Origin of the sequence: Pseudoflavonifractor gallinarum (assembly GCF_014982855.1) — a bacterium.
Classification (GTDB): domain Bacteria; phylum Bacillota; class Clostridia; order Oscillospirales; family Oscillospiraceae; genus Pseudoflavonifractor_A; species Pseudoflavonifractor_A gallinarum.
In genome coordinates, this window is sequence record NZ_JADCKF010000001.1 from 57483 (window position 1) to 113883 (window position 56401).

The window sequence follows — 56401 nt, forward strand, 5'->3', positions numbered from 1 at the left end:
TGTTATGAATATCGCCCTGATGAGCCATGACCGCAAGAAAGAGCTGATGGTGCAGTTCTGCATCGCTTACTGCGGCATCCTGTCCAAGCACACCCTGTGCGCCACCAACACCACCGGACGGCTGGTGGCCGAGGCCACGGGTCTGCCGGTCAATCTCTTCCTGTCCCACACCCACGGCGGCAGCCAGCAGATCGGCGCCCGCATCGCCTACAATGAGATCGACATGGTGCTCTTCTTCTCCGATCCCCAGTCCACTGATCTGGAGGCCGATCTCAACTATATCACCCGCCTGTGCGACCAGTACAACATCCCCTTCGCCACCAACGTGGCCACGGCCGAGATGCTGATCCACGGTCTGGAGCGGGGCGATCTGGACTGGAGAGATATCATCAATCCCAAGACCAAACCTTTTACCGCCTAAGTGCAGCCGGGCCGTCTCTCGCGGCCCGGTTTTCCACATTATGCGCTCTTTTTGTGGAAAACATTTCGCTTTTTCAGAGAGGAGGCACCCCTATGGACCCCAAAAAGCGATACCGTCTCTCCGTCCTGGGCGTGGGGATTGGGTTTCTGGCCCTGGGCTGGATGAACCTCTCCCTCCACAGCGAGGTGGAAAACCTCTCCCGCCGGGTCAGTGACTATCAGGAGAATGTGACCCACTGGAACCAGGAATTCAGCCGCTCCCTCTCCAACCAGGAGACCACCATCCGGGACGCCCTGGCGTCCGAGGCCGGCCTCTTTACCGGCGTGGAGACCGCGCTGGACGACCAGGACGGCGGCCTGGTCCTGGCGGTCTCTCTCATCCCCAAGGAGTTTTCCCCGGGGGACAGCGCCCTCCTCGCCTTGGACACCGGGGAGAGCATCCCTCTGACCTACCAGGAGAACGGGCGGCTCACCGGCGCCCTCCCCTGCTCTCTGCGGCGGGAGCTCAAGCCGTCGGTGACCCTCCTGCGGGGGGGAGACACGCTATTCCGAGGCACTCCCCACCCTTTCCAGTGATACGCTCTACCTCAGCGGGGATTGCAGCATGGGGCCGGAGGACACCGCCCTTCCCACCCGGATGGACCTGAACCTCTACCCCGCTGACTCCACCCTCACCCTCTCCACCCTGGAGGTGGAGGTCCGCGCTGTCCATCCCACGGACGAGAGTCTGCCCGGTGAGCTGCTGGCCTCCTTCCCCGCGTCCAAGCAGTCCGACGGGAGCTGGCAGGCCGATCTGAGCTCCTTTTCCGGGGACGGGCAGGAGGAGCCTCTCCTCTACTGGATCGCCGGGCGCAGCGACGGCGGTCTGGAGCTGCGCAGCTCCTACTCCGCCAGTGAGGTGGTCTTCTCTTCGGACAACAGCTTCTCCTATGCCTACGGTTCCTTTAATCTTGTCCCGGTTTTTCCGGAGGATAGTTGACTTTTTCCCCGGTTTGGGATACTATTGAGGGGCATGACCGCTATGACGGGGCAAGTACCGCGGACACCGCCGGACAGAGAGGCGCGCCTTTGGGCTGCAAGCGCGCCACGGCAAGGAACACGGGAGACGGCCTTACCAGCGGGCCCGGAGACGGGCGCGGTCCCCTTCCCGCACCAGTGAAGGCCAGAGGGCGGAGGTTTCTCTCTCCGCTGAACATGGGTGGCACCACGGAAGCAGACGCTTTCGTCCCATAGGAGATGGGACGAAAGCGTTTTTTTATCCTCCCGCTCCCAATACGGATATCCCGTCACATCCACTATCCTTCTATAAAGGAGAAATCACTATGGCTCAAATCAAACCCCGCACCCTTTCCGGTTTTATGGAGCTGCTGCCCGCCCGGCAGGTCCAGTTTGACCGGATGGTGGAGACCCTGCGCAAGACCTATTCCCTCTACGGCTTCACCCCCCTGGACACTCCCGCCATCGAGGCCAGCGAGGTCCTGCTGGCCAAGGGCGGCGGCGAGACCGAGAAGCAGATCTACCGCTTCACCAAGGGAGACAGCGACCTCTCCCTGCGCTTTGACCTCACCGTCCCCCTGGCCAAGTATGTGGCCCTCCACACCGGTGACCTGACCTTCCCCTTCCGCCGCTTCCAGATCGGCAAGGTTTACCGGGGCGAGCGGGCCCAGCGGGGCCGCTTCCGGGAGTTCTATCAGGCCGACATCGACGTCATCGGCGACGGCTCCCTGGACATCATCAACGAGGCGGAGATCCCCTCCATCATCTACAAGACCTTTACCGCCCTGGGCCTCAAGCGCTTCCAGATCCGGGTGAACAACCGCAAGGTCCTGAACGGCCTCTTTGAGATCCTGGGCCTGAAGGAGCAGGCCGGGGACGTGATGCGCACTATCGACAAGCTGGAGAAGATCGGCCCCGAGAAGGTCAAGGAGCTGCTGGTGAACGAGTTCTCCGTCCCCGCCGCCACCGCCGATCAGCTGCTGGAGCTCCTCTCCACCGCCGATCCCATGGCCGCCCTCAACGCCCTCAAGGGGCAGAACGAGCTCTTTGACCGGGGCGTGGAGGAGCTCTCCACCGTGGTGAATTATATGTCTGCCTTCGGCGTCCCCGCGGAAAACTATCAGGTGGACCTGACCATCGCCCGCGGTCTGGACTACTACACCGGCACCGTCTACGAGACCGCCATGCTGGATCACCCGGAGATCGGCTCCATCTGCTCCGGCGGCCGGTATGATAACCTGGCGGAATATTACACCAACAAACAACTCCCCGGCGTGGGCATCTCCATCGGCCTGACCCGGCTCTTCTTCGTGCTGGAGGACCAGAAGTACCTGAACGACGACCTGCTCACTGCCCCCGCCGACGTGCTGGTGCTGCCCATGACGCAGGACCTCTCCCCCGCCATTGCCCTGGCCACCCAGCTGCGGGAGGCGGGCATCCGCACCCAGCTCTACACCGAGAACAAGAAGTTCAAGCAGAAGATCGGCTACGCCGACAAGCTGGGCATCCCCTATGTCATCTTCCTGGGCGAAGATGAGGTGAAAGAGGGCAAGGCCGCCGTCAAGGACATGGCCACCGGTGAGCAGCTCACCCAGAGCATGGAGGAGGCCATCGACCGCATCCGTGCGGGTCTGGCCCAGCGGGCTGAGGGCACCCCCATCCGGGATCCCCACAACTGATGTTTGGGGCCTATCCCCCAAATTTTTAAGCCAGTTAGTTATATTTCTTTTCTATATTACGATTTGGAGTTGATTTTATGACACAGAACCGCACGCATACCTGCGGCGAGCTCCGCATGGAGCATGTGGGCCAGACCGTTACCCTGGCCGGTTTCCTGGAGAATGTCCGTGAGGTGGGCCAGAACTTCGCCTTCCTGGTCCTGCGTGATTTCTACGGCACCACCCAGGTGGTCATCGAGACCGAGGACATGATGAACGTGGTCAATCCCCTCAACAAGGAGTCCACCATCCGGGTCACCGGCGTGGTGCGGGAGCGTGATTCCAAGAACCCCAAGCTCCCCACCGGCGACATCGAGGTGGTCCCCACCGAGATCAAGGTACTGGGCCGCTGCCGCCACAACGAGCTCCCCTTCCAGATCAACCGCAGCCGGGAGGCCGATGAGACCGCCCGCCTGAAGTACCGCTACCTGGACCTGCGCAACCCCGCCGTGAAGCAGAACATCATCCTGCGCTCCAATGTGGTGGCCGCCCTCCGCGCCTCCATGATCGACCACGGCTTCATGGAGATCACCACCCCCATCCTCACCGCTTCTTCGCCGGAAGGAGCCAGAGACTATCTGGTGCCCAGCCGGAAGCACCCCGGCAAATTCTACGCTCTCCCCCAGGCTCCTCAGCAGTTCAAGCAGCTGCTGATGGCCTCCGGCTTCGATAAGTATTTCCAGATCGCCCCCTGCTTCCGGGATGAGGACGCCCGCGGCGACCGCTCCCCCGGCGAGTTCTACCAGCTGGATATGGAGATGGCCTTCGCCGATCAGGAGGACGTGTTCGCCGTGCTGGAGGACGTGCTTCCCCCCATCTTCGCCAAGTACGGCACCTACAACGTGGCCTCCTCCGCTCCCTTCCAGCGCATCCCCTACCTGGAGGCCATGGAGAAGTACGGCACCGACAAGCCCGACCTGCGCATCGACCTGACCGTGCAGGATGCCACCGAGGTCCTGGCCGGCTGCGGCTTTGGTCCCTTTGAGGGCAACACCGTCAAGGCCGTGCCCGTCACCAACTTCACCGCCACCCGCAAGCAGATCGACAAGCTCTGCGCCGACGTGGAGGTCCAGTCCGGTCAGAAGGCCTACTGGTTCCGCCTGGACGAGAAGGGCGAGATCGTGGGCGGCATCGCCAAGTTTGTCCAGCCCATCAAGGACGCCGTCATTGCCGCGCTGAACCTTCAGCCCAACACCTTCGTGGGCCTGACCGCCGGCAAGAAGCTCGCCGCCCAGAAGACCGCCGGTGTCCTGCTCAAGCAGGTGGCCGCCCTGGCCCCCGAGCACTTCGACAAGGAGCGCTATGAGTTCTGCTGGATCGTGGACTTCCCCATGTACGAGATGGGCGAGGAGTCCGGCGAGCTGGAGTTCTGCCACAACCCCTTCTCCATGCCCAACGGCGGACTGGAGATCCTGAAGCAGGCCGCCGCCGGCCAGGTGGACCCCCTCACCATCACCGCCTTCCAGTACGACCTGGTGTGCAACGGCGTGGAGCTCTCTTCCGGCGCCGTGCGGAACCACGATCCTGAGATCATGATCGAAGCCTTCCAGCTGGTCCGTCTGGGCGAGGATGACGTGAAGGCCAAGTTCCCCGCCATGTACAACGCCTTCACCTACGGCGCGCCCCCCCATGCGGGCATCGCCCCCGGCGTGGACCGCATGGTCATGCTGCTGGCCGGTGAGGACTCCATCCGGGAGATCATCCCCTTCCCCATGAACAAGAACGCCCAGGACCTGATGATGGGCGCCCCCTCCTTCGTGGAGCCCAAGCAGCTGGATGAGCTGAACATCGTCTGCACCAAGAAGGAAGAAGAGACCGCCGAATAAAACAACACCGGCGCCTGCGGATTACTCCGTGGGCGCCGGTGTTTTGTATGGGCTAATTCTCAGGACGCGCCTGCCCGGCGAGGGCACCGCTTTCTTTTCCGCAAGAAAGCGGTGGGAAAGAACGGGCCGGGGGATGGTTCCCCCGGCGCCCCCTCAAGTACGTCCCGACGGGCTGATTCGAAGGTCTCAGCAATTGCACGGGTGCGGTGGGCCAAAGGCAATGGCTTTCCGCCTATGAGGTGCCTGGTGAGCTTGGTGGTGAACTGACCGCTCTCTCCCGACCATAGTCGAAGCCAGGGGCTGCCCCAAGCGCCAGACCAAAACCTTCCGTCAGCGGCAAAAGGCTTTCCCGGATATGGGTACGCACCTCTGCGGACGCTGCTCTGCCGTCCCCGCCGGGGGTGCACTGAGGGGGAGGTCCGGAGGGGGAAGCGCCCTCGTTCCCCCTCCGGCGTTTTCTTTCCCTCCTCTTTCTTTTGGAAAAGAAAGAGGAGTTCCCGCCGAACAGGCGGCCCGCGCGGCGAGCGCAACGAACGCCCCCGCCGGATTTTGCATATCTCTGAACAAAATTTTTTAGATTCCAGACAAACTCCCCCATCTTGTGACCTGATTCGCACAAAAACACAAGAATAAGGGGTTGACGGGAAGGACAAAACAGTGTAAACTACTCTTTGTAACCAATTTGTAATCTTTTGATACCAGTTTGTGTCCTGCACAACGACGATAAAAGGGAGGTCCTTCCCATGGACGAGTTATTACAGCAGCCCCGCGCCCCGCGGCGCGAGGGCTTTTCTGCGGCCGATGCGGCCGCCCTTCCCCGCCGCCTGCGGGATTCCGCCTTTGCGCGGGCAGAGCGTTTCCTGCAGGAGAACTCCGCCGCGGTGCGCCGGGTAGATCAGGCCCTGGCCTGGATGCGCTCCTTCAACCCGCTGATCTTCCTGGCTGCCGCCACTCTGATGGGCGTGGCCGGCGTGCTCGCCACCGTCTATGTTCCCAGCTATCAGGTGCTGGTGGACGGTCAGGCCATCGGCGTGGTCGCCACCAAGAGCGACTTTGAGGGCGCGGTGGATCGGGTGGAGGCCCGGGCCACTGAGATCCTGGGTCATACATATGTGATGGACGGCGAGGTGGAGTATCGCTTCGCTCTCTCCGAGCGGGACAGCATCCCCCCCGCCACTACCCTGGAGCCCTATCTGCTGGACCGGATCGGTGACGTGATGAAGAGCTACGTCCTCTCGGTCAACGGCCAGGTGGTGGGCGCGGCCGAGGATCAGTCCACTCTTACCGCCCTTCTGGATTCCATCCAGGCTACCTATGAGGACGAGAATACCATCTCCTCCAAGTTTGTGGATCAGGTCAACATCACCCGGGAGTACATCTCCGCCGATGTGGAGCAGGATGTGGCCGACATCCAGTCCACCCTCACCTCCAACACCAACGGCGAGACCACCTATGAGGTGCAGGCCGGAGATACCTTTATGGCGCTGGCCTTTGATAACGGCATGACCATGAAGGAGCTGGAGGCCCTCAACCCCGGCATTGATGTCAACAAGCTCATGATCGGTCAGGTCCTCAACATCAAGGAGGAGATCCCCTTCCTCTCGGTGGAGACCGTGGACGCGGTGACCTATACCGAGTCCATTGCCGCCCCCGTGCGCGAGGTGGAGGACAGCTCCATGTATGAGGGGGACACCAAGGTCCTCTCCGCCGGTTCGACCGGCACCCAGCAGGTCTCCGCCAACGTCACCTATATCAACGGCAAGGAGACCGCCCGGGAGGTCACCAACACCACCGTTCTCACCCAGCCCACCGAGAAGGTCGTGGCGGTGGGCACCAAGGAGCGTCCCTCCTGGCTGCCCAAGGGCTATTTTATCTGGCCCACTTACGGCAACGTCACTTCCGGCTACGGCTACCGCTCCATCTTTGGTTCTTACAGCTTCCACCGGGGCATTGACATCGCTGTCCCCTACGGCACCTCCATTGCCGCCGCCGACGGCGGAACGGTCATCTACTCCGGCTGGCAGGGCACTTACGGCAAATTGGTCATCATCGACCACGGCGACGGCCGTCAGTCCTACTACGGCCACAACTCCAGCCTTCTGGTCAATGTGGGCGACAAGGTCTATCAGGGTCAGACCATCGCCAAGGCCGGCTCTACCGGACGCTCCACCGGCAATCACTGCCACTTCGAGGTCCATGTGAACGGCAGCTTGGTCAACCCCTATAACTATCTTCCCTAATGAAGCAAACAGCGCCCCCGCTCCGATCGGAGCGGGGGCGCTGCCTATTTTAACGTCCGTTCTCCTCTCGCTTGAGGCGCTGGAGGTAACGCTTTTTTTTATGGGTATACCACACGCAGTTGACCACATTGCCCAGGATCAGGATGTTTCCGCACAGGTAGAGCCACACCAGCAGAATGATCACCGAGGCCAGGGACCCGTAGACCAGGGAGTAGCGGGAGGACATGCCGATAAACCAGGAAAAGAGCGCCGATGCTCCCACCAGTGCCACCGCCGCCAAAAAGGCCCCCCGCAGCACCGGCGGGCGGGGTTTCCCGATGGGGGCGGACATCCGGTAGACCAGGGAGATAAATACCATCACCAGACAGAAGAGCAGCAGAAACCGCAGCCACTGCCAGGTCCAGGGCAGGCACAATTCCTCCAGACGCAGCAGCTGGGCGATGAGCTGGAAAAGCCACTCCCCGGTGAGGACCACTACGATGGAGAGGTAGATGGTAATGAGCATCAGCACGGAAAAGACCACGCTGGCCACGATCTGCCGGATCCCCTGGTAGCTGCGCCGGTCATAGATGTCATCCATAATGTTCATCAGGGACCGGAAGGCGGCCGAGGCGGCAAACAGGGTGGTCATGATCCCCGCCACCAGCAGGCCCCTGGACTGATTGATGCTGATATAGGCGAGATAGTCGGCCAGGATACTCAGGCTCTCCCGGGGCAGCAGTTCGTCCGCCGCCTGGAGCACAGCCCCGATATCCAGATGGAGCAGGCCGATAAAGGCGTTGACACAGATCAGAATGGGAAAAAAGGTCAGGATCAGAAAATAGGCCAGCTCAGCCGCAGACCGGGAAATCCGCTTGCTGAAGTAAATGTCCACGATCTCATGCAGAAAGCGCACCAGCGGCCAGTTGAGTACTTGCTTCACACACATACCCCCTTTTCGTCCGCACCACTCCACCTATCTTTCCCCGCTCTTGGGCGGGATAGAACGTATTGCGCCCTGTTCGACGGAATTTGACAAAAAAACCGCCTGCAATGCAGACGGTTTTTTCAGACCACAAATCAATTAGGCCAGCTTGTTCAGCTTGATGGTCATAGCGCTCTTCTTGCGGGCGCCGTTGTTCTTATGCAGCAGACCATGCAGCACGGCCTTGTCGACGGCCTTGACAGCCACCTTGTAAGCGCTATCGGCCTCGCTGCGGTTGCCTTCGGCCACCGCGGCCTCAAACTTCTTGATGTCGGTCTTCAGCGCGGACTTAGCGGTCTTGTTCTGCATGGCCTTGGTCTTGTTCACCAGGACACGCTTCTTGGCAGACTTGATATTCGGCAAACCAAACACCTCCTCCGATGACGATTCGCACAGTTCACCCGTGCAGATTTATATTTTAGCAGGCAATTGGGAAAAATGCAACTAGTAAATTGAATTTTTTTCGGAAAATTTTAGGTCGTAGTCCCCTTTCCGGTTTTATTGGGAACGGAATAGGGATAAAACACCAGATATAGGGGGAAGGCATATGTTACAGCGACGGACCGACCTGGCCGTGGAGGCCCACGACCTCTGGAAAGAGAGCGCCGCCCGGGAGACTACGCTTCCGGGCGTGAGGGCCCGGGACGACACCCGGGAGGGCTACCCGGTCACCCGGGTGGAGATCCTGGACCATCAAGGGGCCCGGGCCCTGGGCAAGCCCGAGGGGCAATATGTGACTCTGGAGCTCTCCGGCCTGGAGCGGCGGGAGCCGGAGGCCCTTCCCCGGGCGGTGCGGGCCATCGCGGCGGAACTGACTGCCCTGCTGGGCTCCCTGCCCGCTCAAGTGCCGGTGCTGGTGGTGGGACTGGGCAACCGGGCCATCACCCCCGATGCCATCGGCCCCAAAACGGTGGAGCACACCCTGGTCACCCGCCATCTGGTCTCGGGCGCGCCGGAGCACTTTGCCGCCTTCCGCCCGGTGGCCGCCCTGGCGGCCGGCGTGCTGGGCACTACCGGCGTGGAGAGCGGTGAGCTGGCCCGGGCGGTGGCCGAGCGCATCCGCCCCTCCTGCATCATCGCGGTGGACGCACTCGCCTCCCGGAGCCTGAAGCGGGTGTGCCGGACCGTTCAGCTTTCCGACACCGGTATCTCCCCCGGTTCCGGGGTGGGCAATCACCGGCACGCCCTGGACCGCTCCACGCTGGGGGTGCCCGTGCTGGCGGTGGGCGTGCCCACCGTGGTGGATGCCGCCACCCTGGCCGCCGACGTGCTCTCCGAGGCTGGGGGCGCCGATCTGGATCCGGAGACCCTTATGGGCGCCGGGGATGGGCTCATCGTCACCCCCAAGGACATCGACGCCCAGATGGCCGATCTCTCCAAGGTGCTGGGATATGCCATCACCCTGGCCCTCCAGCCCCATCTCACCCTGGCGGATGCCGAGCTTTTGCTCAGTTAATCCCCATTTCTCCAAAAACAGCCCCGTTTTCCGGCTTGACGGCCTGAAAAAAAGGTGGTAGAATGTCCCCAACATCGAGCAAGGCATTGACCGGGAAGAGTACGCATGGTCCCGGCCCAAGAGAGAAGCCGTCTGGTGCGAGGCTTCCGAAGGGCTGTGCGGAAGGCGCCCGCGAGCCGCGGCCCCAACGGGAGAATTCCCCAGTAGGCGCCGCCGGTCCCCCGCCGTTATTGGGTTTGAGTGCGGAGCGGTTTGCCGCTTCGAATTCAGGTGGAAACACGGACTTTGTTCGCCCTGAGCCGAAATCGGCTCAGGGCGTTTTTTATCCGCCGCTTCCCCTCAAACCGTGCCTTCGGGGGTCCCCCTTTCTTTCCCCAGAAACAACAAGCGAAGGAGTTTGATCTGTATGAAGAACACCGAAAAGACCATGGAAAAAATCGTCGCCCTGTGTAAGGGACGCGGCTTTGTCTTTGCCGGCAGTGAGATCTACGGCGGCCTGGCCAACACCTGGGACTACGGCCCTCTGGGCGTAGAGCTCAAGAACAACGTGAAGAAGGCCTGGTGGAAAAAGTTTGTCCAGGAAAACCACTACAACGTGGGCCTGGACGCCGCCATCCTGATGAATCCCCAGGTGTGGGTGGCCTCCGGCCATGTGGGCGGCTTCTCCGATCCTCTGATGGACTGTAAGGAGTGCAAGGAGCGCTTCCGCGCCGACAAGGTCATCGAGGACTGGTGCGCTGAGCACGACTTCACCCTGCCCAAGCCGGTGGACGCCCTCTCCCAGGCCGAGATGAAGGCCTTTGTGGATGAGCACCAGATCCCCTGCCCCTCCTGCGGCAAGCACAACTGGACCGACATCCGCCAGTTCAACCTGATGTTCAAGACCTTCCAGGGCGTCACCGAGGATGCCAAGAACACCGTCTATCTCCGTCCCGAGACCGCCCAGGGCATCTTTGTCAACTTCCAGAACGTCCAGCGCACCACCCGTAAGAAGCTGCCCTTCGGCGTGTGCCAGGTGGGCAAGTCCTTCCGCAACGAGATCACCCCGGGCAACTTCACCTTCCGCACCCGTGAGTTCGAGCAGATGGAGCTGGAGTTCTTCTGCCAGCCCGGCACCGAGCTGGAGTGGTTCAACTACTGGAAGCAGTTCTGCCACCAGTGGCTGCTGGACCTGGGCATGAAGGACGAGAACCTGCGCCTGCGCGACCATGACCCGGAGGAGCTCTCCCACTACTCCAACGCCACCACCGACTTCGAGTTCGTCTTCCCCTTCGGCTGGGGCGAGCTGTGGGGCGTGGCCAGCCGCACCAACTTCGACCTGACCCAGCATCAGAACACCTCCGGCAAGGATATGACCTACTTCGACCAGGAGAAGAACGAGCACTATATCCCCTACGTCATCGAGCCCTCCCTGGGCGCCGACCGCGTGACCCTGGCCTTCCTCATCGACGCCTACGACGAGGAGGTTGTGGACGCCGCGAAGAACGATGTGCGCACCGTCCTGCGCCTCCATCCCGCTCTGGCCCCCTTCAAGTGCGCGGTGCTCCCCCTGTCCAAGAAGCTAGGCGACAAAGCCATGGAGATCCGCGACATGCTGGCCAAGGACTTTATGGTGGACTACGACGAGGCCGGCTCCATCGGCAAGCGCTACCGCCGTCAGGACGAGATCGGTACCCCCTTCTGTGTCACCGTGGACTTCCAGACCGTGGGCACCGACACCGAGGAGGCCGACCACTGCGTCACCGTCCGCGACCGCGACACCATGGAGCAGGTGCGTATGCCCATCTCCGAGCTGAAGGCCTATCTGGCTGAGAAGATGGCGTTTTAAGAAGCTTTGAGCGGCCCCCCGCAGATCTCTGCGGGGGGCTTATTTTGCTTTTGAAATCCGCCGCCTGCCGAACAGGCGTACTTTTGTTACCCTTTTGTTCTGGTTCTCTCCTCCAATCCATGATATGATGCACCTGTAAGGATCCATCTCGGGAAAGGAGGCTCTTATGAAACGACTGCTCTCTTGCGCTCTGCTTGTGCCGGTTCTGCTCCTGCCGGCCCAGGCCAACTCGGCTCCCACCCGCTGGGAGGGCTCCCCCGGCTCAGAGGTGCTCTCCGTGGAGGAAAACTGCCCTATTTCGGTCATCCATGAGGATCTCGCCTTTCAGATCGACCAGGGGGACTCCTACTCACTGGAGGCCCAGGTCACCGCCCGCTATCAGATGGAGAATCCCACGGAGGAGGCCCGGGCAGTCCAGATGGCCTTTTCCCTGGAGGAGTCCGTGTGGGATTTTGACCCCGCCAGCGTGTCCATCACCGCCGACGGGCGCGCCCTCCCCTTTCAGCTGATCTGGGACGGCGTATCCCCGGACGCTCAGCCTCAAACCTTTGACCCGGACCAGACCGGTACGCTTTGCACCTTTATCCTCACGCCCACCCAGGACGGGAGCGACAACACCCTCACTCTCCCTGCCTCCGGCGGGCGTATGTGGGTGACCTATGACGGCATCCACTCCTATTCCGGGGAGGAGGACGGCTCCGTGACCCTGGGTACCAGTGAGAAGGCCACTGTCCTGGTCTACGACCTGGACGGAGCGCCAGACTATACTGTCTCGGGCAATTATACCGTGACCACGGAGGAGCTGCCTTTCCGCACCGTCTTTCAGTCCTATCTGGAGGAACGGTATGGGACCCGCTTTGCCGGGCATATGGATTCCATCCAGGCCCTCAAATTCCGCCAGCTGGAGGAGCTATGGGAATCCTGGGAAAACAATCCCATCCTTCTGGCTGAATGGATCGAAAATTCCGATCCCTCCGCCCTGCCCCTTCAGTTCCTCTACACGGTGGACTTCCCCCCAGAGAGCACCGTGGAGGTGGCCGTGACCTACACCACCCGGAGCGACGGCGTGCGGAAGGGCACCGCCGACTGGCAGCACACCTTTTCCTATCTTCTCTCGCCCGCCCGGCACTGGGCGGACTTCGGTACCCTGGATCTCACGGTGGACGCCGGGGAGAGCGGCTATCCCTATGTGATCGGCTCCTCCCTTCCTCTGGAGGCGCAGCCAGACGGCTCCTACACCGCCCATACCCAGGGCCTGCCCGAGGAGGACCTCTCCTTTACCCTCTACTCCGCACCCCAGCTCTCCCTCTCCGACCGGGTAACCTCCTCCCTGGGGATCACCACCTATACCCTGGCCTTCTTCCGTCTCCTCCTGGTACCCCTGGTCCTCCTGCTGGCCCTGATCGTCTTTCTGGTCTGGCGGCGGCGCAGACACCGCAAATAATTTACCCCATCCCTTCTTCGGAGGTCGTCCCATGAAACTCCTGTCCCCATCCCTCCCGCAAAACCTCTCTCCCGCCCCTGATTTCTCCATACAGGCTGCCCACAGCGCGGAAACTCAGGAGCCCCTCTCCGGTCTTCTGGTGGAGCACGCCCTCCTCACCGGGTCCGATCTCTCCGGTCTGACCCTGGAGGGGGTGCGCTTTCAGGGCTGCCGGTTTCTGGAGTGCGACTGTTCCCACTGGGAGATGACCGACGTGGTCTTTCAGGACTGCGACCTCTCGGGCAGCACCTTTGCCGACGGGATCTGGTGCCGGGTGGCACTGGAGGACTGCCGGGCCCTGGGGACCGCCTTCCAGCAGTGCGGGCTCCAGCATGTGTCCTTCCGGGGCTGTAAGCTCTCCTATGCCAACTTTACCGCCCAGCGGGTAAAGGGGGGACTGTGGAGCGGCTGTGACCTCTCTCAGGCCTCCATGGCCTCCTGTGTGTGGAAGGGCGTGGCATACTCGGAATGCAACCTCACCGGGGTGCGCTTCTTCCACACTCCGCTGGCAGGAGTGGATCTCACCACCTGCCGCCTGGAGGGGCTGATCCTCTCGGATGCCGGGGAGGAGCTCCGGGGCGTCATCGTGGACCGCTGGCAGGCCGGAGAGCTGGCCCGGCGGCTGGGCATTGTCATCCGGGAATAAAGAACGTCCCCCGGACAGACGGAAAACGGTCTGTCCGGGGGACATTTTTTCGGGGTCATTCTCCCTGTGTGAGGGGGAAGGTCAGATCGGCCACCGTGATGCTCTCGATCTCCTCCAGCGAAAGGACGGAGGAGAAAATATCGCTCTTCTGGCACACCGTCTTACCACCCTGGGGGGAGATGCTCCCGCCGCTGGAGGTGAGGTCTATGGTGGTGCCGTCCCGCTTGGTGAGTACCACGGGGAGGGACTCCAGATAGCGCAGGGACTCCTCCCGGTCGTGGGCGCTCTGTTGGCCATTCCCTCCGGCGTTGTCCCACTGTACCTCCTGCTGCACGGTGTAGCTCACCTGGAAGGAGAGCGGAGAGAGGACCACCGAGTCCAGCGTGGCCTCCATCCCATTGAGCAGGAAGGACTGCCCAGCCGGAAGACTCACCGAGGTATCCTCAAACTGGAAGGCAAAGCGCATCTTCCACTTCCCCTGGGCCACCGGGGTACTCTTGGTATAGTCATTGTCGGTATAGACCGACAGGTCCCGGAAGGAGGCCCGGGCCGTTCCCGGCGTGAGCGGGGTATCCCCGGTGCGCAGGTCCACATACTGCACCGCATTGTCCTCCGGGTCGGCGTCAAAGAAGTAGGAGGCGCCGTGGCTCCCGCCCTGCTGTCCCACGTCCACATCGGCGCTTTCAAACCGGAGGGGGAGATAACCGAAGGCATTGGGGGTCAAATCCTCGGCCAGAGGCTTCCCGTCCTCCCGGGCAATGGTATAGACGATGGCGTAGCTGTACCGGTCGCCCACAATGGCGTCGGCCGTGATGACCACGCCGTCCGCCGTGTCGCTGGCGCCCACGGGACGGCCGATCCGGTCGATGATCTCCGTCTGTGCGGGAGCGCCGCCGAAGACCTCGGAAAAGGCCTCACCCGCGCTTTTGAGCACGCCGGTGGCCGCGGCTCCCACCCCAACGGTAAGCACCAACGCGGCAGCCACGCCCACCGCGGCCATCCGCCGAAGCGGGCGCACCCGATGTACCGGTGCCTGGGACGCCTTCAGGAGACGCTCTGTCATGGCCTCTTTTTCCTCGGGGGTAAAATGCAGTTCATCCATGGACTGATGATAGGTTTTCATGCCAAACCCTCCTGTTCCAGCAGTGTGCGCAGCCGGGAGCGGCCCCGGCTGAGCTGGGTGGATACGGTCGCCGGGTGTTCCCCCAGCATCTGTGCGATCTCCTTGGCGGTATAGCCCTCGTAGTAATAGAGATAAATGACGGCCCGGTATTTGGGCGGAAGGAGCTCCACCGCCGCCAAAAGGCTTCCCTCCTCGGCCTGGGGACAGGCCATCCCGTCGGCCTCCTGGAGATCGGCCCTGGTCCTGTGCCAGTGACTCTTCAGCATATCCTTACAGGCATTTGCCGCCGTGCGGATGATCCATGCCTTCTCATGCTCCGGCGAGTGAAAGGCCCGTGGCTTCTCCAGCAGCTTGAGAAAGACCGTCTGACAGATGTCTTTCGCGTCCTCCCGGCTCTTGAGATAGGTATAGCTCAGCCGCAAGACCAGATCGGAATAGGTCTCCACCAGCCGCTCCGCCTCCTGGCGGCTCAACGTCGGTCTCGTATGCCTCACATCCTTTTCTTCCGTTTCAAAAGCGCTTTCACCTGGAATACGATTCAGGACCGGGAAATCTTTCACGAGGGGGAATCTTTTCTTTTGCTGCCGCGCGGGCCGCCTGTTCGGCGGGAATCCCTCTTTCTTTTCGAAAAGAAAGAGGGGAGAAAGAAAACGCCGGAGGGGGAACAGGGATGATTCCCCCTCCGTGCACCCCCGGCGGAGACGGCAGACCAGCGTCCGCAGAAGTGCGTACTCCCGACTTCGACTGCCGTCGGGAGAGAGCAGCTTAAAACACCACCAGGCTCACCAAGTACCTCATAGGCAACCGCCATTGCCTTTGGCCCACCGCACTTTTGCAATTGCAGCGACTTGAGCCCAGCCCGTTGGGGCGTACTTGGAGGGGGTGCCGGGGGATACCTCCCCCGGCCCGTTCTTTCCCACCGCTTTCTTACAGAAAAGAAAGCGGTGCCCCCGCCGGGCAGGCGGTTCCCTCCAAATAGGCGTGCTCTATACCAGCCCCGGAAACTAAAAAGAGAGCCGCCCATCAGGGCGGCTCCCAATCTTCTTATTCCTCGTCCAGCTTGAGCACAGCCATAAAGGCCTCGGTGGGCAGCTGCACCGACCCCAGAGAGCGCATCTTCTTCTTGCCCTCTTTCTGCTTTTCCAGCAGCTTTTTCTTTCGGGTGATGTCGCCGCCGTAGCACTTGGCCAGCACGTCCTTGCGCATGGCCCGGACGGTCTCACGGGCGATGACCTTGCCGCCGATGGCGGCCTGGACCGGCACCTCAAAGAGCTGACGGGGGATGTTGTCCTTGAGCTTCTCGCAGATGCGGCGGGCCCGCTTGTAGGCCTTCTCCTTATGCGCGATGAAGGAGAGGGCGTCCACCTGCTCGCCGTTGAGGAGCATATCCACCTTGACCAGCTCGCTGGGCCGGTAGCCCTCTACCTCATAGTCCAGAGAGGCATAGCCCTTGGTGTTGGCCTTCAGGGCGTCAAAGAAATCATAGATGATCTCATTGAGGGGCATGGAGTAGTGGAGCTCCACCAGATTGGTGTCCAGATACTGCATGTCCTTGAACTCCGCCCGGCGCTCCTGGCACATGGGCATGATATTTCCCACGTAGTCGGGGGGCGCGATGATGGAAACCTTGGCAAAGGGCTCCCGCGCCTCCTCAATGTGGGCGGGGTCCGGGTAGTTGTGGGGATTGTCCACCTGTACCACGGTGCCGTCGGTCTTGGTGATCTCATAGATGACCGAGGGCAGAGTGGTCACCAGATCCAGGTCGAACTCCCGCTCCAGGCGCTCCTGGATGATCTCCATATGGAGCATACCCAAAAAGCCGCAGCGGAAGCCGAAGCCCAGGGCGGCGGAGGATTCCGGCTCAAAGGAGAGGGATGCGTCGTTGAGCTGGAGCTTTTCCAGCGCGTCCCGCAGATCGGGGTACTTGGAGCCGTCCTCGGTATACACGCCGCAGTACACCATGGCCTGGGCGGGCCGGTAGCCGGGCAGGGGCTCGGCGGCGGGATGCTCCACGCCGGTGATGGTGTCGCCCACCCGGGTGTCCTTCACGTTTTTGATGGAGGCGGTGAAATAGCCCACTTCGCCGGCCGACAGGCTGTCGGTGGGCTCCAGCCCCAGGGGACGCAGGCAGCCGCACTCGATGACCTCGTAGGAGGCACCAGAGGCCATCATCTTGACCTTCATCCCGGTGCGGATGGTGCCCTCCATGACCCGGAAATAGACGATGACTCCCCGATAGGCGTCATACTGGCTGTCAAAGATCAGGGCCTTGAGGGGGGCATCCGGATCGCCCTTGGGGGCGGGGATGTTGTGGACGATGTCCTCCAGCACCGCGTCGATGTTGAGTCCCACCTTGGCCGAGATCTCGGGTGCGTCCATGGCGGGCAGGCCGATGACGTCCTCGATCTCGTGCTTGACCTTCTGGGGGTCGGCGGCGGGCAGATCGATCTTGTTCACCACCGGGCGGATCTCCAGGTCGTGCTCCAGGGCCAGATAGGTGTTGGCCAGGGTCTGAGCCTCGATGCCCTGGGCGGCGTCCACCACCAGAATGGCGCCCTCACAGGCCGCCAGCGAGCGGGAGACCTCATAGTTGAAGTCCACGTGGCCGGGAGTGTCGATGAGATTGAGCTCATATTCCTCCCCATCCTGGGCCTTGTAATTGAGCTTGACCGCCCGGGCCTTGATGGTGATGCCACGCTCCCGCTCCAGATCCATGTTATCCAGCAGCTGGCTCTCCATCTCCCGCTGGGAGACGGCGTCGCACTTCTCGATGAGCCGGTCGGAGAGGGTGGATTTCCCGTGGTCGATATGGGCGATGATACTGAAATTGCGGATCTTGCTCTGGTCGCGCATATACAGAAACCTCCGTCTAAATGTCCGCGCGGGGCCTTTGGGCTCCGGCGGCGTGTATCCCGCCACGGCCGGATGTTCCGCCGTTTTGGAGAGAAAACACCGGCCTTCCGGACACGTTCCGGAGGCCGATGCAGTATTTTATGACCCTTATTTTATCGTTTTCCGCTCCTGGACGCAAGCGGTAATCCGCCCGCCCGTATTGTGGATGATCTGGAGCAGAGACTGGTAGGTGCCCGGATAGTTCTCCATCAGGGCGTCGTGGTTCATGCTGGGGAACTCGCCCTTCTCCCTGCGGTGCTCCTCCAAAGACTCCACATAGGCACACTGGGCGTAGATGAGATCGCTCTGGGCCACGCCCGCGGTAAAGGACAGCGGAGGCACGGCAAAAAAGTCCTCATTCTGGGTGCCGGGGGCCCGGTAGAGATGGCGGAAGAGGGTATAAATGGCGGTGGAGAGATACTCCGCCGCGGCCTTGACCGCCCCCTTGCAGCCCGTCTTGCCCAGCAGGTCAAAGAGGACGCTGATGGAGTTGACCAGCAGCTTCTTGTTCAGGGTGGCCACGATGCTCCCGTGGAGCACATTGTCCTTCTCAGTAGAGTAGTCATACAGCTCGTCGGGCGAGACGATGGTGGCACCATTTTTGGTCAGGGTGCGGCCCAGCAGAAAATCCGCCGACACGTTGTAGTAGTCACAGGCCCGCGTCACAAAGGCAAGTCCCGGCTCCCGCACGCCGTTCTCATAGTGGGACAGCAGGGCCTGGCTGATCCCCAGATCCTTGGCCGCGGCGCGCTGGGAGATCCCCTTCTCCTGACGCAGCAGGGAAAGGCAGCGGGAAAAATCCGAATGCATAGTCGATACCCCTCTCAAAATCGCAAAAAAGTAACCAAAAAAGAGGATCTTCCACTCCTGCACAGCAGGTTTTACCGGAGAAATCCAAAAAACAGCGTGTATAGTATAGCGTAGTAAATACAAAAAGTAAAGGGGTATTTTCTTGGATTTTTTCGTTTTTGTCCATTGTGAAGATTCCTGAAAATGGTGTATAATAGGTAACACCATATTTAAACCCCTATGAACCAACTTTATGGAGGCGTTACGACAATGTTTGGCAAGCTAATCGCAAAGCTGAAAGCAAACCCCAAGAAGATCGTCTTTACCGAGGGTACCGATCCCCGCATCCTGGAGGCCAGCGCCCGTCTGCTGGCCGGTACCTGGCTGACCCCCGTGCTGGTGGGCAACCCCGATGAGGTCCGCGCCGCCGCCGAGGAGGCCGGCTTCAACATCCGCGGCGCCGAGATCGTGGATCCCGAGACCTATCCTCGCATGGAGGAGATGGTCCAGAAGATGGTGGAGCTGCGCAAGGGCAAGATGACCGAGGAGCAGGTCCGCGGCTACCTGAAGAAGGGCAACTACTTCGGCACCATGCTGGTGAAGATGGGCGAGGCCGACGCTCTGCTGGGCGGCGCCACCTACTCCACCGCCGACACCGTGCGTCCCGCCCTGCAGCTCATCAAGACCAAGCCGGGCAACAAGATCGTCTCCTCCTGCTTCATCATGGTCCGTCCCTCCGCTACCGGCGGCAACGAGGTCCTGGTGATGGGCGACTGCGCCATCAACATCAAGCCCACCGAGGATGATCTGGTGGAGATCGCCCTGGAGGCCGCTCAGTGCGGCAAGATCTTCGGCGTGGATCCTCAGGTCGCCATGCTGTCCTACTCCACCCTGGGCTCCGGCGCCGGCGAGGACGTGGACAAGGTCCGCAACGCCACCGCCAAGATCCGCGCTGCCGCTCCCGATCTGCCCGTGGAAGGCGAGATCCAGTTCGATGCCGCCGTGTCCCCCAACGTGGCCCGCACCAAGTGCAAGGACTCCAAGGTGGCCGGTCACGCCAACACCTTCATCTTCCCCGACATCAACGCCGGCAACATCGGCTACAAGATTGCTCAGCGTCTGGGCAGCTTCGACGCCTACGGCCCCATCCTGCTGGGCCTGAATGCCCCCATCAACGACCTCTCCCGCGGCTGCAACGCCCAGGAGGTCTACTCCATGGCCATCATCACCGCCGCTCTGGCCGACTAATTTTTACCCCTTGGGAGCACTCCGTTTGGAGTGCTCCCTTTTTGTCTTTTTCAATGGAACATTAGTTTTACACTTTTCCCCCAAGTTTTCCACATGCAAATGTGGAAAACTTTCTTTTCTTTTGGGAAGGGCTGTGCTATAACCATATCAAATGCCATTTTTCTCACAGGAGGTCCCCCCATGAACCAGACGCCCCTCTGCGATGCCCTGCGCCGCTTTGCCGAACAGCGCCCCCTGCGAATGCACATGCCCGGCCACAAGGGCCACTTTCTCCCCCTGCCGGAGCTCTCCCCCGCCGCGGCTCTGGATGTGACCGAGCTCCCCCCCACCGGCAACCTCTTTGAGTCCGGCGGTCCCATCGAGGCCGCCGAGGCCCTCTGGGCCCGCACCTTTGGCAGCGCCCACTGTCTCTTCCTCACCGGCGGCTCCACCCAGGGCGTCCTCTCCGCCTTTACTCTGGCATGCCGCCCGGGGAACCAGGTCCTGGTGGACCGGGGCTGTCACCGCTCGGCCTTCAACGCCATGGCCCTGCTGGATCTCCACCCCCACTACCTCTTCCGCCCCTGGCTCCGGGAGGGCGAGGTCACCGGCCCCATCTCCCCCCGAGACCTGGAGGAGGCCCTGGAGGCCCACCCCGCTGTCCGGGCCGTGTGCGTCACCTCCCCCACCTACTACGGGGTGTGCTCCGATCTGCCAGCCCTGGCCCAGGTCTGCCATGCCCACGGTGCGCTGCTCCTGGTAGACGGGGCCCACGGAGCCCATCTGCCCTTTCTGGAGAACCGGAGCCTGGCCGCGGCCGACGTGGCGGTGGTCTCGGCCCATAAGACCCTGCCCGCCCCCGGGCAGTCCGCCCTCCTCTTCTCCTCCCGCTTCTCCCTGGACGAGCTGCGCCGGGCGGCCTCCCTCTACGGCAGCTCCTCTCCCTCCTACCCCATGATGGCCGCCCTGGATGCCGCCCGGGCCTGGATGGAGGAGGAGGGCCGCACCGCTCTCCGGCGCACCGCCGAGCAGGTGGCCCGCCTGCGCCGCCGCTTCCCCGCCCTCACCCCGGAGCAGGCCCCCTTGGACCCCACCCGGCTGGTCCTCCGCTGCGCCAACGGCTTTGCCGCCGAGAAGGCCCTGCAAGACCTGGGAGTCTACCCCGAGATGGCCGATGCCCGCCATGTGGTCTTCATCTGTACCGCCGCCGACACGGAGGCGGATTTTGCCCGGCTGGAGGAGGCCCTCTCCGCCGTGTGGGCCCATCAGCCCCCTCTCTCTGAACTCCCGCCCCTGCCCCCGGCCCCAGCGCCGGAGCAGGCCCTCTCCCCCCGGCAGGCCCGCTTCTCCTCCACCCGTTCCCTCCCCGTCGGCGCGGCCCTGGGTGAGATCGCCGCCTCCCAGGTGGCACCCTATCCCCCGGGCGTCCCCGTTCTCGCCCCGGGAGAGCGTGTAACGAAAAAAACTATCGCATATTTATCGCAAATAGGTTATAATATGGAGAAAGACATGGAAGTGGTTCTCCCCTGACGGTGTGTGGCCCGGGGCCCCCTGTCTTTTATTCCGAGGAGGGATTACTTATGAAACTGATCCTTGCAATCATCAACCATGACGACGCCAATGCGGTCACCCAGTCTCTGACCAAGCACGGGTTCTCTTCCACCAAGCTGGCCACCACCGGCGGCTTCCTGATGGCAGGCAACGTGACCATCCTGGTGGGCGTGGACGAGGAGAAGGTCCAGTCCGTCATTGACATCATCAAGGAGCAGTCCCATAGCCGCAAGCAGATGATCCCCACCACCTCTGAGATGAGCTACGGCTACTATCCCAGCATGCCGGTGGAGGTCGTGGTGGGCGGCGCCACCATCTTCGTGGTGGACATCGAGCGGTTCGAGCGCGTGTAAGGATGGATCTCCACGCGCTGGCGGGCAACGGTCCCCTCAAACGGCAGCTGGACCTCCAGACTGCCCGGCGGGGCCTCTCCCACGCCTACATTCTCAGCGGCCCGGCGGGCTCGGGCAAGCGCACCCTGGCCGCTCTGCTCTCGGCCGCGCTGGTGTGCTCCGGTCCCGCGGAGCAGGCCCCCTGCCTGCACTGCTCAGGCTGCCGCAAGGCCATGGGCGGCATCCATCCGGACATTGTGCGCGCCGGGGCGGAGGGCGACATCAACGTGGCCCAGATCCGCGCCCTGCGCGCCGACGCCTATATCCGGCCCAATGAGGCCGCGCGCAAGGTCTATCTGCTGGAGCGCGCCCATACCATGAATCCCAGCGCCCAGAACGCCATGCTCAAGCTGCTGGAGGAGGGACCGCCCTACGCGGCTTTTCTGCTGCTCACCGAAAACGCGGCCGCTCTGCTCCCCACCGTGCGCTCCCGGTGTGAGACCCTGACCCTCTCCCCCGTCTCTCTGCCTGAGGCGGAGGCCTTTTTATATGCCCGCTATCCCCAGCGCAGCCGGGAGGAGCTCTCGGCCGCCGCCCGGCGGTGTGAGGGCCTGCTGGGACGGGCTGTGGCCGAGCTGGAGGGAACGGCCGCCGTGGACTCCCGCCTGCGGGACACTGCCCTGCTGCTGGCCCAGCGTCTCTCCGCCGAGGACGAGCTGGCCCTGGCCGAGCTGTGCATTTCCCTGGAAAAGTGGGAACGGGACGATCTGGCCGCCCTCATGGGGGAGACTGTGCTCCTCCTGCGGGACGCGCTGGTCCAGCGTGCCGGGGCCGGACAGGAGGAAGACCCCCAGCGCCGCGCCGCCGCGGCCTCCCTGGCGTCTGCCCTCTCCCCCCGGGCTATGCTGGAGGCCATTCGGGTCCTGGAGGAGCTGCGCACCGCCTGCGGCTTTTACGTCGGCGCAGGTCATCTGGCCGGGTGGCTCTGCGCCCGCCTGGCCTCCATCCAAACGGCGCAAATTACCAGATAGATGAGGTTCCAAACTATGACGGAAATCATTGGCGTCCGCTTTAAGAGCGGGGGCAAACAATACTATTTCGATCCAAAGGGCACCCAGGTCCAGGCCGGACAGGGGGTCATCATCGAGACCTCCCGGGGCGTGGAATACGGCGAGTGCGTCCAGGCCAACACCATGGTGGAGGACTCCGCCGTGGTGCAGCCTCTGCGTCCCCTGGTCCGCATCGCCACCCCCAAGGATCTGGAGACTGTACGGCGCAACCATGAAAAGGAGGAGCGGGCCTTCCGCATCTGCCAGGAGAAGATTGCCGACCACGGTCTGGATATGAAGCTGGTGGACGTGGAATACAACTTTGACGGCAACAAGATCCTCTTTTTCTTCACCAGCGAGTGCCGGGTGGACTTCCGGGCCCTGGTAAAGGATCTGGCCAGCGTGTTCCACACCCGCATCGAGCTGCGCCAGATCGGCGTGCGGGACGAGGCCAAGATGCTGGGCGGTCTGGGCATCTGCGGGCGGCCCTTCTGCTGCTGCGGCTTCCTGGACGATTTTCAGCCCGTCTCCATCAAGATGGCCAAGACCCAGAGCCTCTCCCTCAATCCCACCAAGATCTCGGGCACCTGCGGCCGGCTCATGTGCTGCCTGAAGTACGAGCAGGACGCCTATGAGGACGCCGTCAAGCGCATGCCCAAGAACGAGTCCTTTGTGGAGACCCCCGACGGCGTGGGTACGGTCTCGCAGGTCAACCTCCTGCGGGAGACCGTGAAGGTCCGCCTGGATGACGAGCCGGAAAATCCCCGCTGCTATCACAACTGTGAGATCTGCGTGGTCCGCAACGGCAAGGGCAAGCGGCCCGAGGGCTATGTGGCCCCGCCCCCCGAGGAGTTGGCCAAGCTCCGCAAGGTGACCGCTCCCCCCGAGAGTGAGGAGGACCGTCTCTCCGCCGCCCTAGCCAATCTGACCCTGGCGGAGGAGCCCAAGCCCGCTGCCCCGGCTCCGGAAGAGGGCAGTGAGGGCGAGAAGCGTTCCCGCCGCCGCCGCTCCCGGAGCAAAAAGCCCGCACAGGCGGCCAAGCCCCAGGGCGAGGAGGCGCCTGCCAAGGAGTCCCGCGGGGACAAGCCCCGCACGGAGCGGCCCGCCCGGCCCCCCAAGCCAAAGAGTGAGCGGCCCGCACCGGCCAAGGAGGCCAAGGAGCACACCGAGTCCGCACCCGCCCAGGAGGGCGGCGAGGGACAGGAGAGCACCAAGAAGCCCCGCCGCCGGTACCGCCGTCCCCGTGGAAACCGCCCCAAGGGTGAGGGCGGCGCCCCTAAAGCCGAATGATTCTTCCCGCTGCGCTCCGCCCTCCCGGTGGAGCGCAGCGTTTCTCTTAACTTCAACGGAGGAGGAACTCCCATGACGGAACAGCAAAAAATGGCCTCCGGCCTGCTCTACGACGCCACAGACCCCGCTCTCGAGGCACAGCGCAGCCGCTGTAAGGAGCTGTGCCACCAGGCAAACCAGATCCCCCCGCTCCAGCAGCAGGCCAGAAATGCCCTCCTGCGCACCATTCTGGGCCGCACCGGCACACACTTTACCATCGAACCCTCCTTCTGGTGTGACTACGGCTATCACATTACCCTGGGGGAGCACTTCTATGCCAACCACAATCTGGTCATTCTGGACTGCGCCCCGGTGACCTTTGGGGATAACGTGTTTATCGCCCCCAACTGCGGCTTCTATACTGCCGGACATCCCATGGACCCCGCCACCCGAAACGCTGGCCTGGAGTGGGCCAAGCCCATCACCGTGGGCGATAATGTGTGGATCGGCGGAGGAGTCACCGTGCTCCCCGGCGTCACCATCGGCAGCAATAGTGTCATCGGTGCGGGAAGCGTGGTGGTCCATGACATCCCGGAGGGTGTCGTGGCCGTGGGCAACCCCTGCCGCCCTATCAAACCGGTGGAAAGGTAAGATACCAAGAAAAAGAGAGAGGATCGTTTTTTATAACGATCCTCTCTCTTTTTCTTCGCTTAGGATAGCGAGCCTACCCGGCGGGGGCACCGCTTTCTTTTCCGTAAGAAAGCGGCGGGAAAGAACGGGCCGGGGGATGCTTCCCCCGGCACCCCCTCAAAATACGCCCCAACGGGCTGGGCTCAAGTCTCAGCAATTGCAAAAGTCCGGTGAGCCAAAGGCAGAACCTTTCCGCCTGTCAGGCACTTGGTGAGTCTGGTGGTAAACTGACTCCTCTCTCCCGACGACAGTCGAAGTTGAGCGTTACCTAAAGTGCCAGACCAAAACCTCTCTTCAGCGGCGGAAAGCTTCCCCCGATATGGGTACGCACCTCTGCTGACGCTGGTCTCCCTTTTCCGCCGGGGGTGCACTGGGGGGAGGTCCGGAGGGGGAATCATTCCTGTTCCCCCTCCGGCGTTTTCTTTCCCCCCTCTTTCTTTTCGAAAAGAAAGAGGGGTTCCCGCCGAATAGGCGCGCTCCCGCGGGCAGGCGCCCTCCCCTACCGGAACTTCCGGCTCTCGGCCACCGCCAGCTCATCGCAGCGGTTGTTGAAGGGATTCTCAGCATGGCCCTTCACCCAGTGGAGATGGACTGTATGATAGTCGCACAGGTCCAGCAGCACCGCCCACAGGTCGGAATTGAGGGCGGGCTTCTTGTCGGACTTTACCCAGCCCCGGGCACGCCAGCCCTTGGCCCAGCCCTTTTCCAGGGCGTCCAGCACATATTTCGAGTCGGAATAGAGATCCACCTCACAGGGCTCTTTCAGCGCCTGGAGGGCCGTGATGACTCCGGTGAGCTCCATGCGGTTGTTGGTGGTCTGGGCCTCACCGCCAGAGAGCTCCTTCCTGTGGGGGCCATACTGGAGGATGGCCCCCCACCCGCCCGGTCCGGGATTCCCGGAACAGGCCCCGTCCGTATAGATGGTCACTTGCTTCATGAAAACTCCTCTTACAGATCCCGGAGGACCTCCTGCCGCTTCTGCTCATACTCCTCCGGGGTGATGAGCCCCTCGTCCCGGAGGGACTGGAGCTTGCGCAGGCGCTCCTCCGCCTGCTCCGGCTGTTCCGGGGCGGGCGGAGCGGAAGGCTCCACGGGGGCGGCCTGAGGTGCGGCGGGCTTTGCAGCGGCCGGAGCCGTGGGCGCATTCCGTCCCACCCGGCGGCTCTTGATGAGGGCCCGGTAGAGGTCCACCAGGGCAATGGCCCCGGCGGCCACCACCCACACCACGCCGAACATTCCCAGCTTAGGCACGCCGTAGATGGCGCCCAGTACGGCCAGCACCGCCATGATGAGCCCTTCCACCAGGGCCTGCTTGGCCCCCCGGCTCATGGTCTTCTTTTCACGCATATCCGATTACTCCTCCGTCTCCTGGGGAGCGGCCTCCGGAGCGCTCTCGCCCTCCTCACCGGCAGGCGGGAGAACGGTCTCCTCCTCCTCTTCCCGCTCGGTACGGGCGATGGAGATGACCTTCACACCCTCGCTCAGATTCATGACCTTCACGCCCTGGGCAGTACGAGAATAGACATTGATGCCCACGGCGTGGGTGCGGATGATGGTGCCGTCATCCGAGATGATGAGGATGTCGTCATTCTCGTTGACCACCTTCATGGCGGCAATGGGGCCGGTCTTGTCGGTGACCTGGTAGCCCTTCAGGCCGTAGCCGCCGCGGTTCTGGGGTCCGTCAGCGCGGATATACTCGTCCATCTCGGTGCGCTTGCCAAAGCCGTTCTCGGTGATCATGAGCACCTGGTGGTCCCGCTTGGCCCGGGCGGCCGCCACCACATAATCTCCGTCCCGCAGCTTGATGCCGCGCACGCCGTAGGCGTCCCGGCCCATGCAGCGCACGTCGGTCTCCTTAAAGCAGATCGCCATGCCCTCGTGGGTGACGATGAGCACGGCCTGCTCCCCGTCGGTCTCCCGCACGGCGATGAGCTCGTCCCCCTCGTCCAGGGTGATGCAACGGATGCCCGCCTTGCGGGCGGTGTTGATGGAGGAGAGCTGAAGCCGCTTGACGGTGCCGTTGCGGGTCACCATGACCAGATAGCGGTCCTCCGGGAACTCCCGCAGGTGGATCATGGCGGTGACCTTCTCGTCGCTCTCCACGGGCAGGACATTGACGATATTGGTACCCTTGGCGGTGCGGCCCGCCTCCGGGATCTGATAGCCCTTCTTCCGGTGGACCCGGCCCTTATTGGTGAAGAAGAGGATAAAATCGTGGGTGGAGGCGGTGAACACGGTCTCTACCATGTCCTCCTCCTTGAGGGTCTGGGCCGAGATACCCTTGCCGCCCCGGCGCTGCGCCCGGTAGGTGGAGGCGGGCAGACGCTTGATGTAACCGGCGGAGGTGAGGGTGAAGACGCACTCCTCCTCCTCGATCAGGTCCTCGATGTCGATGTCGTCCTCCACGAAGCCGATCTCGGTCTTGCGCTCGTCGCCGTACTTGTTGCGGATCTCAGTGAGCTCCTCCTTGAGGACGCCCCGGAGCATCTGCTCGTTGGAGAGCAGGTCGTTGTAGTAGGCGATCTTCTTCATGAGCTCGGCGTACTCGGCCTCCAGCTTCTCCTTCTCCAGGCCCTGGAGCCGCTTGAGCTGCATGTCCAGGATGGCCTGGGACTGAACCTCATCCAGGCCAAAGCGCTCCATCAGGCGCTCTTTGGCGTTGTCATAGCTCTCCCGGATGATGCGGATGACCTCGTCGATGTTGTCCTGGGCAATGAGCAGGCCCTTGAGGAGATGAGCCCGCTCCTCCGCCTTGCGGCGGTCAAAGATGGTGCGCCGGGTGATGACCTCCTCCTGGAAGGCGATGTACTCGTCCAGGATCTGGCGCAGGGTGAGGATCTTGGGCTGCTTCTGGTTGTTGACCAGAGCCAGCATGACGATGGCAAAGGTGGTCTGCATCTGGGTCTGGGCAAAGAGCCGGTTGAGCACCACCTGGGGATTGGCATCCTTCTTGAGCTCGATGACGATGCGCATGCCCTTTTTGCCGTCCGACTCATCCCGCAGGCCGGAGATTCCCTCCAGGCGCTTGTCGTGGACCTGGTCGGCGATATTCTCCACCAGGCGGGATTTGTTCACCTGATAGGGCAGCTCAGTCACGATGATGCGGGTACGGTTGTTGCCGAACTCCTCCATCTCGGTGCGGGCGCGCACCCGGATGTGGCCCTTACCGGTGGCGTAGGCCGCCCGGATGCCGCTGCGGCCCATGATGATGCCCTTGGTGGGGAAGTCGGGGCCCTTGATGTGCTCCATGAGGTCGTCCAGCTCGGCTTCAGGGTTGTCCAGCACGCAGATAGTGGCGTCGATGACCTCCCGCAGGTTGTGGGGCGGGATGTTGGTGGTCATGCCCACGGCGATGCCGGAGGAACCGTTCACCAGAAGGTTGGGGAAGCGGGAGGGGATGACCCGGGGTTCCTTCAGGGACTCGTCAAAGTTGGGGTCCCAGTCCACGGTCTCCTTCTCGATGTCCCGCAGCATCTCGTTTGCGATCTTTGCCATGCGGGCCTCGGTATAACGGTAGGCGGCCGGGGGATCGCCGTCCACCGAGCCGAAGTTTCCGTGGCCGTCCACCAGCGGATAGCGCATGGAGAAGTCCTGGGCCAGACGGACCAGGGCGTCATAGACGCTCTGGTCGCCGTGGGGGTGGTACTTACCCAGCACGTCGCCCACGCAGGTGGCCGACTTCTTGAAGGCCTTGTCGCTGGTCAGGCCGCTCTCATACATGGAGTAGAGAATGCGCCGGTGAACGGGCTTGAGGCCGTCCCGCACGTCGGGCAGGGCCCGGCCCACGATGACCGACATGGCGTACTCGATGTACGCGTCCTGCATCTCATGCTCCAGATTGATCTCCACGATCTTCTGATCGGGAAAGGTGATATCTTTGGTCTGATAATCGTTATTGCTCGCCAAAAAGCTCAACTCCGTTCAAGAGATAGATGGTTCCGGCGGGGCTTTCCACTCCCCGCCGGGCTGGGCATCAGTAGTCCAGGTTCATGGCCTTGCTGGCATTGCGCTCGATATACTCCCGGCGGGGCTCCACCTTCTCGCCCATGAGGAGGGTGAAGATCTCGTCGGCCTTGACGGCGTCTGCCATGGTGATGCGCTTGAGGGTACGGGTCTGGGGGTTCATGGTGGTCTCCCACAGCTCATGGGGGTCCATCTCGCCCAGGCCCTTGAAGCGGCTGATCTCCACCTTCACGTTGGGATTGCCGCCCCGCATCTCGGCGGAGATGGCATCCCGCTCCTCATCGGAGAAGGCCACGCGGGTGGTCTTGCCCCGCACCAGCTTGTACAGGGGGGGCACAGCGGCATAGACATAGCCCTTGTCGATGAGGGGACGCATGAAGCGGAAGAAGAAGGTCAGCAGCAGCGTGCGGATGTGGGCGCCGTCCACGTCGGCATCGGCCATGATGACCACCTTGTGGTAGCGGAGCTTCTCAGCGTCAAAGTCCTCCCCGATGCCGGCGCCCAGAGCGGTGATGACGGGGGTGAGCTTGTCGTTTCCGTAGACCTTGTCGGCCCGGGCCTTCTCCACGTTGAGCATCTTGCCCCACAGGGGAAGGATGGCCTGGAAGCGGGAGTCCCGGCCCTGCTTGGCGCTGCCGCCGGCCGAGTCGCCCTCGACGATGTAGATCTCAGTGAGAGAGGCGTCCCGCTCATAGCAGTCGGCCAGCTTGCCGGGGAGGGTGGCCCCGTCCAGAGCGTTCTTCCGGCGGATGTTCTCCCGGGCGCGGCGGGCAGCCTCCCGGGCCCGGTTGGCGGTCATGGCCTTCTCCAGGATGATCTTGCCCACGGCGGGGTTCTCCTCCAGGTACTCGGCCAGGCGGTCCGAGACGATGGAGTCCACCAGGGTACGGATCTCGCTGTTGCCCAGCTTGGCCTTGGTCTGGCCCTCAAACTGGGCGTTGGTGAGCTTGACCGAGATGACGCAGGTGATGCCCTCGCGGCAGTCCTCGCCGGAGACCTTGTCGTCGTTTTTCAGGATGCCCTTCTGCAGACCGTAGTTGTTGAGCACCCGGGTCAGAGCGGTCTTGAAGCCGGTCTCGTGCATGCCGCCCTCGGGGGTGTGGACGTTGTTGGCGAAGGAGACGATGTTCTCGTTGTAGCCGTCGTTGTACTGGAAGGCCACCTCGGCCATGGCGTCGTCCTTCTGGCCGGCAATGTAGATCACATCGCCGTGGAGGGGGGTCTTGTTCCGGTTGATGTAGGTTACAAACTCCCGGATACCGCCGGCGTAGTGCATGGTGTCTTCCTGCTCCTGCCCGGGACGCTCGTCCGCGGTGCGGATGCGCACGCCGGCGTTGAGGAAGGCCTCCTCCCGCATGCGGGTGTGGAGGATATCGTAGTCGTACACCGTGTCCTCGAACATCTCGGGGTCGGGCTTGAAGGTGACCACCGTGCCGTGGCGGTCGGTCTCCCCCACTACGGTCATGTCCTGGGTCACATGGCCCCGGGAGAACTTCATCTCATAGATCTTGCCGTCCTTGTGGACCTGGACCTCCAGCCACTCGGACAGGGCGTTGACCACGCTGGCGCCCACGCCGTGCAGGCCGCCCGAGACCTTGTAGCCGCCGCCGCCGAACTTGCCGCCGGCGTGCAGGATGGTGAACACCACCTCCAGGGCGGGCTTGCCGGTCTGGGGCTGGACATCCACGGGGATACCGCGGCCGTTGTCGGTGACGCGGATCACGTCCCCCTCCTGGATGGTGACCGAGATATCGTCACAGTAGCCGGCCAGGGCCTCGTCGATGGCGTTGTCCACGATCTCGTACACCAGATGGTGCAGGCCAGAGGAGGAGGTGGAGCCGATATACATGCCCGGGCGCTTGCGCACCGCCTCCAGACCCTCCAGGACCTGGATCTCGGAGCCGGTGTACTCGTGGTCCACCTGGGTCGAATTCAGTTCCAGTTCTTCAGACATAATGTAAAACCTCCAGTTTGGGATGGGAAATAACAAAACACGGGAAGCGCTTCCGGGAGAGCTCCCCGGAATCGCGCTTCCGGATAAAAGGGGCGCGCCGCCCCGTTGGGGGCAGAGCAGACCTCAGGTATCAAAGGTATTGCTCTCGGCCCGGCGCAGCAGCGTGGCCGGCGAGAGCTGGGAGATGTAGACGGTCCGCCTGCCGTCCCGCCCCACGCAGAGCACGAAGGACTTGGGCAGATCCTCGGACACGTTGACCACCCGCCCCTCCTTCTCGGCCCGGGTGAGGAAACTGCGGGTGCGGTGGGAGGCGGTGGTGTTGTCCAGATCAAAGATCCCCACCACGTCCCGGAAGGGGACCACCACGGACTGGCCCAGATGCAGATACACGGCGCTATTCCTCCTCTACAATTCGGGGACTCCAGCGGCGGCGGAAGATCCGCCAGCCCAGCGCCATGCCCAGCAGGGCAAAGAGGGCGGGCACGCCGGGAAACAGAATGATCTGGGTCAGGGGGGAGACCTGCTGGCTCTGCCAGAGGCGCCAGCGCCCCGCCCCGATGGCCCAGGTGATCCCCAGCAGCCCAAGGGGCGGAAGGAGGCGTAAGAGCCGCAGCAGACGCCATCCCCGTCCCGTCTCCCGCATGGTGAGGCGGCAGACGGTATATTCCAGCGCCACCCCCAGCAGCAGGGGCAGCAGCGTAAAGAGCACTAGGATCATATTGCGTTCCTCTCTCCCGGCGGGGGCTAGTCGGCCAGCGCGCCGGCGCGGATGTGGAAGGTCCTCCCCTCCCCCAGGCCGTCCAGAGCCTCCTCCTCACAGCAGGTGATGAAGACCTGTCCGCCCCGGATGCGCCGGAGCACGAAGTCCCGCCGGCGCTGGTCCAGCTCGGAGAGCACATCGTCCAGCAGCAGCACCGGCCACTCCCCCATGTCCTCCTGGTGGAGCTCCCGCTCGGCCAGCTTGAGGGAGAGGGCCGCAGTGCGGGTCTGCCCCTGGGAGGCAAACTGCTTGGCGCTACGCCCGTCGATGGAGACCAGCAGGTCGTCCTTGTGGGGCCCGGAGAGACAGGTGCGGCTCTCCAGCTCGGCCCGGCGGTGGCTCTCCTGGTGCTCCAGCAGTCTGGGATAGATCTCCCGGGTGGGGATCAGGGGGTCCTCCACCGTCTTGACCGTCTCATAGGAGAGGGTCATCTTCTCCCGCTCCCCCGAGAATTCCGCGTGGATGGGGGCGGCAAACTGGGCCAGCTTGCGGATAAAATGGGCCCGGTAGTGGATCAGGATCGCCCCGCAGCGGGCCATGCGGTCATTGAACTCGGGCAGCAGGTCCAGGAGAGAGGGCTTCTCCTCCCAGTCCCGGAGGATGCGCCGCTTGTGCTCGTGGAGACGGTTATACTCGGCCAGGGCGGCGGCATACCGGGGGCGCAGCTGACAGAGGGACTGGTCCAGAAAACGCCTGCGCTCGGCGCTCCCGGCCCGGATGAGCATCAGGTCCTCCGGACAGAAGAGCACGGTGTGCAGCCGCTCGGACAGCTCCCCCGCCGTCTTGAGCCGCACGCCGTTGGAGGTCATCCGCCGGCGCCGGCCCCGGGTCAGCTGTACCTCCACCTTGAAGTCCCGCCCCCGGCTCTCCAGCTGGGCGCAGATGCGGGCGGAGGGAACGTCGAAGCCGATGAGCTCCCCCTCGCTCCTGGCCCGGTGAGAGGGCGCCCCGGAGAGGTAGCGCACCGCCTCCAGCAGATTGGTCTTGCCCTGGGCGTTCTCCCCGTAGATCACGTTGACGCCCGGGGCGAAGTCGGCGGAAAAGGAGCGGTAATTGCGAAACCCCTCCAGCTCCAGGGTGCGGACCATCATCGCACGGTCAGCCGGTCGTTCCGCAGCTCCACGGTGTCACCGGGGCGCAGCTTCTTGCCCCGCATGGTGCAGACCTCGCCGTTGACCCGCACCAGGCTGTCCTGGATCAGGTTCTTGGCCTCTCCCCCGGTGGACACGGCCCCGGCAAACTTGAGAAAGGCCTCCAGTTTGATGAATTCAGTGGTAATGGCTACTTCCTTTTCTTGCATGTGTGCTTCCTTTCTCCTGCACGGGACTGCATAATTATGCGCCCCGTGCGGCTCTCCCTTATTCCCCGGCCTTCAGGCGGACGGGCAGGACCATATACAGAAAGTTTTCTTCTCCCTCGGCGGGCAGGATCACGCAGGGGGACACGCTGGTGGTCAGCTCCAGCCGGACCCGGTCGGCGGGGGCCGCCTTCAGGGCGTCCATGAGATAGCGGTTGTTGAAGCCGATCTCCAGACCGCCGCCGTCCCCGTCGATGGGGCACTGGTCGGCTGCGTCTCCAATGGCCGTTTTTGTACTGATTTTCAGCATATTTTGCTCAAAAACGCAGCGAAGCGGGCTTTTTAGTTTATCACTGATGATGAGGGAGACACGGTCGATGGAGGAGAGGAGGGCACGGGTGTCTCCCTCTACCTTGATGGAATTGTTGCGGGGGATGGCCTGGCGGTAGGCCAGGAATTCGCCCTCCAACCGGCGGGAGACCAGCATGGTCTCCCCCACTTTGAACATCACATGGCGGGCACCCTGAGTGATTGAGGCCGGTTCTTCCACATCGGAGCAGATTTTTTCCACCTCGGAGAGGGCGGCGCCGGGCACAACAAAGGAAAATTCTTCCGCTCCTTCCTTTTTTTCGATGCTCTCGTGCCGTAGGGCCAGACGGTAGCCGTCCACTGATACGATGGTGAGGCCGTCTTGGCCCACTTCAAAGAGGGAGCCGGTGTGGATGGGGCGGCTCTCGTTGTCGCTGACGGCGAAGAGGGTTTGAGAAATCATAGATTTTAGCTTATTTTGCCCAATTTCCAGGGAGTTTTGGTATTCAACAGTGGGAAGTTCTGGAAATTCTTCCGGGTCGGTGCCCAGAATGTTGAATTCGCTCATGCCGCATTTGATGTTGACCATGTAGTGTTCGGCGGTAAATTCTACGATGTCGTCGGGGAGCTTACGAATGATCTCTCCAAAAAGACGCGCCCCCAGGACGAGGGTACCTTTGGCGCGGATTTCGGCGGGTACGGTGGTGCGGATACCGGTTTCCAGATTGTAGCCGGTGAGTCTGAGTTCCTGATCGGCTTCTAACAGGATACCTTCCAGAGCTGGAATGGAGCTCTTTGGAGACACAGCACGTGACGTTGTGCTGATGGCTGCCTGAAGAAGGGCTTTTTCGCAGGAGAATTTCATTGAGATGGGACCTCCGTTTCGGTGCTCCTGGCCTCCGATGGGGAGAAAAGGAGAGGGTAATAAGTTCGTAGTAATAGCAGTAGGGGAAAATTATGTGGAAAAGTGGATGTTTTGCTTGCGGCGCTAAGATTTGCCCGTCCACAGGGGGTGTGGATAAAAAAGGGTGCTTTCCACATCCTTTTTGGGCAGCCGCAGGTTTTCCACAGGGAATTGTCCACAAGCCCACAATTTGCGGTGGAGATGTGGAAAAGTGGAAGATCACCGCGGCGGCGGGCCGCCGCTCCCTCCACACAGTGGGTCTGCGGGGTGGAAAAGGGGGCTTTAATTGTCGTAGCGGGCGTTGATATTGGAGTTGAGATCTTTGATAATCTCGGCCACTTCGGGGTTGGTCTTCATGAGTTTTTCCACCCGATCGATGGAGTGCATGACGGTGGTGTGGTCCCGACCCTCAAATTCCTTACCGATCTCCTTGAGGGAGAGATTGGTCATGCGGCGGATCTGGTACATGGCGATCTGCCGGGCGAGCGCGGTATCCTTGGTGCGGCCCTGTCCCCGGAGGGCGTCGTTTTCGATGTTATAGAACTTGCACACCTCTTCGATGATGACATCGGGAGAGGGGAGAAAATCGGCCTTGTCCTTGCACATGTCCCGGACGGCGCGGATGACGGTGTCCACGTCTACGCTTTCCCCCATCAGCTCCTGGAAGGCCAGGATCTTGTTGACGGTGCCCTCGATCTGGCGTACATTGGAGGTGATGTTGTCCGCGATATACTGGAGGACGGGCTCGGGCAGGTTCATGCCCCGGCGGATGGCCTTGTTTTTGATGATGGCCACCCGGGTCTCGTAGTCGGGTGGCTGGATGTCCACGGGCAGGCCCCACTCGAACCGGGTGCGCAGCCGGTCGTCCAGGCGCAGCATCTCCTTGGGGGGACGGTCTGCGGTAAAGACGATCTGGCGTCCGGCCTCATAGAGGGTGTTGAAGGTGTGGAACATCTCCTCCTGGGTAGACTCCCGTCCGGCGATGAACTGCACGTCGTCCATGAGGAAGACGTCGGCAGAGCGGTATTTTTCCCGGAATTCCTCGTTGCGGCCCTCCCGGATGGCCTGGACCAGCTCGTTGGTGAAGGTGTCCCCCTTCAGGTAGATGACCCGGAAGTCCGGGTGGTTCTGGTGGATCCGGTGGGCGATGGCGTAGAGCAGGTGGGTCTTGCCCAGGCCGGATTCCCCGTAGATGAAGAGGGGGTTATAGCTGTGGGCGGGGTTTTCGGCCACGGCCAGGGCGGCGGCGTGGGCAAATTTATTGGAAGAGCCCACGACGAAGCGCTCAAAGGTATAGTCCTCGGTGCCGGGCATGAAGGAGCCGTCGTCCACCGGCTTGGCGGTCTCGGTGAACTCCTGCAGCTCCCCCTCGCCCAGGACCACCACGTCAAATTCGGAGGAAAAGAGCTCGTGGAGGGCCTTTTTGATGGAGGGAAGATAGCGGGAGAGGATGATGTCCCGCTTGAAATTGGAGGGTGTGTGGAGGACGAAGCGGTTGGCGTCCAGGGAGACGGCCTTGGCGTCGTCGAACCAGGTGTTGATGGTGGTGGCGGTCATGTCCGCCTCCATGAGGGAGAGTATTTTAGCCCAGACGTCCGCTGGAGAATTCATGAGTAAGACCACCCCTTGGGGGAGAAATGGGAGGGCCCGGAGGCCGGAAGGGTCCATTTCCCCAATTCTATATGTTGACATTTTATTATACCAGACAAACCGCAGCAAGGCAACGAGTTTTCCACATATACCTTTAAAATAATAAATAGGGTTGTGGAAAACTGCCTCGGCGGGTACAAGATATAGCGTGGATGTGGAAAAGTGGAAAAAATGAAGCCCAAAAAGACAGAAAAATGGTGTTGACAGGGCATTTCTTCATACGCTATAATACAGATTGCACCATGTCCTTATCTGGTGTAAAGCATTTTTCCTTTTGACGACCGCGGCCGGAATCCGGCCGTTGTGGCGGGCAGGTGGAAAACCTGCCAGAATAAGTACAGGAGGTGTACCGGAAATGGTTCGTACCTATCAGCCCAAGAAGCGCCAGCGCTCCAAAGTGCACGGCTTCCGTAAGCGCATGGCCACCGCGAATGGCCGCAAGGTGCTGGCTCGTCGCCGCGCCAAGGGCCGCGCCCGTCTGTCCCACTAAGCTGGAACAGCTCGCGCTCCGGGAAACAAACGGCATAGCGTCATAACAAGGGGCGGGGGAGTTTCATCCCACCGCCCCTGCGTAGCATCATGGGGAAAAGAGGCTGGTCCTCCCTTCCCCGGGAAAGAAAAAAGGGGAAGCGCCGTGAAAGATACCGTCTCGCTCAAATTGAACCACGAATTCCGTCGGCTCTACAGCAAGGGAAAGTCGGCGGTCTCGCCCTGTGTGGCGGTGTACTGCCGCCGGAACAAGCTGGGGAAGAACCGGCTGGGCCTGACCGTGGGGACCAAGGTGGGCAAGGCGGTGGTCCGCAACCGGACCCGCCGCCGCATCCGGGAGGCCTACCGGCTCCATGAGGGGCAGTTCCAGGTGGGCTATGACATCGTGGTGGTGGCGCGGGTGCGTGCCTCCTTTGCCCGTTATCGGGAGATCGAGCGGCAGCTTCTCAAGACCATGGATAAGCTGGGACTGGTCCGGAGGGAGAGCGTATGAAGGGTCTCCTTTTGGCCCTGATCCGCTTTTACCGCGCTAACATTTCCCCGCTGCGTCCCCCCTGCTGCCGGTTTATCCCCACCTGCTCGGCCTATGCCCTGGAGGCGGTGGAGAAGTACGGCGCGTGCAGGGGGGGCTGGCTTGCCCTGCGCCGGATTTTGAAATGTCATCCCTTTCACCGGCAGAAGAGCATCCAGTATGACCCCGTTCCCTGAGCCGTTTGTCTTCCAAATGTATCCCAGCGCCCCCATCCCGCGCGTGACTATCACTTTGGAGGCTGACACATGAAAATTCTCCTCTCCCCCTTTGTATGGGTGCTTAACACGTTTTATCAGATGACGGGCAGCTACGGCCTTGCCCTCATCCTCTTTGCGCTGGTGGTGAAGATCATCCTCTTCCCCTTCCAGCTCAAGGGCAAGAAGAGCATGATCCAGATGAACATGCTCTCCGGTCAGATGCAGAAGCTGCAAAAGCAGTACGGCAAGGACCGGGAACGCTACAACGCAGAGGTACAAAAGCTCTATGAGCGGGAAAAGGTCAACCCCATGGGCGGCTGCCTGTGGTCCTTTATCCCCCTGTTCATCCTGCTGCCCCTCTACTCCATCATCCGCGAGCCTCTGGTCTACCTGATGAACGTGGATGTAGACAATCTGAGCGCCATCGCCGATGTGCTCAACTGGGGCCAGGTGGCCTTTGACCAGAACTGGATCAAGACCGCCGGCGAAGCCTTCAACAACGGCGGCTATCATCAGCTGTACCTGTCCTCCCTCATTACCCCGGAAAACATGGCGGCGGTCCAGGCCGTGGCCGGGGAGGGCGCCAATATCTTCCCCATCAACTTTGACTTCCTGGGCATCTTCAACCTGGCTCTGGTGCCCCAGCTCAAGTTCTGGACCATCAGCGGGGGCTTTGCCCTGTTCCTGCTGCCCGTAATCTCCGCGGTGTCGGGCTTCATCTTCTCCCTGATCTCCCAGAAGACCAACGCGGTGAACAAGCAGTCGGCCGACGCCCAGAACAACCCCACCATGAAGACCATGCTCATCACCATGCCTCTGATCTCCCTGTGGATCGGCTTCTCCATGCCCGCGGCCCTGTGTCTCTACTGGATCATCCAGAACCTGCTCTCCATGGTGCAGGAGTTCATCTGCGGCAAGATGCTCAAGAAGGACTACGAGGAGGCCGCCGCCAAGGCAGCCGAGCGGGAGCGCCTGGAGAAGGAAGAGGAAAAGGAGCGCAAGCGCCTGGCCGCGGAGGAGCGGGCCCGCCGCATCGAAGAGGCCAAGCACGCCAAGGGCAAGAAGAAGAAGGAAATCCTGGAGTCCATGGAAAAGGACAACAAGGATACCGCCGTCATCTCGGTTAGCGGCATCGGACTGCGCTCCTATGCCCGTGGCCGGGCCTATGACCCCAACCGCTTCAGCCCCGACGGCCCCACCCCCTACCACGATCCCGACCGGGACTGGGACAACGCCAAGCAGGCCCAGGACACCCAGGAGGAGAAGAAGTCCCTCTTCGGCCGCAAAAAGAAGGCCGGGGAGCCGGTACAGACTCCCGTGGTGGAAGAAGAGAAACCTGTGACGCCTGTGGAGGAGCCCAAGATTTCCACACCGGAGACTCCCGCGGTGGAAAATGAGTCCGCAGACGATGTGGCCGAGGCGCCCTATGCCCCGGAGTCCGAGGAGGAGACTTCCCCGGAAGACGACAGCAAGGAGGGATAAGCCGTGCTGAAATGGATTGAGAGCACCGGCAAGACGGAGGAGGCCGCCGTAGAGGCGGCCCTGGCCAAGCTGGGCCTGGACCGGGACGATGTCTCGGTGGAGGTCCTGGAGCGGGCCAAGTCCGGTTTTCTGGGCATCGGCAGCTGCCCTGCCAAGGTGAAAGTGACCTATGAGGCCCCGGACGAGGTAGAGGAGGCCCCCGTGGTTTCCGCTCCTCCCGTGGAAGAGGTGGTCCCGGCCGCTGCCCCGGTACAGCCTGAGTCTGTGGCTGAGCCTGTCCCCGCGGCGGAGCCTGCTGCCGACCTGAGCGGCGATGAGGCGGCCGAGCGGATCCACAGCTTCCTCACCGGCCTGCTGGCCCATATGGGTGCGGAGGCCACGCCCCGCATCGAGCTGGACGAGCGCGGCAACTATCAGGTGGAGCTGGTGGGCCACAACCTGGGGGCCCTCATCGGCCGCCGGGGTGAGACCCTGGACGCCATCCAGCAGCTCACCGTCTATGCCGTCAACCGCGGCCTGAACAAGCGGGTGCGCATCCATCTGGATGCCGAGCACTATCGTGCCAAGCGGGAGGAATCTCTGGAGCGTCTGGCCAACAAGGTGGCCGGTAAGGTGGTCAAGTACCGCCGTAACGTCACGCTGGAGCCCATGAACGCCTATGAGCGCCATGTGATCCACACTGCGCTTCAGGACTACCCCGACATCACCACCTACTCGGTGGGCACTGAGCCCAACCGCCGTACCGTGGTGGCTTACAGCCGGGGCGAGCACCGGTAAGTAAATTTGCAGCAAGAGGCGGGACCCGTTTCGGGTCCCGCCTTTTCCACAGGTAAGCAGAAAAAAGTGGACAATACCGGGAAAATCCCTCTTGCAAGAATCGAACGTATGTTGTATAATCTTGTCGAACAAAAGTTCTTTTTGCCAAAGGGGAACAAAGTGCCCCGCTGCCGCGTCCAAAAGGAAAAGGCCCCCGCCCGGGACAGACGGAGGACCGGGGCAGCGCGCAAGGGCCACGCAGGAGGGATCGGTATGGAGACAACCTATCTGAGTATGGATGCCCGCTATGTGACGGTCTTTCGCGGGGTAGAGGAGCAGGCCAGCGGCGGGGATCGGGTATGTTTTACCCGGCGGTCCCGCACCCCCTCCTGCGCCCCGTCTCCTGCCGGGAAGGTGGTGGACCTGGCGGCCTACCGCCGCCAGCTGGAGTGCGCCTCAGAGCCCGAGGAGGCCCCTTCCCTGCCCACCCCCATGCGGGAGGAAATACCGGCCCGCAGCCGCCCGTGGAGTGAGCGGGTAGGCCTGGTGCTGGATCTGTGCGCCACCGGGGCCATCCTGTGTCTGACGGTGGGCGTGCTGCTGTGCTGCCTGTAAAAGAGAAGACCATACGGAACAAGAGAACGCCGCCGGCAGATGCCGGCGGCGTTCTTTCTGGTGTTCATACTTGGTGGGCGTGGCGGTACTTCTCCCGGGTGGCGATCCCTCCCCGGATGTGCCGCTGGGCCTTGTTCTCGTCCAGCACGCGCTTGACCTGGTGGTAGAGCGGCCGGTTAAACCCGGGCAGACGTTCGCTCAGGTCCTTGTGTACCGTGGATTTGCTGATGCCAAACTTCTGGGCGGCGGCACGGACAGTGGCCTTATGCTCGATGATGTACAAGGCCAGCTGTACGGCCCGCTCTTCCATGTTTCCCTTCACATAGCAACAACTCCTCTGCGCTTGCAGATGCACAGCTAACTATATGTGAAAGGAGCGGGGAGTATGTGGAAAACCAGAAAGCGTTTTTGGAAACGTGCGGAGAGATCAGGGCAGGATCTCGCCCTGGGTGGAGATGGTCACCACCTGCCAGGGGAGGAATTTGCCGCTGCGCTGGAGGGCCTGCTTGACCGCCAGCTCGATCCCGCCGCAGCAGGGGACCTCCATGCGCACCACGGTGACGCTCTGGATGTCGTTGTTGGCCAGAATTTCGGTGAGCTTTTCGCTGTAATCCACGCTGTCCAGCTTGGGACAGCCCACCAGGGTAATTTTTCCACGGATGAAGTCCCGGTGGAAGTTGGCGTAGGCGTAGGCAGTGCAGTCGGCGGCCACCAGGAGCTTGGCCCCGTCCAGCCAGGGGGCCCGGGTGGGGACCAGCTTGATCTGGACCGGCCACTGCATGAGCTCACTCTCCTGCTGGGCGGGAGCAGGCGCGGCCGTCCGAGCCGGACGGGAGAGGGACCGGGCGGCGCTGCCGGGACAGCCGCAGGGCAGGGGTGCAGACTGGGCGGCCTTGGCAGACGCCTGCCGGGCCAGAACGGCGGCCTGGTCGTAGGGGGCGGCTTCCCGCTCCACAAAGGTGATGGCATTGACGGGACAGGCGGGCAGGCAGTCCCCCAGACCGTCGCAGTAGTCGTCCCGCAGCAGGCGGGCCTTGCCGTTTACCATGCCGATGGCCCCCTCGTGGCAGGCCTTGGCGCAGGCTCCGCAGCCGTTGCAGGCCTCTTCGTCGATGTGAATGATCTTGCGGACCATAGTGATTTCCTCCCTCAGCGATGGGCGGCTTCGCCGCCTTTTTCTTGACTTTGTGCTCTGAGTATACTATGGTAAGAGAAAAAAAGCGGTTGGAAATCCAACGGAGGTAATCATGGAATCATTGGCAGCATCCCTTCTCCCCTGTCCCCTCTTCCGGGGCGTGTCCGCCGGGGAGCTCTCGGCTATGTGGAACTGTCTCCAGGCCCGGTCGGCACACTATGAAAAGGGGTGTATGATCTGGGAGGAGGGCCGCGCTGTACGGGAGGTGGGCGTGGTGCGCTCTGGAGCAGTACACATCCTGCGGGACGACTTCTGGGGCAACCGGAGCATCCAGGGGCAGGCCGGGCCCGGCGACCTTTTCGGAGAGGCCTACGCCTGCGGGGAGGAGCCCCTGGGGGTCAGCGTCCAGGCGGTGGAGGAGAGCGAGATCGTCTTCCTGGATGTGGAGCGGATTCTGACGGTGTGTCCCTCCTCCTGCCCCTTCCACGCCCGGCTGATCCACAATCTGGTGGGCGCGCTGGCCCAGAAAAACCGTCTGCTCAGCAGCAAGATCGACCAGGTCTCCCAGCGCACCACCCGCAGCAAGGTCCTCGCCTATTTGTCCTGGCAGGCCCAGCGGGCGGGAACAGCCCGCTTTGCCATTCCCTTTGACCGGCAGGGGCTGGCCGACTACCTGGCCGTGGACCGCAGTGCCCTCTCCGCTGAGCTGGGGAAAATGCGCCGGGAGGGGATCCTGGACTTTCACAAGAACCTCTTTGAGCTGAAGGAAGAGCCGTAATTATGCCTACTAGGCGGGGGCATTTGCTGCGCTCGCCGCGCGGGCCGCCTGTTCGGCGGGAACCCCTCTTTCTTTTCAAAAAGAAAGAGGGGGGAAAGAAAACGCCGGAGGGGGAACGAGGACGCTTCCCCCTCCGGACCTCCCCCTCAGTGCACCCCCGGCGGCGACGGCAGACCAGCGTCTGCGGGGTGCGTACCCACATCCGGGGAAGCTTTCCGCCGCTGACGAGAGGTTTTGGTCTGGCGCTTTTGGTAGTCTCCAACTTCGACTGCCGTCGGGAGAGAGTACCCAGTTTACTACCAGGCTCACCAGGTACCTCATAGGCAAACGCCATTGCCTTTGGCACAACCGACCTTTGCAATCGCAGAGACTTGAGCCCAGCCCGTTGGGGCGTACTTGAGGGGGCGCCGGGGGAACCATCCCCCGGCCCGTTCTTTCCCACCGCTTTCTTACGGAAAAGAAAGCGGTGCCCCCGCCGGGCAGGTGATGCCCGCCGAACAGGCGCACTTCCCATTATAAAAACCCCCGGGGCACGGAAAATCTCCGTACCCCGGGGGTTACTTGTTTTTTACGCTTACACGTTGAAGCGGAAGAGGACGATGTCGCCGTCGTGCATGACATACTCCTTGCCCTCGGAGCGGACCAGGCCCTTCTCCTTGGCGGCGTTCATGGAGCCGTTGGCCTTCAGGTCCTCAAAGGCCACCACCTCGGCGCGGATGAAGCCACGCTCGAAGTCGGTGTGGATCTTACCGGCGGCCTGGGGGGCCTTGGTGCCGTTGGTGATGGTCCAGGCGCGGCACTCGTCCTCACCGGCGGTGAGGAAGGAGATGAGGCCCAGCAGGGTGTAGCTGGCCTTGATGAGGCGGTCCAGACCGGACTCCTGGATACCCAGATCCTCCAGGAACATGGCCTTCTCTTCCCCGTCCAGCTCGGCGATCTCGGCCTCCAGCTTGGCGCACACGGGGATAACCTGGGCCCCCTCCTTGGCGGCGATCTCCTCCACCTGCTTGTAGTAGGAGACGTTCTGGTAGTCGGCAAAACCATCCTCATCCAGGTTGGCGGCATAGATGATGGGCTTGAGGGAGAGCAGCTCACTGGTAGCGATGATGGCCCGGTCCTCCTCGTCACACTGGAAGGAGCGGGCGGAGTTGCCGTCGTTCATCCAGTCCCGCAGGGCGGTGAAGAGCTCCACCTCGTGGAGGAACTTCTTATCGCTCTTGGCGGCCTTCTGGGCCTTGTCGATGCGCCGCTCCACCATCTCCACGTCGGCCATGATGAGCTCGATGTCGATGATGCCGATGTCGCGGACGGGATCGGTGGAACCCTCCACGTGGATGACGTTCTCGTCGTCAAAGCAGCGCACCACATGGACAATGGCGTTGGTCTCCCGGATGTTGGCCAGGAACTTGTTGCCCAGGCCCTCGCCCCGGGAGGCGCCCTTCACGAGGCCGGCGATGTCCACGAACTCGATGACGGCGGGGGTAGTCTTTTTGGGCTTGTAGAAGTCCGAGAGCCAGTCCAGCCGCGCGTCGGGCACGGCCACCACGCCCACGTTGGGGTCGATGGTGCAGAAGGGGTAGTTGGCGCTCTCCGCGCCGGCGTTGGTGATGGCGTTGAAGAGGGTCGATTTGCCCACGTTGGGGAGACCCACGATGCCGAGCTTCATATCAAAGACGTCCTTTCGGTGTGAAAATACGAAATTAGCCTATCTATTATACTGGATACCGGGGCAAAACACAAGGCTGCGTGCAAAAAAGCCCCCGGCTCTCTCAGAGAGCCGGGGGCCGCCAAACCCCTTACAGCAGGCACCACACCACCGTGTAAATCACAAAATACAGGATGGGCGGCAGGAGGATTAACAGAGAGGAGACAAAGGGCAGACTGGAAATATCCCGTTTAGGGGGTGGGGCTTCGGAAGCGACGGTGGGACTTCTGGTGTAATAGCTCAGGTTGCTCATGGTGCCATCCGTACCCACACAGCATAGGATCTCCACCAGCAGGATGATGGCCACAAAGATCTGCATGGGCCAGTGCTTCACGGTGCCGTAAATGGCGAAGAGTGCAAAGAGGACATAGTAGACGATATATCCGATGGTCCGCTTACTCACAGGGGCCACCTCCTTCAACCGACCTATACATACCACATAAATGGATGATATCTGCGGTGAAACATACCATCAATGCATGGGAAGCCCCTCCTTTTGTCAAATTTTATCATGGATGCTTGCTCCTGTAAATAAAAATCCGGCCCCCGTACCGGGGGCCGGAAAAAAGATCGGCTCAGGAGAGCTGGAACTGTCCGGTGTAGAGCTGGTAGTAGCGGCCCTTCTGCTCCAGAAGCTCCTCGTGGGAACCCTTCTCCTCGATCTCGCCGTGCTCGATGACCACGATGCAGTCGGAATTGCGCACAGTGGAGAGGCGGTGGGCGATGACGAAGACGGTGCGGCCCTCCATCAGGGCGTCCATGCCCTGGGCGATGAGGGCCTCGGTCCGGGTATCGATGGAGGAGGTGGCCTCGTCCAGGATCATGACCGGGGGATCGGCCACCGCCGCCCGGGCAATGGCCAGCAGCTGCCGCTGGCCCTGGCTCAGGTTGCCGCCGTCGCCGGTGACGAAGGTGTTGTACCCGTCAGGCAGGCGGCGGATGAAGGAGTGGGCATTGGCGATCTTGGCGGCCTCAATGCACTCCTCATCGGTGGCGTCCAGCCGGCCGTAGCGGATGTTGTCCATGATGGTGCCGGTGAAGAGGTGGGTATCCTGGAGCACCGCGCCCAGGGCGTGGCGGAGATCGTCCTTCCGGATGGACTGGACGTTGATGCCGTCAAAGGTGATCATGCCGCCTTCGATCTCATAGAACCGGTTGATGAGGTTGGTGATGGTAGTCTTGCCCGCGCCGGTGGAGCCCACGAAGGCGATCTTCTGGCCGGGGTTGGCATAGACATTGATCTTTTTCAGGATGCGCTTTCCGGGCACATAGGAGAAGTCCACATCGGTGAAGCGGACCGCGCCCTTGAGCTCGGTGAGGTAGTAGTCCTCGCCAGGCACATTGCGCACCGTGCCCCGGATAAGGTGGAGGGTGGTCTTACCGTTGGGATCGGCGTACTTCCAGGCCCAGCCGTGTGCGGAGAGCAGGGACAGGTCGGCGATGGGAGTAAGAGCCCCGTCGGCCTCCACCCGCACCCAGAGGCTCTCCTCCGAATCCTGATGGGGGGGCAGGAGCTTGAGCCCCTCCCCTGCCCGGACGGCCTGCCCCAGCTCGATGAGGTTCCCCTCTTCCCGGAGGACGGGAACCAGGGACATGGCGGCGGTGCGGGGCGTCTTCCAGGCCCAGGTGTGGGGATGGCCGGAGCCGGTGTGGGCAGAGAGGGTGCCGTTGGCGTCCTTCTCGGCCGGGACCAGGGTGACCACGCCCTGGTCCTCCTCGGGCTGGGCGTCCATGGCGTCAAAGATGCGCTCGGCGCCCGCCAGGGCGGACAGGATGGTGGTCAGCTGCTGGGAGATCTGGCTCAGAGGCTGGCCCACCTGACGGCAGTAGCCCAGATACAGGGTAAAGGAGCCCAGCTTGAACCCGGCCAGCAGGGAGAGCACGCCGCCGAAAGCGGCGGTGAGGGCATAGCCCACGTTCATAATGTTCATGGAGATGGGCATGACTGCGGTGGAATAGAAGCTAGCGTTGGTAGCCGCATCCCGGTAGGTCTCATTGAGGCCCTGGAACTGCTCCTTGGCCTGCTCCTCATGGGTAAAGGCCTTGACCACCTTGAGGCCCTCGATCATCTCCTGGATGTTGCCGTTGACATCACCCAGGGCATCCTGCTGCTTCTTGTAATACCGGCGGCTGCGTCCGCCGAAGACCTTGAAGACCAGGAAGGTGGAACCCAGAGTCAGAACAGATACCAAAAAGAGCAGAGGGCTCACCACCAGCATGACCACTACGATGCCCACGAACATGATAGCGCTGGAGACCAGGGAGACCAGACTCTGCTCCAGAGCCATCTGGACATAGTCGGCGTCGTTGGTGAAGCGGCTCATGAGCTCGCCGTGGGTGTGCTTGTCGAAGTAGGACAGCGGAAGGGTCTGGAGGTGATCAAAGAGGTCTTTGCGCAGGCGGTTGGTGCCCCGCTGGGCCAGCTGGACCATGATGGCCGACTGGGCGTAGACCGCCACCACGCCCACCAGATAGATGCCAACCAGCTTGAGGATATCCACAAGGAGGTCCATGGGGCCGGTATAGCCGCCGTAGGCGATGTTGTTGATGATGATGAGGTTGATGAAGGTGGAGCCGCCAATGTTGGTGCCTACCGAGAGCAGCAGGCACACCAGCACCAGAAAAAGGGGCCACTTCCGCTTGGTAAGGTAGCCCAGCAGGCGGGAGACCGTCCGCTTCAGGTCCTTGGGCTTTTCAAAGCCGCCGTGAGCTCCCGGGCCCCGCCGGGGCGCGCCGTGTGTATTGGCCATTACTCCTTCACTCCTTCCTGCTGAGACTGATAGATCTCCTGATAGATCTGGTTTGTGGCCATGAGCTCCTCATGGGTGCCGATGCCGTTGATCCGGCCGTCATCCAGGACCAGGATCCGGTCGGCATACTGCACCGAGGAGATGCGCTGGGCAATGATGATCACGGTGGTGCCCGCCAGGTTTTCCTTAAAGGAGGCACGGATGAGACCCTCGGTGGCCGAGTCCACGGCGGAGGTGGAGTCGTCCAGGATCAGGATGGAGGGATGGCGCAGCATGGCCCGGGCAATACACAGCCGCTGCTTCTGACCGCCCGAGACATTGGTGCCGCCCTGGTCCAGCATGGTGTCAAAGCCGTCGGGCAGGTTCATGACAAAGTCGTAGGCCTGGGCGTTCTTAGCGGCCTGGATCATCTCCTCCTCTGTGGCGTCGGGACGACCCCACAGAAGGTTCTCCCGGATGGTACCCGAGAAGAGCACGTTTTTCTGGAGCACCATGCCGATGCGGGCGCGCAGCTCATCCAGGGGATATTCGCGCACATCCACGCCGTCCACCAGCACCGCGCCCTCGGTCACATCGTAGAACCGGGGGATCAGGTTGACCAGAGAGGACTTGCCGGTACCGGTGCCGCCCACGATGGCCAGGAACTCGCCGGGCTTTACCTGGAAGTTCAGGTCCTCCAGTACGTCGTCGCCCGAGCCCTGAGCCTGATACTTGAAGGAGACATTGCGGAACTCCACCTCGCCCCGGGGAGCCTCCAGATAGAGGTCCCGCTCTTCCGCCTTGGGCACATAACCCGCAGGCAGAGGCCGCCGGGCGCCGTCCCGAATGGAGGGACGGGTCTCCAGCACCTCGTCGATACGCCGGGCGCAGGCGATGGCGCGGGAGAGCTGGAGCAGACTCATGGAGAGCATCATGACGCTCATCAGGATCTGGAAGATGTAGGTGATAAAGGAGCTCAGATCGCCGATGAGCATGGTGCCGCCCATGACCTGGCCGCCGCCGATGTAGAGCACGGCGGTGGTGGCCGCGTTCATGCTCAGAGTCATGATGGGCAGGATGAGGACCACGGTCATATCCACCTTCATGGTGGCGGCCGTCAGCTCGTCATTGGATTTCTTGAACTTGGCCTTCTCATGGACCTGCCGCACGAAGGCCTTCACCACCCGGATGGCCACCAGGTTCTCCTGGGTGGTGTTGTTGAGGGCGTCGATGCGCCGCTGCATGCGGTCAAAGAGCTTGCTGCACGTGCGCATGAGCAGGCCGATGGCCAGCGCCATCAGCGGAATGATGACCGCCATGACCAGGGTGAGCTGGGCATTGATGGTGATAGCCACCGCGAGAGCGGCCACCAGCATCACCACGGCCCGCACCAGCATCCGCAGGGCCATAGCCACCATCATCTGAATGGCGTTGACGTCGTTGGTGGTGCGGGTGATGAGGGAGGCCGAGGAGAAGCGGTCAATGTCGGCAAAGGAAAATTCCTGGATCTGATTGAAGAGGCCACGGCGCAGATTGGCGCCAAAGCCCTGGGCGCTGATTGCGGCGAATTTGGCGCAGAACATGCCGCAGGTCATGCTGAACATGGCCAGGATCAGCATACCCAGGCCGGTCTGAAGAATGTAGGCCAGATCCTGATTGACAATGCCTACATCCACGATGGCGGCCATGAGCCGGGGGAGAGCCAGTTCGCAGGCCACCTCCAGGATCGCCATCAGCGGGGTGAGTATGGCGTATTTCTTGTACTCACCCAGGTATGGAAGCAGTTTTCGAAACATACCTTCTTGTTCCATCCTTTCCTAACAGAAGTCATCCGGGCCTTGAAAATCACTGCCGCGGAGGTTGCGGAGCATCCGGCGGTGGTAGCTGTTGAGCTGCTCCTGTTCTTCGGGGGAGAACCCGGCGAACATCTGCTCATCCACCTGCCCCAGGATCGTAAAGCACTGCTCAACGGCCCGGCTCCCCTTTGGGGTGATCGCGATCCGCTTGCACCGCTGGTCGGAGGGGTCTCCCCTCTTTTCCACATATCCGCTCCGCTCCAGGGATTTGAGGGACATGGCCACGGTGGCCGGCGTGACGTGCAGGGCATCGGCCAATTCCTTCTGAGAGGCCAGCTTCCCCTGCTCGCTCCAGTGGCGGATCAGAAAGAGCATGGGAGGAGAACCCAGATCCTCCAGACCGCCGGCGTTGAGCTGTGCCTGAGCCCGCTTCTGATGGGCCCGGTGCAGGGCGTGAAACAGGATGCCAGGCATTTTACAGTTGGGTTTCAATCGAGATCACCTCCCGTCCGGTGAAAGAGTCCCAGATCATCAGCATACTAATGATTAGGGGGCTTACTTATTTTACGGAGGCAAGATCGATTTGTCAACCAAAAAATTTTAAAAATTTTATGACAACCAAAGGGCTGCCCAAACCGAGACGCTTAGAACGCACGTTTGCGTTTTGGGTGGGGGTATGATAAAATAGCACCAGATAAGGATTTAGGTTCTCCTCGCATCGGTGCGGGGAGCAGTCGAATAGAACAGGAGGGACCTGCCATGAAGGCGCTTTCCCCCAAGCAACAGCAGATTTATGAATTTATCATCGCCTTCCAGGCCGAGCACGGGTATCCCCCGTCGGTGCGGGAGATCGGCGAAGAAGTGGGACTCAAGTCCCCCTCCACCGTCCACTTCCACCTGAAGGGACTGGAAGGGGCGGGACTCATCACGAAGGCCGAGGGCAAGACCCGGGCCATCACCGTGGTGGGCGCGCCCGCCCATCCGGTCCTGGAGGAGCTGGATCCCCGGCCCGACCGGGTGCCCGTGGTGGGCAATGTGGCGGCCGGCGCGCCCATTCTGGCCGAGGAGTGCGTGGAGGATTATCTCACCTTTGATACCGGCGGCCGCGCCGGGGAGTATTTTGCCCTGCGGGTGCGGGGAGAATCCATGCTCCGTGCGGGCATCCTCCCCGGGGACCTGGTGGTGGTCCACCGGCAGCAGGAGTGCCGCAGCGGCGAGATCGTAGTGGCCCTCTTTGAGGATGAGGCCACGGTCAAGACCCTCCGCCGGAAGGATGGAAAGACCTGGCTCATGCCGGAGAACCCGGACTACGAGCCCATTGATGGCACCTTTGCCCAGATCCTGGGGAAAGTAGTGGCCGTGGTGCGGCGGTATTAAGCCATGGAATTCCTGGTGTTTGATACGCCGTTGGGGCAGATGGCCCTGGCGGAGGAGGGAGGCGCGCTGACTCGCCTCTTCCTCCCCGGAGAGGGGATCCCACGCCTGGTCAGCCGGGAGACGCCCCTGCTCTCGAAGGGCCGTGACGAGATTCTGGCCTATCTGCGGGGGGAGCGGCGCTCCTTTGACCTGCCCCTGGACCCCATGGGGACCCCCTTTCAGCAGGCTGTCTGGGCCGAGCTGAGGCGCATCCCCTATGGTGAGACCCGCTCCTATGCCCAGGTGGCCGCCGGGATCGGAAAGCCCAAGGCGGTGCGGGCCGTTGGGCAGGCCAATCACCGCAATCCCCTGCCCATTTTTATCCCCTGCCACCGAGTAATCGGTGCATCGGGGAAGCTCACCGGCTACGGCGGGGGGCTGGACCTGAAAGAAAAACTACTGGAACTGGAGGGAGCACGATGAAACGTCTGCTGGAAGCCGGAAATGCCTGTATTGCCGAGATGGACTGGAGAGACATGGCCCTGGTCAAGTTCTGCCTGTGCGCCATGGGAATGCTGCTGGGCCTGGCCGTTCCCAAGCGGGGGCGCAAGTGGGCCGCGCTGGGGGCGGCGGTCCTCTTTGTGGCCGCCTATATTCCCCTGGTGCTGCGTTTTCTGCCCCACCTGGGCCGTGCCCTGAGCGGGCGGGAGGACTGATCTTTGAAACTGATTTCCTGGAACGTCAACGGACTGCGCGCCTGCCTGGGCAAGGGCTTTCTGGACTTTTTCCACCAGGCGGACGCGGATGTGGTCTGCCTGCAGGAGACCAAGCTCCAGCCCCATCAGATCGAGCTGGAGCTGCCCGGCTACCATCAGTACTGGAACTCGGCGGAGAAAAAGGGCTATTCCGGTACCGCCGTGTTTACCCGGAAGGAGCCGCTTTCTGTCACCTACGGCATCGGCATGCCGGAGCACGACACGGAGGGGCGGGTTATCACCGCCGAGTATGAGGATTTCTTCCTGGTGTGCTGCTATACCCCCAACGCCCAGCGGGAGCTGACCCGCCTTGCCTACCGCATGGAGTGGGAGGACGCCTTCCGCGCCTATCTGAAGGGATTGGACGGGCAAAAGCCGGTCATCCTCTGCGGGGACCTGAATGTGGCCCATCAGGACATCGACCTGAAAAACTTCAAATCCAACCGGGGCAACGCCGGTTTTACCGATGAGGAGCGGGGTAAGATGACCGAGCTGCTCTCCGCCGGCTTTACCGATACCTTCCGCTGGCTCTATCCCGAGGTGACGGGGGCCTACTCCTGGTGGTCCTACATGTACCACGCCCGGGAAAAGAACGCGGGTTGGAGAATCGACTATTTTATCGTCTCCGACCGCCTGCGGGAGCGGATCGCCGACAGCCGCATCCTGCCTGAGGTGATGGGCAGCGACCACTGCCCCGTGGAGCTGGAGCTGAGAGAGCCATGACCAAAACCGAACAACTGGACAAGCTGGCCCGGGACGGGGAGGAGCGGCTCCTCCTGGCCCGGGCCCTGGACAAGCTGGAGACCGCCCGGCGCAAGAACATCCCGGCGGCCACCGGCTTTTTATCCCCATCGGAGCGGGTCAGTGTGGAAAACTTGATCGCGGCCAACGGCCATCCCCCTCACCTGTTCTTCGGCGGGTACCCGGGGGCGGAGCGGACCATCTGTCTCTTCCTCCCCGACTGGCAGGAGCCGGAGGATGCCCTGGCCCTGGCCATGGCGGATGAGGGGCCGGTGAAGGTCCTGCGCTGTACCTATAACGCCGACGGAGGAATTACCCACCGGGACATCCTGGGAGCCATTCTGGGCCAGGGGATCACCCGGGAGAAGGTGGGCGACCTGCTAGTAGGGCCGGAGAGCTGTGACGTGCTGGTGCTGGAAGAGCTGGCGGACTACCTGCTCCTCCATCTGGACAGTGCCGGGCGGACCCGCCTCAAGACGGGACCCATTTCCCTCTCCCAGATTTCTCCGCCGGAGGTGCGCATCAAGACCATCCGGGACACGGTAGCCACCCCCCGGCTGGACGCCCTGGTAGCCTGCGCCTTTTCCACCTCCCGGAGCAAGGCGGCGGACTTTATCTCCGCAGGGCGGGTACAGCTCAACCACCGGGAGTGCACCAAGGCCGACAAGGCGGTGGAAGAAGGGGACGTGTTCTCCTGCCGGGGACTGGGCAAGGCCGCCGTCCGGGAGCTGGGCGGCCGTTCCAAAAAAGGCCGGATCATGGTGGTGCTGGAGCGCTATCTGTAATCCCCTCCCCCCAACCCAACGAAGAAAGGAACATCCCTTATGATTACACAAGCGCAGATTGACCGGATCAACGAGCTGGCCCGCAAGGCGAAGACGCCGGAGGGCCTCACCCCCGCGGAGGTGGAGGAGCGGGACATCCTCCGCCGGGCCTATATCGCCTCGGTGCGGGCCAACCTGGTGGGCCAGCTGGAGAATACCTATATCGTAGAGCCCGACGGCACCAAGCACCGGGTCACACACAAGGATGACTGAGAGGAGCACCCCCATGGCATTGACAACGGAAAATAACCTGGAACAGCGCATCGCCCGGGTGGATGCGGCCGTCGCCCTGCGGGAGGGGGACCGGGTCCCCATGGCCCCCAAGATTGGCATGGCCTACGCCCAGACCGCCGGCATTGACCGGTATGAGGCGCTCAACGACGCCCGGCTCCTCCGGCCTGGTGTGGAGAAATTTTTGCAGACCTATCCCTGCGACCTGTTCTGGGCCGGCTCGGGCTACCCCATCCCCATGATGGAGACCCTGGGGACCACCGCCATCCGCTGGCCGGGCGCCACCTGCGGCGTGCCCCTGAACCAGGGTTTCCAGATCGTGGACGGCACCTATATGGAGGAGGACGAGTACGACGAGTTCCTCCGGGACCCCTCTCACTTCTGCATGACCAAGGTCTTTCCCCGCAAGCACAAGAAGCTGGCGGGGCTGGCCAAGCTGAACTTCCACGAGGTGGTGGAGTTCGGTCACTATGCATCCATGGCGGCCTTTGCCGATCCGGAGGTCCGGCAGGCCCTTCTGACCCTCATGTTCGCCGGAGAGCAGGCGGTGGAGTGGCAGCGGAACTCCGCCCTCCTGCGGGAGACCGCCCTGGCCTGTCAGACCCCTCTGGGTGCGCTGGCGGGGCAGAACGCCCCCTATGACATGCTGGCCGACAACATCCGGGGCTTTTTGAATGTGCCCATGGACCTCTATGAGATCCCGGAGAAGGTGACGGCGGCCATCGACATCATGACGGAGTACGCCCTGCAGAACGTGCGCCGCCTGAAGAACACCGGCTCCAAGTACTGCTTTATGCCCCTCCACGGCGGTACGGACGACTTCATGAGCCTGGAGGATTACCGCACCTTCTACTGGCCCTCCCTGCGGCGGGTGATGGAGGAGATCATCGACTGCGGCATGATCCCCTATGTGTTCTGCGAGGGCAAGTATGACACCCGCCTGGAAGTCCTGCGGGAGGTCCCCCGGGGCAAGGTCATCTATATGTTCGAGCAGGTGGACATCGCCCGGGCCAAGGCAGTGCTGGGCGACACCGCCTGCATCTGCGGCAATCTCCCCACCTCCCTCCTGCTCTACAGCAAGCCCCACGAGGTGGTGGACGAGACCCGGCGCCTGCTGGACACCTGTGCCCCCGGCGGCGGCTTCCTGATGGACTGCTCCATCGTGCTGGACCACTACAAAGAGGAGAATCTGGAGGCGTGGTTTGACACCACCCTCCAGTATGGGCGCTATTGAGCCCGGAACAAAAAAGCCCCGCTCTCGCTTTCGAGAGCGGGGCTTTCTGCATGTGCGGCGGATCAGGAGGCGCTGGCCAGCACCTCGCGGATATAGGACGGGACCTCTTCCCGCTCCAAATCCAGGGCGACGCACAGCTCACCGTAGAGCTGATCTTCGGCCAGACGGAGATAGCGCTCATCCAGCTTGCCGGGCTTGCGCCCGTTATCGGTGGCCGAGCGGTTTTTCTCATGAATGCTCTTGATGAGGCGGAGGAGCTCCACACAGTCGGAGGTCTGATAGGCATCCTGATAATAGCGGGACAGGGCGGGGAGACTGGTGATGCGGATGGCCTCAGTCTCGATGGAGGGAATGCTGCGCACCAGTTCCTCGGCCTGCCCCCGGGTCAGCACAGGGCGCAGCGCGACCTTGGTGTCCACAGGGATGATGATGGTCTCGGTGGTATAGAGCGGCTTGAGCGTGTAATAGAGCCGCTCTCCATTGCCGGGCCTTGTGGCGATCTCCCGGACACGGCAGACGCCGTTCCGGCCGTACACAAGCAACGATCCAACGGGATACATGAGTTGGCCTCCTCTTCTATTAATATCATATAGTATACCACAGAATGGAGATACTTTTCTATATTAAATGAAGAAAAAATAAAAATATAAAAACTTTTTATTTTTATAATGACGGAAAATAAGTCATATACAGCATAATATACACAAAAATAAGATAGAAATAAAAATAGAACAGATCATAAAAAAGAAAACTTTTTCTGCGGAAAAGCATGCGGCGCAGGGGACACCGCAGAATAGAACAGGCGGCCCGGTCTGCTGCTTTGACCGGACCGCCTGACTTGAGAAAGAGGGGAAATATCCAGTTGGATCAATAGCCGAAACCAAAGGGCCAATTGTAGTAGCCGTTGTTCTGCTGGGACTGCTGTTGCTGCTGAGAGGCCTCCAGCTTCTCCTGGCTAAGCTCTTCCTGCAGGTCGCTCAGGGCGTTCTGCCGCTCCTGGTTGTCCTCATCCAGGACCACGGAGAGGTCCTGCTTCTCCCCGTCGCGGTAAATGGTGAAGGTGACGGTATCGCCGGCCTTTTTATCCCGCACGGCGTCCTTCAGCGCGGTGCTGGAATCCACCTCCGTGCCGTCCACAGTGCAGATGATGTCGCCCTTCTGGATGCCGGCCTTCTCAGCGCAGGAGCCCTCGAGGACGGCCTCCACCGAGGCACCGGCGGGCACGCCGTACTTGGTGGCGTAGTCGGGCACATCGGTCATCAGGATGCCCACATTGGGCTTTCCGGTGACATAGCCGTGCTCAATGATGTCGGTGATCATGCTGCGCACATCGTTGATGGGGATCGCGAAGCCCAGACCCTCGATGCTGGCCTCCGAGGAGTCGCCGTTGCTGGAGAGCTTGGCGGAGGTGATGCCCACCACTTCCCCGTAGGCGTTGAAGAGGGGGCCGCCGGAGTTACCGGAGTTGATGGCGGTGTTGGTCTGGAGCATATTCATGGTCTGCCCCTCGCTGGTGGTGACCGAGCGGTCCTTGGCGGAGACCAGGCCGTCGGTGAGGGACCAGGTCAGCTCACCCAGGGGGTTGCCGATGGTGTAGACCGGCTCACCCACCACCAGGGAGTCGGAATCGCCCAGGGTGAGCGCGTGGAGGCCGGTGGCCTCGATCTTGAGCACGGCCACATCGTTCTCGGCCTCGCCGCCCACCAGCTTGGCGTCATAGGTCTGGCCGTCCACAAAGGCGACCTTGATGGAGGTGGCGTCCTTGATGACGTGGTAGTTGGTGACGATATAGCCGTCCGAGGAGATCACGAAGCCGGAACCGGCGGCGGCGCCCTGCACCACATAGCCGTAGACATTGGTGTTGACCTCAGTGGTGATACCCACACAGGCATCCACATTGGCGGCATAGAGCTGGGCGGGGGTCATGGCCTCGCCCGACTTGACGCTGGTGGTATCCACATTGACGGTGGGGTGATTCCCGCCCTCATAGAGGACGGTATTGTTGGAAGAGCGGGAGATGTACCAGGCGCTTCCGCCGCCCACCAGACCGCCGACCAGGGCGCAGCACAGGCCGAGGGCTACGACTTTGCCGGCCATACCGCCTTTCTTGCGGGGCGGCTTGGGGGGCTGGGCGCCGGTATCCCAGGGGTCGCTGTGTACGTGGAACTGGGTGGTCTCTATGGGATTGGTATCCGGTCCATCGGACTGGGGACGAAATTCCTGATTGTCAAACATAACACTCGCTCCTTTTGAGGGTTCTCTCTTGAACTGCTCTTAGGATACCCACAAAATATGTCCAAAGCGTGAAGAAACTTTACACGTTTTTTGAATTCGTATCCCCGCCTGGACGGTGCTTCAAAAAGGCGGAGAGATCAGCGGCTGCCAGGCGGATGTCCTCCAGTACGGGGTTAAAAATCCCCAGTCGGCAGATGTTGAGTACCACCATACAGACCACCGGGCCCAGGATCATCCCCAGCACGCCGGCCAGCTGCATGCCCACATAGATGCTGATCAGGGAGACCACGGGGGGAAGCCCGGTCTGATCGCCCACCACCTTGGGCTCTCCCACCCGGCGGAAGAGCGCGATCAAACCCCAGATTACCATGAGCTCAATGGACTCCCGGAGATTCCCCAGGGCCAGGTCCACCACCGCCCAGGGCACCATGACGGTGCCCGCGCCGATGATGGGGATAAAGTCCATAATGGCCAGAAGAAAGGCCAGCAGCAGCGTATAGGGCTGTCCAATGATGGTAAAGCCCGCCAGCAGAATGAAAAAGACCCCCACCGAGAGGATAAATTCGGCCTTCACATAGCCGCCGAAGGCGGAGAGGGCGGCCTGCCGCACCTCCTGCAAAAAGTGGCGGGAACGGCCGGTAAAGCGCTTGGAGACCAGATAGCGGATGTGGGGATAGTCGGCCGTCAGGTAATAGGAGCCCATCAAAAAGACCACGGTGCCCACCGCGAAGGAGGGAACCTGCTTGGCGATCCGGGTGGCATAGGCCGCCGAGCTGCCCAGGGCGGTGGTCACAGCCCCCTGGAGCCAGGTAAAGAGGCTCTCCAGATAGGCGTCGCTGGCGGTACGGATATCGGCCGGAATCAGGGACATAAAGCGGGAGAAGGCGTGATCCAGAGAGGAGAGCGCCTCCTGAAGCGCGGTGGAGATGGAGCTCCAGTCCTCATAGAGGGAGATAATCTCCTGGGCGATGTTCCAGATAAAGGCCACCAGTACGCCCCCCGCCACCGCCAGGATCAGAAGAATGAGCACCAGGGAGAGAAATTTACGGGAGATCCCCAGCCGCCGCTGGATTCCCCGCACCAGGGGATTGAGGAGCCAGGCCACCACAAAGGCCAGTACAAAGGGCATAAAGAGGGACAGCAGGGCTGGCCCCGCCAGGGCCAGCGCGGCCAGTACAAGCAGGGTGAGCAATAGCCGGATGCCAAGGCGCATCCAGAGCCGGCCCCGCTCCCGCCAGGAGAGTTCCTGATCTTCCATGGAAAGACCTCCCATTTCTGTTGGTGTATATGAGAGCAGTATAGCATGGATTCGGCGAAGAAAGGAGAGGAATCTGTAAATTTTTTTGCGTCAGCTGCCGGATGGGGTGAGATTCAGAAAGACCTGGCCTGCGGCCCGGGCAAAGCAGCGGGCGCCATTGAGGGCCTCTTGCAAGGTATTGCCATGGGTACCCACCTCCACCAACAGGGAGCCGGGA

At 62.0% G+C, this 56401-nt stretch carries 57 protein-coding genes and 1 other annotated feature (1 of these 58 running past the window's edge); of the genes, 30 read left to right on the forward strand and 27 right to left on the reverse strand.

Annotation, left to right across the window (positions count from 1 at the left end; translation table 11 throughout):
- The first annotated feature begins 4 nt into the window (after positions 1–4).
- The 6 genes from INF37_RS00270 (at position 5) to INF37_RS00295 (ending at position 7200) form a co-directional block, all read left to right on the forward strand.
- Positions 5–421 carry a methylglyoxal synthase gene (locus INF37_RS00270; RefSeq protein WP_101692592.1) on the forward strand — a complete coding sequence of 139 codons (417 nt, stop codon included), beginning with the start codon at positions 5–7 and terminating at the stop codon, positions 419–421.
- 92 nt (positions 422–513) lie between these two features.
- The gene (locus INF37_RS00275) at positions 514–996 is read left to right on the forward strand and encodes a hypothetical protein (protein ID WP_193535660.1); all 483 of its coding nucleotides are present in this window, start codon (positions 514–516) and stop codon (positions 994–996) included.
- A 28-nt stretch (positions 997–1024) separates the two neighbouring features.
- Positions 1025–1399 (forward strand): hypothetical protein, encoded by a 375-nt coding sequence (locus tag INF37_RS00280; protein WP_193535662.1) that lies wholly within the window; start codon positions 1025–1027, stop codon positions 1397–1399.
- Positions 1400–1742: 343 nt separating this feature from the next.
- On the forward strand, positions 1743–3095 hold the full coding sequence (hisS, locus tag INF37_RS00285) for a histidine--tRNA ligase (protein ID WP_193535664.1): 1353 nt from the start codon (positions 1743–1745) through the stop codon (positions 3093–3095).
- Positions 3096–3172: 77 nt separating this feature from the next.
- Entirely contained in the window at positions 3173–4960 is a 1788-nt protein-coding gene (gene aspS, locus INF37_RS00290; protein ID WP_193535666.1) for an aspartate--tRNA ligase, read from the forward strand.
- A gap of 743 nt (positions 4961–5703) precedes the next feature.
- Entirely contained in the window at positions 5704–7200 is a 1497-nt protein-coding gene (locus INF37_RS00295; RefSeq protein ID WP_101692588.1) for a peptidoglycan DD-metalloendopeptidase family protein, read from the forward strand.
- A 49-nt stretch (positions 7201–7249) separates the two neighbouring features.
- On the opposite strand, the gene INF37_RS00300 is transcribed toward INF37_RS00295, so the two are convergent.
- Together INF37_RS00300 and rpsT are read right to left on the reverse strand one after the other, a co-directional pair.
- The gene (locus tag INF37_RS00300; protein ID WP_101692675.1) at positions 7250–8122 is read right to left on the reverse strand and encodes a YihY/virulence factor BrkB family protein; all 873 of its coding nucleotides are present in this window, start codon (positions 8120–8122) and stop codon (positions 7250–7252) included.
- Between the two features lie 141 nt (positions 8123–8263).
- The gene (rpsT, locus tag INF37_RS00305; protein ID WP_101692587.1) at positions 8264–8527 is read right to left on the reverse strand and encodes a 30S ribosomal protein S20; all 264 of its coding nucleotides are present in this window, start codon (positions 8525–8527) and stop codon (positions 8264–8266) included.
- A gap of 184 nt (positions 8528–8711) precedes the next feature.
- On the opposite strand from rpsT, the gene gpr reads away from it, so the two are divergent.
- The 4 genes from gpr (at position 8712) to INF37_RS00325 (ending at position 13577) form a co-directional block, all read left to right on the forward strand.
- Positions 8712–9620, forward strand: a complete 909-nt coding sequence (gpr, locus tag INF37_RS00310; RefSeq protein WP_193535668.1) for a GPR endopeptidase — start codon at positions 8712–8714, stop codon at positions 9618–9620.
- Positions 9621–9697: 77 nt separating this feature from the next.
- Positions 9698–9920 (forward strand) — a binding site (T-box leader).
- Positions 9921–10026: 106 nt separating this feature from the next.
- Positions 10027–11448 (forward strand): glycine--tRNA ligase, encoded by a 1422-nt coding sequence (locus INF37_RS00315; RefSeq protein WP_101692585.1) that lies wholly within the window; start codon positions 10027–10029, stop codon positions 11446–11448.
- Between the two features lie 166 nt (positions 11449–11614).
- Positions 11615–12892: a hypothetical protein gene (locus tag INF37_RS00320; RefSeq protein WP_193535670.1), complete on the forward strand. Its 1278-nt coding sequence runs from the start codon at positions 11615–11617 to the stop codon at positions 12890–12892.
- 31 nt (positions 12893–12923) lie between these two features.
- A complete protein-coding gene (locus INF37_RS00325; protein ID WP_193535672.1) occupies positions 12924–13577 on the forward strand; it encodes a pentapeptide repeat-containing protein in 654 nt (217 codons plus the stop codon).
- 55 nt (positions 13578–13632) lie between these two features.
- Here INF37_RS00325 and INF37_RS00330 read toward each other — a convergent pair whose 3' ends face one another.
- From INF37_RS00330 to INF37_RS00345, 4 genes are all read right to left on the reverse strand, one after another.
- The gene (locus tag INF37_RS00330) at positions 13633–14700 is read right to left on the reverse strand and encodes a DUF4179 domain-containing protein (protein WP_193535674.1); all 1068 of its coding nucleotides are present in this window, start codon (positions 14698–14700) and stop codon (positions 13633–13635) included.
- On the reverse strand, positions 14697–15194 hold the full coding sequence (locus INF37_RS00335) for an RNA polymerase sigma factor (RefSeq protein WP_193535676.1): 498 nt from the start codon (positions 15192–15194) through the stop codon (positions 14697–14699). Before INF37_RS00335 ends, INF37_RS00330 begins: the two co-directional genes overlap by 4 nt.
- A 550-nt stretch (positions 15195–15744) precedes the next feature.
- Positions 15745–17553: a translation elongation factor 4 gene (gene lepA, locus INF37_RS00340; RefSeq protein WP_101692579.1), complete on the reverse strand. Its 1809-nt coding sequence runs from the start codon at positions 17551–17553 to the stop codon at positions 15745–15747.
- Between the two features lie 147 nt (positions 17554–17700).
- Positions 17701–18402 carry a helix-turn-helix domain-containing protein gene (locus INF37_RS00345; RefSeq protein ID WP_101692578.1) on the reverse strand — a complete coding sequence of 234 codons (702 nt, stop codon included), beginning with the start codon at positions 18400–18402 and terminating at the stop codon, positions 17701–17703.
- A 249-nt stretch (positions 18403–18651) separates the two neighbouring features.
- Here INF37_RS00345 and pta point away from each other — a divergent pair, with 249 nt between their 5' ends.
- The 6 genes from pta to INF37_RS00375 all read left to right on the forward strand — a co-directional run bounded on the left by pta (position 18652) and on the right by INF37_RS00375 (position 24460).
- Entirely contained in the window at positions 18652–19629 is a 978-nt protein-coding gene (gene pta, locus INF37_RS00350) for a phosphate acetyltransferase (RefSeq protein WP_186963204.1), read from the forward strand.
- Between the two features lie 180 nt (positions 19630–19809).
- The gene (locus INF37_RS00355) at positions 19810–21138 is read left to right on the forward strand and encodes an aminotransferase class I/II-fold pyridoxal phosphate-dependent enzyme (protein WP_193535678.1); all 1329 of its coding nucleotides are present in this window, start codon (positions 19810–19812) and stop codon (positions 21136–21138) included.
- 50 nt (positions 21139–21188) lie between these two features.
- Positions 21189–21512: a cyclic-di-AMP receptor gene (locus tag INF37_RS00360; RefSeq protein WP_101692575.1), complete on the forward strand. Its 324-nt coding sequence runs from the start codon at positions 21189–21191 to the stop codon at positions 21510–21512.
- 2 nt (positions 21513–21514) lie between these two features.
- Positions 21515–22522: a DNA polymerase III subunit gene (locus tag INF37_RS00365; RefSeq protein WP_193535680.1), complete on the forward strand. Its 1008-nt coding sequence runs from the start codon at positions 21515–21517 to the stop codon at positions 22520–22522.
- Between the two features lie 15 nt (positions 22523–22537).
- Positions 22538–23830 (forward strand): PSP1 domain-containing protein, encoded by a 1293-nt coding sequence (ricT, locus tag INF37_RS15920; protein WP_193535683.1) that lies wholly within the window; start codon positions 22538–22540, stop codon positions 23828–23830.
- A gap of 72 nt (positions 23831–23902) precedes the next feature.
- Complete coding sequence (locus INF37_RS00375; protein WP_193535685.1) at positions 23903–24460, forward strand: sugar O-acetyltransferase; 558 nt, start codon at positions 23903–23905, stop codon at positions 24458–24460.
- A 538-nt stretch (positions 24461–24998) separates the two neighbouring features.
- Here INF37_RS00375 and rnhA read toward each other — a convergent pair.
- The 10 genes from rnhA to dnaA all read right to left on the reverse strand — a co-directional run bounded on the left by rnhA (position 24999) and on the right by dnaA (position 35297).
- Positions 24999–25436 (reverse strand): ribonuclease HI, encoded by a 438-nt coding sequence (gene rnhA / locus INF37_RS00380; RefSeq protein ID WP_101692572.1) that lies wholly within the window; start codon positions 25434–25436, stop codon positions 24999–25001.
- Between the two features lie 11 nt (positions 25437–25447).
- A complete protein-coding gene (locus tag INF37_RS00385) occupies positions 25448–25846 on the reverse strand; it encodes an SHOCT domain-containing protein (RefSeq protein WP_193535687.1) in 399 nt (132 codons plus the stop codon).
- Between the two features lie 6 nt (positions 25847–25852).
- Positions 25853–28324: a DNA gyrase subunit A gene (gyrA, locus tag INF37_RS00390; RefSeq protein ID WP_207730416.1), complete on the reverse strand. Its 2472-nt coding sequence runs from the start codon at positions 28322–28324 to the stop codon at positions 25853–25855.
- A 148-nt stretch (positions 28325–28472) separates the two neighbouring features.
- Positions 28473–30416: a DNA topoisomerase (ATP-hydrolyzing) subunit B gene (gene gyrB / locus INF37_RS00395; protein ID WP_101692570.1), complete on the reverse strand. Its 1944-nt coding sequence runs from the start codon at positions 30414–30416 to the stop codon at positions 28473–28475.
- A 123-nt stretch (positions 30417–30539) separates the two neighbouring features.
- A complete protein-coding gene (gene remB, locus INF37_RS00400) occupies positions 30540–30806 on the reverse strand; it encodes an extracellular matrix regulator RemB (RefSeq protein ID WP_101692569.1) in 267 nt (88 codons plus the stop codon).
- Positions 30807–30810: 4 nt separating this feature from the next.
- Entirely contained in the window at positions 30811–31134 is a 324-nt protein-coding gene (locus tag INF37_RS00405) for a Tat pathway signal protein (RefSeq protein WP_193535710.1), read from the reverse strand.
- A gap of 26 nt (positions 31135–31160) precedes the next feature.
- On the reverse strand, positions 31161–32267 hold the full coding sequence (gene recF / locus INF37_RS00410) for a DNA replication/repair protein RecF (RefSeq protein ID WP_101692567.1): 1107 nt from the start codon (positions 32265–32267) through the stop codon (positions 31161–31163).
- Positions 32264–32476: an RNA-binding S4 domain-containing protein gene (locus INF37_RS00415; protein ID WP_101692566.1), complete on the reverse strand. Its 213-nt coding sequence runs from the start codon at positions 32474–32476 to the stop codon at positions 32264–32266. Before INF37_RS00415 ends, recF begins: the two co-directional genes overlap by 4 nt.
- A 58-nt stretch (positions 32477–32534) precedes the next feature.
- On the reverse strand, positions 32535–33647 hold the full coding sequence (gene dnaN / locus INF37_RS00420) for a DNA polymerase III subunit beta (RefSeq protein WP_186963199.1): 1113 nt from the start codon (positions 33645–33647) through the stop codon (positions 32535–32537).
- A gap of 321 nt (positions 33648–33968) precedes the next feature.
- Positions 33969–35297, reverse strand: a complete 1329-nt coding sequence (gene dnaA / locus INF37_RS00425) for a chromosomal replication initiator protein DnaA (RefSeq protein WP_101692564.1) — start codon at positions 35295–35297, stop codon at positions 33969–33971.
- 394 nt (positions 35298–35691) lie between these two features.
- On the opposite strand from dnaA, the gene rpmH reads away from it, so the two are divergent.
- From rpmH to INF37_RS00455, 6 genes are all read left to right on the forward strand, one after another.
- The gene (rpmH, locus tag INF37_RS00430) at positions 35692–35826 is read left to right on the forward strand and encodes a 50S ribosomal protein L34 (protein ID WP_087261554.1); all 135 of its coding nucleotides are present in this window, start codon (positions 35692–35694) and stop codon (positions 35824–35826) included.
- 144 nt (positions 35827–35970) lie between these two features.
- Entirely contained in the window at positions 35971–36318 is a 348-nt protein-coding gene (gene rnpA / locus INF37_RS00435; RefSeq protein WP_101692563.1) for a ribonuclease P protein component, read from the forward strand.
- Positions 36315–36533 (forward strand): membrane protein insertion efficiency factor YidD, encoded by a 219-nt coding sequence (gene yidD, locus INF37_RS00440; protein ID WP_101692562.1) that lies wholly within the window; start codon positions 36315–36317, stop codon positions 36531–36533. The genes rnpA and yidD overlap by 4 nt, the downstream gene beginning before the upstream one ends.
- A 69-nt stretch (positions 36534–36602) precedes the next feature.
- Positions 36603–38036, forward strand: a complete 1434-nt coding sequence (locus tag INF37_RS00445) for a YidC/Oxa1 family membrane protein insertase (RefSeq protein ID WP_193535712.1) — start codon at positions 36603–36605, stop codon at positions 38034–38036.
- A 3-nt stretch (positions 38037–38039) separates the two neighbouring features.
- The gene (gene jag, locus INF37_RS00450; protein ID WP_193535714.1) at positions 38040–38813 is read left to right on the forward strand and encodes an RNA-binding cell elongation regulator Jag/EloR; all 774 of its coding nucleotides are present in this window, start codon (positions 38040–38042) and stop codon (positions 38811–38813) included.
- Between the two features lie 252 nt (positions 38814–39065).
- Positions 39066–39407, forward strand: coding sequence for a hypothetical protein (locus INF37_RS00455; RefSeq protein ID WP_101692559.1), 342 nt, complete (start codon positions 39066–39068; stop codon positions 39405–39407).
- Between the two features lie 64 nt (positions 39408–39471).
- Here INF37_RS00455 and spoIIID read toward each other — a convergent pair whose 3' ends face one another.
- Together spoIIID and INF37_RS00465 are read right to left on the reverse strand one after the other, a co-directional pair.
- A complete protein-coding gene (gene spoIIID / locus INF37_RS00460) occupies positions 39472–39729 on the reverse strand; it encodes a sporulation transcriptional regulator SpoIIID (RefSeq protein WP_101692558.1) in 258 nt (85 codons plus the stop codon).
- Positions 39730–39834: 105 nt separating this feature from the next.
- On the reverse strand, positions 39835–40542 hold the full coding sequence (locus tag INF37_RS00465) for an ATP-binding protein (protein WP_193535716.1): 708 nt from the start codon (positions 40540–40542) through the stop codon (positions 39835–39837).
- Between the two features lie 112 nt (positions 40543–40654).
- On the opposite strand from INF37_RS00465, the gene INF37_RS00470 reads away from it, so the two are divergent.
- A complete protein-coding gene (locus tag INF37_RS00470) occupies positions 40655–41320 on the forward strand; it encodes a Crp/Fnr family transcriptional regulator (protein WP_193535718.1) in 666 nt (221 codons plus the stop codon).
- A 574-nt stretch (positions 41321–41894) separates the two neighbouring features.
- Here the strand turns inward: INF37_RS00470 and ychF are convergent.
- From ychF to INF37_RS00495, 5 genes are all read right to left on the reverse strand, one after another.
- Positions 41895–42986 (reverse strand): redox-regulated ATPase YchF, encoded by a 1092-nt coding sequence (ychF, locus tag INF37_RS00475; protein WP_101692555.1) that lies wholly within the window; start codon positions 42984–42986, stop codon positions 41895–41897.
- A 130-nt stretch (positions 42987–43116) separates the two neighbouring features.
- Positions 43117–43428: a hypothetical protein gene (locus tag INF37_RS00480; RefSeq protein ID WP_193535720.1), complete on the reverse strand. Its 312-nt coding sequence runs from the start codon at positions 43426–43428 to the stop codon at positions 43117–43119.
- Positions 43429–43600: 172 nt separating this feature from the next.
- Positions 43601–45775 (reverse strand): ABC transporter ATP-binding protein, encoded by a 2175-nt coding sequence (locus INF37_RS00485; protein ID WP_101692524.1) that lies wholly within the window; start codon positions 45773–45775, stop codon positions 43601–43603.
- Positions 45775–47550 (reverse strand): ABC transporter ATP-binding protein, encoded by a 1776-nt coding sequence (locus INF37_RS00490; RefSeq protein WP_186963193.1) that lies wholly within the window; start codon positions 47548–47550, stop codon positions 45775–45777. The genes INF37_RS00485 and INF37_RS00490 overlap by 1 nt, the downstream gene beginning before the upstream one ends.
- Positions 47551–47571: 21 nt before the next feature.
- Complete coding sequence (locus INF37_RS00495; protein WP_193535722.1) at positions 47572–48042, reverse strand: MarR family winged helix-turn-helix transcriptional regulator; 471 nt, start codon at positions 48040–48042, stop codon at positions 47572–47574.
- A 267-nt stretch (positions 48043–48309) separates the two neighbouring features.
- On the opposite strand from INF37_RS00495, the gene lexA reads away from it, so the two are divergent.
- From lexA to INF37_RS00530, 7 genes are read left to right on the forward strand one after another with little or no spacing between them, the layout of a single operon-like run.
- Positions 48310–48927, forward strand: a complete 618-nt coding sequence (gene lexA, locus INF37_RS00500; RefSeq protein WP_101692521.1) for a transcriptional repressor LexA — start codon at positions 48310–48312, stop codon at positions 48925–48927.
- 3 nt (positions 48928–48930) lie between these two features.
- Positions 48931–49389 (forward strand): methylated-DNA--[protein]-cysteine S-methyltransferase, encoded by a 459-nt coding sequence (locus tag INF37_RS00505; protein ID WP_193535724.1) that lies wholly within the window; start codon positions 48931–48933, stop codon positions 49387–49389.
- Positions 49386–49622 (forward strand): permease of phosphate ABC transporter, encoded by a 237-nt coding sequence (locus INF37_RS00510; RefSeq protein WP_101692519.1) that lies wholly within the window; start codon positions 49386–49388, stop codon positions 49620–49622. The genes INF37_RS00505 and INF37_RS00510 overlap by 4 nt, the downstream gene beginning before the upstream one ends.
- Before the next feature lie 3 nt (positions 49623–49625).
- Complete coding sequence (locus tag INF37_RS00515; protein WP_101692518.1) at positions 49626–50384, forward strand: exodeoxyribonuclease III; 759 nt, start codon at positions 49626–49628, stop codon at positions 50382–50384.
- Positions 50381–51187 carry a YlmH family RNA-binding protein gene (locus INF37_RS00520; RefSeq protein WP_193535726.1) on the forward strand — a complete coding sequence of 269 codons (807 nt, stop codon included), beginning with the start codon at positions 50381–50383 and terminating at the stop codon, positions 51185–51187. The genes INF37_RS00515 and INF37_RS00520 overlap by 4 nt, the downstream gene beginning before the upstream one ends.
- A 42-nt stretch (positions 51188–51229) precedes the next feature.
- Entirely contained in the window at positions 51230–51439 is a 210-nt protein-coding gene (locus INF37_RS00525) for a DUF896 domain-containing protein (protein WP_186963250.1), read from the forward strand.
- A gap of 13 nt (positions 51440–51452) precedes the next feature.
- Positions 51453–52691: a uroporphyrinogen decarboxylase family protein gene (locus INF37_RS00530; protein ID WP_193535728.1), complete on the forward strand. Its 1239-nt coding sequence runs from the start codon at positions 51453–51455 to the stop codon at positions 52689–52691.
- A 62-nt stretch (positions 52692–52753) separates the two neighbouring features.
- Here INF37_RS00530 and INF37_RS00535 read toward each other — a convergent pair whose 3' ends face one another.
- The 4 genes from INF37_RS00535 to spoIIP form a co-directional block, all read right to left on the reverse strand.
- Complete coding sequence (locus INF37_RS00535) at positions 52754–53251, reverse strand: CarD family transcriptional regulator (RefSeq protein WP_193535730.1); 498 nt, start codon at positions 53249–53251, stop codon at positions 52754–52756.
- A 307-nt stretch (positions 53252–53558) separates the two neighbouring features.
- The gene (locus INF37_RS00540; protein WP_193535732.1) at positions 53559–54926 is read right to left on the reverse strand and encodes a S1C family serine protease; all 1368 of its coding nucleotides are present in this window, start codon (positions 54924–54926) and stop codon (positions 53559–53561) included.
- Positions 54927–55005: 79 nt separating this feature from the next.
- Positions 55006–56184, reverse strand: coding sequence for a sporulation integral membrane protein YtvI (ytvI, locus tag INF37_RS00545; protein ID WP_180956820.1), 1179 nt, complete (start codon positions 56182–56184; stop codon positions 55006–55008).
- 90 nt (positions 56185–56274) lie between these two features.
- A protein-coding gene (gene spoIIP / locus INF37_RS00550) for a stage II sporulation protein P (RefSeq protein WP_186963191.1) crosses the window boundary here: on the reverse strand, positions 56275–56401 show its end. Its footprint extends 1049 nt past the window's final position; 127 of the gene's 1176 nt are visible here — the last part of the coding sequence; its start codon lies off the right edge, out of view; the stop codon is at positions 56275–56277.

Bases quoted from the DNA above. Each gene is read 5' to 3' on its own strand.
- hisS (WP_193535664.1), top strand. From the start codon at position 1,743: ATGGCTCAAATCAAACCCCGCACCCTTTCCGGTTTTATGGAGCTGCTG.
- recF (WP_101692567.1), bottom strand. From the start codon at position 32,267: ATGATGGTCCGCACCCTGGAGCTGGAGGGGTTTCGCAATTACCGCTCC.
- INF37_RS00485 (WP_101692524.1), bottom strand. From the start codon at position 45,775: ATGGCCAATACACACGGCGCGCCCCGGCGGGGCCCGGGAGCTCACGGC.
- INF37_RS00505 (WP_193535724.1), top strand. From the start codon at position 48,931: ATGGAATTCCTGGTGTTTGATACGCCGTTGGGGCAGATGGCCCTGGCG.
- INF37_RS00320 (WP_193535670.1), top strand. From the start codon at position 11,615: ATGAAACGACTGCTCTCTTGCGCTCTGCTTGTGCCGGTTCTGCTCCTG.
- INF37_RS00385 (WP_193535687.1), bottom strand. From the start codon at position 25,846: ATGCGTGAAAAGAAGACCATGAGCCGGGGGGCCAAGCAGGCCCTGGTG.
- INF37_RS00540 (WP_193535732.1), bottom strand. From the start codon at position 54,926: ATGTTTGACAATCAGGAATTTCGTCCCCAGTCCGATGGACCGGATACC.
- INF37_RS00490 (WP_186963193.1), bottom strand. From the start codon at position 47,550: ATGTTTCGAAAACTGCTTCCATACCTGGGTGAGTACAAGAAATACGCC.
- rnhA (WP_101692572.1), bottom strand. From the start codon at position 25,436: ATGAAGCAAGTGACCATCTATACGGACGGGGCCTGTTCCGGGAATCCC.
- INF37_RS00345 (WP_101692578.1), bottom strand. From the start codon at position 18,402: ATGCATTCGGATTTTTCCCGCTGCCTTTCCCTGCTGCGTCAGGAGAAG.
- INF37_RS00445 (WP_193535712.1), top strand. From the start codon at position 36,603: ATGAAAATTCTCCTCTCCCCCTTTGTATGGGTGCTTAACACGTTTTAT.
- INF37_RS00315 (WP_101692585.1), top strand. From the start codon at position 10,027: ATGAAGAACACCGAAAAGACCATGGAAAAAATCGTCGCCCTGTGTAAG.
- ytvI (WP_180956820.1), bottom strand. From the start codon at position 56,184: ATGGAAGATCAGGAACTCTCCTGGCGGGAGCGGGGCCGGCTCTGGATG.
- INF37_RS00510 (WP_101692519.1), top strand. From the start codon at position 49,386: ATGAAACGTCTGCTGGAAGCCGGAAATGCCTGTATTGCCGAGATGGAC.
- INF37_RS00375 (WP_193535685.1), top strand. From the start codon at position 23,903: ATGACGGAACAGCAAAAAATGGCCTCCGGCCTGCTCTACGACGCCACA.
- INF37_RS00365 (WP_193535680.1), top strand. From the start codon at position 21,515: ATGGATCTCCACGCGCTGGCGGGCAACGGTCCCCTCAAACGGCAGCTG.
- INF37_RS00520 (WP_193535726.1), top strand. From the start codon at position 50,381: ATGACCAAAACCGAACAACTGGACAAGCTGGCCCGGGACGGGGAGGAG.
- INF37_RS00270 (WP_101692592.1), top strand. From the start codon at position 5: ATGAATATCGCCCTGATGAGCCATGACCGCAAGAAAGAGCTGATGGTG.
- aspS (WP_193535666.1), top strand. From the start codon at position 3,173: ATGACACAGAACCGCACGCATACCTGCGGCGAGCTCCGCATGGAGCAT.
- ricT (WP_193535683.1), top strand. From the start codon at position 22,538: ATGACGGAAATCATTGGCGTCCGCTTTAAGAGCGGGGGCAAACAATAC.
- INF37_RS00405 (WP_193535710.1), bottom strand. From the start codon at position 31,134: ATGATCCTAGTGCTCTTTACGCTGCTGCCCCTGCTGCTGGGGGTGGCG.
- INF37_RS00465 (WP_193535716.1), bottom strand. From the start codon at position 40,542: ATGGTCCGCAAGATCATTCACATCGACGAAGAGGCCTGCAACGGCTGC.
- rpmH (WP_087261554.1), top strand. From the start codon at position 35,692: ATGGTTCGTACCTATCAGCCCAAGAAGCGCCAGCGCTCCAAAGTGCAC.
- yidD (WP_101692562.1), top strand. From the start codon at position 36,315: ATGAAGGGTCTCCTTTTGGCCCTGATCCGCTTTTACCGCGCTAACATT.
- INF37_RS00470 (WP_193535718.1), top strand. From the start codon at position 40,655: ATGGAATCATTGGCAGCATCCCTTCTCCCCTGTCCCCTCTTCCGGGGC.
- lepA (WP_101692579.1), bottom strand. From the start codon at position 17,553: ATGCGCGACCAGAGCAAGATCCGCAATTTCAGTATCATCGCCCATATC.
- lexA (WP_101692521.1), top strand. From the start codon at position 48,310: ATGAAGGCGCTTTCCCCCAAGCAACAGCAGATTTATGAATTTATCATC.
- dnaN (WP_186963199.1), bottom strand. From the start codon at position 33,647: ATGAAATTCTCCTGCGAAAAAGCCCTTCTTCAGGCAGCCATCAGCACA.
- INF37_RS00295 (WP_101692588.1), top strand. From the start codon at position 5,704: ATGGACGAGTTATTACAGCAGCCCCGCGCCCCGCGGCGCGAGGGCTTT.
- INF37_RS00275 (WP_193535660.1), top strand. From the start codon at position 514: ATGGACCCCAAAAAGCGATACCGTCTCTCCGTCCTGGGCGTGGGGATT.
- INF37_RS00530 (WP_193535728.1), top strand. From the start codon at position 51,453: ATGGCATTGACAACGGAAAATAACCTGGAACAGCGCATCGCCCGGGTG.
- pta (WP_186963204.1), top strand. From the start codon at position 18,652: ATGTTTGGCAAGCTAATCGCAAAGCTGAAAGCAAACCCCAAGAAGATC.
- INF37_RS00355 (WP_193535678.1), top strand. From the start codon at position 19,810: ATGAACCAGACGCCCCTCTGCGATGCCCTGCGCCGCTTTGCCGAACAG.
- INF37_RS00325 (WP_193535672.1), top strand. From the start codon at position 12,924: ATGAAACTCCTGTCCCCATCCCTCCCGCAAAACCTCTCTCCCGCCCCT.
- dnaA (WP_101692564.1), bottom strand. From the start codon at position 35,297: ATGAATTCTCCAGCGGACGTCTGGGCTAAAATACTCTCCCTCATGGAG.
- gyrA (WP_207730416.1), bottom strand. From the start codon at position 28,324: ATGCAGGACGCGTACATCGAGTACGCCATGTCGGTCATCGTGGGCCGG.
- INF37_RS00280 (WP_193535662.1), top strand. From the start codon at position 1,025: ATGGGGCCGGAGGACACCGCCCTTCCCACCCGGATGGACCTGAACCTC.
- INF37_RS00535 (WP_193535730.1), bottom strand. From the start codon at position 53,251: ATGTATCCCGTTGGATCGTTGCTTGTGTACGGCCGGAACGGCGTCTGC.
- INF37_RS00330 (WP_193535674.1), bottom strand. From the start codon at position 14,700: ATGAAAACCTATCATCAGTCCATGGATGAACTGCATTTTACCCCCGAG.
- INF37_RS00455 (WP_101692559.1), top strand. From the start codon at position 39,066: ATGGAGACAACCTATCTGAGTATGGATGCCCGCTATGTGACGGTCTTT.
- gpr (WP_193535668.1), top strand. From the start codon at position 8,712: ATGTTACAGCGACGGACCGACCTGGCCGTGGAGGCCCACGACCTCTGG.
- INF37_RS00360 (WP_101692575.1), top strand. From the start codon at position 21,189: ATGAAACTGATCCTTGCAATCATCAACCATGACGACGCCAATGCGGTC.
- gyrB (WP_101692570.1), bottom strand. From the start codon at position 30,416: ATGTCTGAAGAACTGGAACTGAATTCGACCCAGGTGGACCACGAGTAC.
- INF37_RS00415 (WP_101692566.1), bottom strand. From the start codon at position 32,476: ATGCAAGAAAAGGAAGTAGCCATTACCACTGAATTCATCAAACTGGAG.
- ychF (WP_101692555.1), bottom strand. From the start codon at position 42,986: ATGAAGCTCGGCATCGTGGGTCTCCCCAACGTGGGCAAATCGACCCTC.